General features: G+C 68.1%; 55 protein-coding genes and 1 tRNA gene (2 of these 56 running past the window's edge). 23 read left to right on the top strand and 33 right to left on the bottom strand.

All coding sequences use genetic code 11. The annotated features are described in order from the left end of the window. From KBY95_RS01450 to KBY95_RS01460, 3 genes are all read left to right on the top strand, one after another. Positions 1 to 1,497, top strand: partial view of a bifunctional orotidine-5'-phosphate decarboxylase/orotate phosphoribosyltransferase gene (locus KBY95_RS01450; RefSeq protein WP_254962893.1) — the 3' portion only. It extends 87 nt beyond the left edge of the window; the window shows 1,497 of its 1,584 coding nt (coding positions 88-1,584); the start codon falls outside the window, past its left edge; it ends in the stop codon at positions 1,495 to 1,497. A gap of 43 nt (positions 1,498 to 1,540) precedes the next feature. Next, entirely contained in the window at positions 1,541 to 1,762 is a 222-nt protein-coding gene (locus KBY95_RS01455; protein WP_254950241.1) for a DUF3136 domain-containing protein, read from the top strand. A gap of 69 nt (positions 1,763 to 1,831) precedes the next feature. Continuing rightward, positions 1,832 to 4,969, top strand: coding sequence for an efflux RND transporter permease subunit (locus tag KBY95_RS01460; RefSeq protein WP_254962894.1), 3,138 nt, complete (start codon positions 1,832 to 1,834; stop codon positions 4,967 to 4,969). Here KBY95_RS01460 and KBY95_RS01465 read toward each other — a convergent pair. The 16 genes from KBY95_RS01465 to KBY95_RS01540 all read right to left on the bottom strand — a co-directional run bounded on the left by KBY95_RS01465 (position 4,966) and on the right by KBY95_RS01540 (position 23,724). Further along, a complete protein-coding gene (locus tag KBY95_RS01465) occupies positions 4,966 to 5,871 on the bottom strand; it encodes a TraB/GumN family protein (protein WP_254962895.1) in 906 nt (301 codons plus the stop codon). The two genes, KBY95_RS01460 and KBY95_RS01465, sit on opposite strands and share 4 nt — an antisense overlap. A 63-nt stretch (positions 5,872 to 5,934) precedes the next feature. Next, positions 5,935 to 6,951: a hydrogenase expression/formation protein HypE gene (gene hypE / locus KBY95_RS01470; protein ID WP_396094856.1), complete on the bottom strand. Its 1,017-nt coding sequence runs from the start codon at positions 6,949 to 6,951 to the stop codon at positions 5,935 to 5,937. Then, positions 6,944 to 8,053, bottom strand: a complete 1,110-nt coding sequence (gene hypD / locus KBY95_RS01475; protein WP_254962897.1) for a hydrogenase formation protein HypD — start codon at positions 8,051 to 8,053, stop codon at positions 6,944 to 6,946. Before hypD ends, hypE begins: the two co-directional genes overlap by 8 nt. Further along, positions 8,032 to 9,084, bottom strand: a complete 1,053-nt coding sequence (locus KBY95_RS01480; protein WP_254962898.1) for a dihydroorotate dehydrogenase-like protein — start codon at positions 9,082 to 9,084, stop codon at positions 8,032 to 8,034. The genes hypD and KBY95_RS01480 overlap by 22 nt, the downstream gene beginning before the upstream one ends. Then, positions 9,081 to 12,716, bottom strand: a complete 3,636-nt coding sequence (gene nifJ, locus KBY95_RS01485) for a pyruvate:ferredoxin (flavodoxin) oxidoreductase (protein ID WP_254962899.1) — start codon at positions 12,714 to 12,716, stop codon at positions 9,081 to 9,083. The genes KBY95_RS01480 and nifJ overlap by 4 nt, the downstream gene beginning before the upstream one ends. Next, entirely contained in the window at positions 12,713 to 12,928 is a 216-nt protein-coding gene (locus KBY95_RS01490; RefSeq protein WP_254962900.1) for a HypC/HybG/HupF family hydrogenase formation chaperone, read from the bottom strand. Before KBY95_RS01490 ends, nifJ begins: the two co-directional genes overlap by 4 nt. Then, positions 12,876 to 15,452, bottom strand: coding sequence for a carbamoyltransferase HypF (hypF, locus tag KBY95_RS01495; protein WP_254962901.1), 2,577 nt, complete (start codon positions 15,450 to 15,452; stop codon positions 12,876 to 12,878). The genes KBY95_RS01490 and hypF overlap by 53 nt, the downstream gene beginning before the upstream one ends. Further along, positions 15,449 to 16,222 carry a hydrogenase nickel incorporation protein HypB gene (gene hypB, locus KBY95_RS01500; protein WP_396094857.1) on the bottom strand — a complete coding sequence of 258 codons (774 nt, stop codon included), beginning with the start codon at positions 16,220 to 16,222 and terminating at the stop codon, positions 15,449 to 15,451. Before hypB ends, hypF begins: the two co-directional genes overlap by 4 nt. Before the next feature lie 88 nt (positions 16,223 to 16,310). Next, the gene (locus KBY95_RS01505) at positions 16,311 to 17,108 is read right to left on the bottom strand and encodes an outer membrane protein (protein ID WP_254962902.1); all 798 of its coding nucleotides are present in this window, start codon (positions 17,106 to 17,108) and stop codon (positions 16,311 to 16,313) included. Positions 17,109 to 17,617: 509 nt separating this feature from the next. Continuing rightward, entirely contained in the window at positions 17,618 to 17,959 is a 342-nt protein-coding gene (hypA, locus tag KBY95_RS01510; RefSeq protein ID WP_254962903.1) for a hydrogenase maturation nickel metallochaperone HypA, read from the bottom strand. Continuing rightward, a complete protein-coding gene (locus KBY95_RS01515) occupies positions 17,952 to 18,371 on the bottom strand; it encodes a hydrogenase maturation protease (RefSeq protein WP_254962904.1) in 420 nt (139 codons plus the stop codon). Before KBY95_RS01515 ends, hypA begins: the two co-directional genes overlap by 8 nt. Then, positions 18,368 to 19,810, bottom strand: coding sequence for a Ni/Fe hydrogenase subunit alpha (locus KBY95_RS01520; RefSeq protein WP_254962905.1), 1,443 nt, complete (start codon positions 19,808 to 19,810; stop codon positions 18,368 to 18,370). Before KBY95_RS01520 ends, KBY95_RS01515 begins: the two co-directional genes overlap by 4 nt. Before the next feature lie 10 nt (positions 19,811 to 19,820). Beyond that, positions 19,821 to 20,399, bottom strand: a complete 579-nt coding sequence (locus tag KBY95_RS01525) for an oxidoreductase (protein WP_254962906.1) — start codon at positions 20,397 to 20,399, stop codon at positions 19,821 to 19,823. Positions 20,400 to 20,410: 11 nt separating this feature from the next. Next, positions 20,411 to 21,130 (bottom strand): bidirectional hydrogenase complex protein HoxU, encoded by a 720-nt coding sequence (gene hoxU, locus KBY95_RS01530; RefSeq protein ID WP_254962907.1) that lies wholly within the window; start codon positions 21,128 to 21,130, stop codon positions 20,411 to 20,413. Continuing rightward, complete coding sequence (locus KBY95_RS01535) at positions 21,127 to 22,740, bottom strand: NuoF family protein (protein ID WP_254962908.1); 1,614 nt, start codon at positions 22,738 to 22,740, stop codon at positions 21,127 to 21,129. Before KBY95_RS01535 ends, hoxU begins: the two co-directional genes overlap by 4 nt. A gap of 54 nt (positions 22,741 to 22,794) precedes the next feature. Continuing rightward, on the bottom strand, positions 22,795 to 23,724 hold the full coding sequence (locus KBY95_RS01540) for a hypothetical protein (protein ID WP_254962909.1): 930 nt from the start codon (positions 23,722 to 23,724) through the stop codon (positions 22,795 to 22,797). A gap of 262 nt (positions 23,725 to 23,986) precedes the next feature. Between KBY95_RS01540 and KBY95_RS01545 the strand changes: the two genes are divergently transcribed. Then, entirely contained in the window at positions 23,987 to 26,617 is a 2,631-nt protein-coding gene (locus KBY95_RS01545) for an EAL domain-containing protein (RefSeq protein ID WP_254962910.1), read from the top strand. Next, positions 26,614 to 28,407 (top strand): diguanylate cyclase domain-containing protein, encoded by a 1,794-nt coding sequence (locus KBY95_RS01550; RefSeq protein ID WP_254962911.1) that lies wholly within the window; start codon positions 26,614 to 26,616, stop codon positions 28,405 to 28,407. Before KBY95_RS01545 ends, KBY95_RS01550 begins: the two co-directional genes overlap by 4 nt. On the opposite strand, the gene KBY95_RS01555 is transcribed toward KBY95_RS01550, so the two are convergent. Next, positions 28,389 to 28,913, bottom strand: coding sequence for an NAD(P)H-dependent oxidoreductase subunit E (locus KBY95_RS01555; RefSeq protein ID WP_254962912.1), 525 nt, complete (start codon positions 28,911 to 28,913; stop codon positions 28,389 to 28,391). The genes KBY95_RS01550 and KBY95_RS01555 overlap by 19 nt on opposite strands. A gap of 78 nt (positions 28,914 to 28,991) precedes the next feature. On the opposite strand from KBY95_RS01555, the gene KBY95_RS01560 reads away from it, so the two are divergent. Then, complete coding sequence (locus tag KBY95_RS01560) at positions 28,992 to 29,195, top strand: hypothetical protein (protein WP_254962913.1); 204 nt, start codon at positions 28,992 to 28,994, stop codon at positions 29,193 to 29,195. Positions 29,196 to 29,400: 205 nt separating this feature from the next. Next, positions 29,401 to 31,296, top strand: coding sequence for a bifunctional diguanylate cyclase/phosphodiesterase (locus tag KBY95_RS01565; RefSeq protein WP_254962914.1), 1,896 nt, complete (start codon positions 29,401 to 29,403; stop codon positions 31,294 to 31,296). 5 nt (positions 31,297 to 31,301) lie between these two features. Here the strand turns inward: KBY95_RS01565 and KBY95_RS01570 are convergent, their stop codons facing one another. Continuing rightward, the gene (locus KBY95_RS01570) at positions 31,302 to 31,955 is read right to left on the bottom strand and encodes a DJ-1/PfpI family protein (RefSeq protein ID WP_254962915.1); all 654 of its coding nucleotides are present in this window, start codon (positions 31,953 to 31,955) and stop codon (positions 31,302 to 31,304) included. Between the two features lie 140 nt (positions 31,956 to 32,095). Between KBY95_RS01570 and KBY95_RS01575 the strand changes: the two genes are divergently transcribed. Next, positions 32,096 to 33,208, top strand: coding sequence for a glutaredoxin family protein (locus tag KBY95_RS01575; RefSeq protein ID WP_254962916.1), 1,113 nt, complete (start codon positions 32,096 to 32,098; stop codon positions 33,206 to 33,208). Between the two features lie 3 nt (positions 33,209 to 33,211). Here KBY95_RS01575 and KBY95_RS01580 read toward each other — a convergent pair whose 3' ends face one another. The 3 genes from KBY95_RS01580 to KBY95_RS01590 form a co-directional block, all read right to left on the bottom strand. Next, positions 33,212 to 33,511 (bottom strand): MTH1187 family thiamine-binding protein, encoded by a 300-nt coding sequence (locus tag KBY95_RS01580; RefSeq protein ID WP_254962917.1) that lies wholly within the window; start codon positions 33,509 to 33,511, stop codon positions 33,212 to 33,214. Between the two features lie 283 nt (positions 33,512 to 33,794). Continuing rightward, positions 33,795 to 34,457: a DUF2459 domain-containing protein gene (locus tag KBY95_RS01585; protein WP_254962918.1), complete on the bottom strand. Its 663-nt coding sequence runs from the start codon at positions 34,455 to 34,457 to the stop codon at positions 33,795 to 33,797. Positions 34,458 to 34,491: 34 nt separating this feature from the next. After that, positions 34,492 to 34,575, bottom strand: a tRNA-Leu gene (locus tag KBY95_RS01590). Between the two features lie 41 nt (positions 34,576 to 34,616). Here KBY95_RS01590 and KBY95_RS01595 point away from each other — a divergent pair. The 5 genes from KBY95_RS01595 to KBY95_RS01615 all read left to right on the top strand — a co-directional run bounded on the left by KBY95_RS01595 (position 34,617) and on the right by KBY95_RS01615 (position 37,181). Continuing rightward, a complete protein-coding gene (locus KBY95_RS01595) occupies positions 34,617 to 34,868 on the top strand; it encodes an NAD(P)H-quinone oxidoreductase subunit L (protein WP_254962919.1) in 252 nt (83 codons plus the stop codon). A gap of 3 nt (positions 34,869 to 34,871) precedes the next feature. Beyond that, positions 34,872 to 35,207 carry a DUF3007 family protein gene (locus KBY95_RS01600; protein ID WP_254962920.1) on the top strand — a complete coding sequence of 112 codons (336 nt, stop codon included), beginning with the start codon at positions 34,872 to 34,874 and terminating at the stop codon, positions 35,205 to 35,207. A gap of 44 nt (positions 35,208 to 35,251) precedes the next feature. Beyond that, positions 35,252 to 36,097: a tryptophan synthase subunit alpha gene (gene trpA, locus KBY95_RS01605; protein WP_254962921.1), complete on the top strand. Its 846-nt coding sequence runs from the start codon at positions 35,252 to 35,254 to the stop codon at positions 36,095 to 36,097. A 142-nt stretch (positions 36,098 to 36,239) separates the two neighbouring features. After that, the gene (locus KBY95_RS01610) at positions 36,240 to 36,878 is read left to right on the top strand and encodes a DUF938 domain-containing protein (RefSeq protein WP_254962922.1); all 639 of its coding nucleotides are present in this window, start codon (positions 36,240 to 36,242) and stop codon (positions 36,876 to 36,878) included. A gap of 36 nt (positions 36,879 to 36,914) precedes the next feature. Beyond that, positions 36,915 to 37,181: a YciI family protein gene (locus KBY95_RS01615; RefSeq protein WP_254962923.1), complete on the top strand. Its 267-nt coding sequence runs from the start codon at positions 36,915 to 36,917 to the stop codon at positions 37,179 to 37,181. Positions 37,182 to 37,202: 21 nt separating this feature from the next. Here the strand turns inward: KBY95_RS01615 and KBY95_RS01620 are convergent, their stop codons facing one another. Together KBY95_RS01620 and KBY95_RS01625 are read right to left on the bottom strand one after the other, a co-directional pair. After that, entirely contained in the window at positions 37,203 to 37,598 is a 396-nt protein-coding gene (locus KBY95_RS01620) for a c-type cytochrome (RefSeq protein ID WP_396094858.1), read from the bottom strand. Next, positions 37,595 to 37,957, bottom strand: coding sequence for an AbrB family transcriptional regulator (locus KBY95_RS01625; protein ID WP_216909975.1), 363 nt, complete (start codon positions 37,955 to 37,957; stop codon positions 37,595 to 37,597). The genes KBY95_RS01620 and KBY95_RS01625 overlap by 4 nt, the downstream gene beginning before the upstream one ends. A 103-nt stretch (positions 37,958 to 38,060) precedes the next feature. Here KBY95_RS01625 and KBY95_RS01630 point away from each other — a divergent pair, with 103 nt between their 5' ends. Both KBY95_RS01630 and KBY95_RS01635 read left to right on the top strand, forming a co-directional pair. Further along, the gene (locus tag KBY95_RS01630) at positions 38,061 to 38,537 is read left to right on the top strand and encodes a GNAT family N-acetyltransferase (RefSeq protein ID WP_254962924.1); all 477 of its coding nucleotides are present in this window, start codon (positions 38,061 to 38,063) and stop codon (positions 38,535 to 38,537) included. Between the two features lie 18 nt (positions 38,538 to 38,555). Then, positions 38,556 to 39,101 carry a Nif11 domain/cupin domain-containing protein gene (locus tag KBY95_RS01635; protein ID WP_254962925.1) on the top strand — a complete coding sequence of 182 codons (546 nt, stop codon included), beginning with the start codon at positions 38,556 to 38,558 and terminating at the stop codon, positions 39,099 to 39,101. Here the strand turns inward: KBY95_RS01635 and KBY95_RS01640 are convergent. The 5 genes from KBY95_RS01640 to KBY95_RS01660 form a co-directional block, all read right to left on the bottom strand. Further along, complete coding sequence (locus KBY95_RS01640; RefSeq protein ID WP_254962926.1) at positions 38,992 to 39,528, bottom strand: phosphate-starvation-inducible PsiE family protein; 537 nt, start codon at positions 39,526 to 39,528, stop codon at positions 38,992 to 38,994. The genes KBY95_RS01635 and KBY95_RS01640 overlap by 110 nt on opposite strands. Next, complete coding sequence (locus tag KBY95_RS01645; protein ID WP_254962927.1) at positions 39,528 to 39,779, bottom strand: hypothetical protein; 252 nt, start codon at positions 39,777 to 39,779, stop codon at positions 39,528 to 39,530. Before KBY95_RS01645 ends, KBY95_RS01640 begins: the two co-directional genes overlap by 1 nt. 92 nt (positions 39,780 to 39,871) lie before the next feature. After that, positions 39,872 to 40,213 (bottom strand): hypothetical protein, encoded by a 342-nt coding sequence (locus KBY95_RS01650; protein WP_254962928.1) that lies wholly within the window; start codon positions 40,211 to 40,213, stop codon positions 39,872 to 39,874. A 9-nt stretch (positions 40,214 to 40,222) separates the two neighbouring features. Then, the gene (locus tag KBY95_RS01655) at positions 40,223 to 40,600 is read right to left on the bottom strand and encodes a DUF1232 domain-containing protein (RefSeq protein WP_254962929.1); all 378 of its coding nucleotides are present in this window, start codon (positions 40,598 to 40,600) and stop codon (positions 40,223 to 40,225) included. A gap of 91 nt (positions 40,601 to 40,691) precedes the next feature. Beyond that, positions 40,692 to 41,618 (bottom strand): sigma-70 family RNA polymerase sigma factor, encoded by a 927-nt coding sequence (locus tag KBY95_RS01660; RefSeq protein ID WP_254962930.1) that lies wholly within the window; start codon positions 41,616 to 41,618, stop codon positions 40,692 to 40,694. 215 nt (positions 41,619 to 41,833) lie between these two features. On the opposite strand from KBY95_RS01660, the gene KBY95_RS01665 reads away from it, so the two are divergent. Together KBY95_RS01665 and KBY95_RS01670 are read left to right on the top strand one after the other, a co-directional pair. After that, complete coding sequence (locus KBY95_RS01665) at positions 41,834 to 42,322, top strand: DUF2214 family protein (protein ID WP_094584798.1); 489 nt, start codon at positions 41,834 to 41,836, stop codon at positions 42,320 to 42,322. After that, positions 42,322 to 43,044: a matrixin family metalloprotease gene (locus KBY95_RS01670; RefSeq protein WP_254962931.1), complete on the top strand. Its 723-nt coding sequence runs from the start codon at positions 42,322 to 42,324 to the stop codon at positions 43,042 to 43,044. Before KBY95_RS01665 ends, KBY95_RS01670 begins: the two co-directional genes overlap by 1 nt. Before the next feature lie 9 nt (positions 43,045 to 43,053). On the opposite strand, the gene KBY95_RS01675 is transcribed toward KBY95_RS01670, so the two are convergent. Beyond that, positions 43,054 to 43,860 (bottom strand): metal ABC transporter ATP-binding protein, encoded by an 807-nt coding sequence (locus KBY95_RS01675; protein ID WP_254962932.1) that lies wholly within the window; start codon positions 43,858 to 43,860, stop codon positions 43,054 to 43,056. A 95-nt stretch (positions 43,861 to 43,955) separates the two neighbouring features. On the opposite strand from KBY95_RS01675, the gene KBY95_RS01680 reads away from it, so the two are divergent. Next, positions 43,956 to 44,627, top strand: a complete 672-nt coding sequence (locus tag KBY95_RS01680; protein WP_254962933.1) for an SDR family oxidoreductase — start codon at positions 43,956 to 43,958, stop codon at positions 44,625 to 44,627. A gap of 42 nt (positions 44,628 to 44,669) precedes the next feature. Next, the gene (locus tag KBY95_RS01685) at positions 44,670 to 45,638 is read left to right on the top strand and encodes an N-acetylmuramoyl-L-alanine amidase-like domain-containing protein (RefSeq protein ID WP_254962934.1); all 969 of its coding nucleotides are present in this window, start codon (positions 44,670 to 44,672) and stop codon (positions 45,636 to 45,638) included. On the opposite strand, the gene KBY95_RS01690 is transcribed toward KBY95_RS01685, so the two are convergent. The 4 genes from KBY95_RS01690 to hisIE are packed head-to-tail and all read right to left on the bottom strand — an operon-like array spanning position 45,622 to position 51,803. Then, positions 45,622 to 50,130: a calcium-binding protein gene (locus KBY95_RS01690; RefSeq protein ID WP_254962935.1), complete on the bottom strand. Its 4,509-nt coding sequence runs from the start codon at positions 50,128 to 50,130 to the stop codon at positions 45,622 to 45,624. The two genes, KBY95_RS01685 and KBY95_RS01690, sit on opposite strands and share 17 nt — an antisense overlap. A 34-nt stretch (positions 50,131 to 50,164) precedes the next feature. After that, on the bottom strand, positions 50,165 to 50,722 hold the full coding sequence (locus KBY95_RS01695; RefSeq protein ID WP_254962936.1) for a hypothetical protein: 558 nt from the start codon (positions 50,720 to 50,722) through the stop codon (positions 50,165 to 50,167). Positions 50,723 to 50,778: 56 nt separating this feature from the next. After that, on the bottom strand, positions 50,779 to 51,144 hold the full coding sequence (locus KBY95_RS01700) for a hypothetical protein (RefSeq protein WP_254962937.1): 366 nt from the start codon (positions 51,142 to 51,144) through the stop codon (positions 50,779 to 50,781). Further along, entirely contained in the window at positions 51,141 to 51,803 is a 663-nt protein-coding gene (gene hisIE, locus KBY95_RS01705; RefSeq protein ID WP_254962971.1) for a bifunctional phosphoribosyl-AMP cyclohydrolase/phosphoribosyl-ATP diphosphatase HisIE, read from the bottom strand. Before hisIE ends, KBY95_RS01700 begins: the two co-directional genes overlap by 4 nt. Before the next feature lie 99 nt (positions 51,804 to 51,902). Between hisIE and KBY95_RS01710 the strand changes: the two genes are divergently transcribed. The 4 genes in view from KBY95_RS01710 to KBY95_RS01725 are tightly spaced (each overlapping or abutting the next) and all read left to right on the top strand, a layout consistent with a single transcriptional unit that may run on beyond the window. Further along, positions 51,903 to 52,412 (top strand): 6-carboxytetrahydropterin synthase, encoded by a 510-nt coding sequence (locus tag KBY95_RS01710; protein ID WP_254962938.1) that lies wholly within the window; start codon positions 51,903 to 51,905, stop codon positions 52,410 to 52,412. Next, positions 52,409 to 53,377, top strand: coding sequence for a permease (locus KBY95_RS01715; RefSeq protein ID WP_254962939.1), 969 nt, complete (start codon positions 52,409 to 52,411; stop codon positions 53,375 to 53,377). The genes KBY95_RS01710 and KBY95_RS01715 overlap by 4 nt, the downstream gene beginning before the upstream one ends. Further along, positions 53,374 to 54,081, top strand: coding sequence for a TIGR03943 family putative permease subunit (locus KBY95_RS01720; protein WP_254962940.1), 708 nt, complete (start codon positions 53,374 to 53,376; stop codon positions 54,079 to 54,081). The genes KBY95_RS01715 and KBY95_RS01720 overlap by 4 nt, the downstream gene beginning before the upstream one ends. Beyond that, positions 54,078 to 55,340, top strand: the 5' portion of a protein-coding gene (locus KBY95_RS01725) for a hypothetical protein (protein WP_254962941.1). The gene runs 105 nt beyond the window's last position; the window shows 1,263 of its 1,368 coding nt (coding positions 1-1,263); it begins with the start codon at positions 54,078 to 54,080; the stop codon falls past the right edge of the window. Before KBY95_RS01720 ends, KBY95_RS01725 begins: the two co-directional genes overlap by 4 nt.

Here is a 55,340-nt window from a genome sequence, read left to right on the forward strand (position 1 = left end):
CAGGCCTGGGCCCACCGCCGCGGCATGGGGGGCCGCTCGTTTCTTTCCCAGGCGCGCCACTGGATCAAGGCGGTGGTGGAGGCCACCGCTGATCACGTCTGCGCCTACAAGCCCAGCCTTGGTTTTTACCAGGCCCTCGGCCCCGTCGGCCTGGAGCTGCTGCGGGAGGTGCGGGAACTGGTCCCCCTCGACATCCCCCTGATCATCGATGCCAAGCATGGGGACCTGAACAGCTCCTCGGCCCTGGCCCATTACCTGTTCCGCGACCTCGGTGCCGACGGCGTCACCCTCTCCCCCCTGGCCGGCCAGGACATTGCCGCCCCGTTCCTGCTGTACCCGGAAAAGGCGGTGGTGATCACTTGCCACAGCTCCAACGCCGCCGCCAGGGTGCTGCAGCACCACCCCGACGAGGACGACCCCCTCTACCTGCGCATCGTGCGGGAAAGCCAGCTCTGGGCCACCCCCGACCAGCTGCTGCTGGAGGTGGGCACCAGTGACCCCGCCATCCTGGCCCGGGTGCGCCAGGAGGCGCCGGAGCGTTTCCTGATCCTGCGCAGCCTCTGGGGTGAGGAGGACCGGCTCGATGCCCTGCTGGAGGCCGGATTGAGCCCGTCCGCGGACGGCCTGCTGATGCCCCTGCCCCAGAACCTGCTGGTGGAGGACGACATCGCCGAGCGGTCGGCCGCCCTCAAACAGCGCATCAGCGAACGTCGGGACCGCTGGCTGGAGCGGCGGGCGCAGGACCAGAGCGATGTCTGCAGCCTGTGGCTGCCGGACCGCCTTCAGGACAGCGCCAGCCAGGCCGGCGCGGCCGCCAATGGCGCTGGCGTCGGCGGTGCCGTCGCCAATGGAGCCGGAGATCCCCTGGCCAGCCTGATCGTCGATCTGTTCGACATCGGCTGCCTGCTGTTCGGCGACTACGTGCAGGCCTCCGGGGCCGTCTTCAACTACTACGTGGACCTACGCCAGATCATCTCCGATCCCAACCTCTTCCACCGGGTGCTGCATGCCTACGCCGGCCAGCTCGGAGAGCTGGTCTTCGACCGCATTGCCGGCATTCCCTACGGCTCCCTGCCCACCGCCACCGGGCTGTCGCTGCAGCTGCACAAGCCCCTGCTCTACCCCCGCAAGGAGGTGAAGGCCCATGGGGCCCGCCGCCTGATCGAGGGGGACTTCGAGGAGGGTGATCGGGTGGTGGTGGTGGACGACATCCTGATCACCGGCACCAGCGTGCTCGAGGGCATCGCCAAGCTGGAAAGTTCCGGCCTGGAGGTGGAGGACGTGGTGGTGTTCATCGACCATGGCGGCCAGGCGGACACCAGCGCCCGCCAGCGGCTCGCCAAGCAGGGCTACCGCTGCCACGCCGTGCTCGACATTCCGCGTATCACAGGGGTGCTGCATGCGGCCGGGCGGCTCAGCGATGCGCAGGCCGCCACCCTCGGCCATGCCCCTGCGGCGAGGGCGTTGGGCGTCGAGGGGCTACTGGCCAGCTCGTAGAGTGGTACGGCGTCCCTGAAAAACCCGGGCGCCCCCTTCCGCCATGCCCCAGGTCCAGGGTCAGCCCCCCACGATCGGCGAGCTTGAGGCGAAATATTCCCTGTACTGCAAGGCGATGCGGCTGCTGCTCAAGCAGGGCAGCACCCTGGAGGCAATCCAGCGGACGGTGTGCTGGAGCCGGCTGGAACAGCTCCACATCTGCCTCCCGAGCCGCTACAAATCCCCCGACTATCTCTACGCCGTGCTGAAACGCGACCTGCGCTGATCGCAGGGCCGCTGATTCCCCTGCCAGGATCAACGGGCGCAAAGGGTCGGTGCCCGCTCAGGCGATTCCGTGAAGTCGATCTCCGATCCGTTCCTGCGTCGGCCCGTGCTGACGCTGGTGCTCAGTCTTCTGGTGCTCCTCGGGGGCCTGATCAGCTTGCCCGGGCTGAAGGTGGAAAACCTGCCTCCAATCGCCCCCGGCCGGGTGTCGGTGAGCGCCAGCTATCCGGGCGCCAGCCCCGAAGTGGTGGAGCAGGGGGTCACCAGCCTGCTGGAGAAGCAGTTCAACGGTCTGGAACGGCTGGATTCGATCCGCTCCACCAGTTCGAGCAACGGCAGCAGCATCTCCCTCGGCTTCGAGGGGGGGAATCCGGAGCTCAACCAGATCAACACCCAGAACGAGGCCGCGGTGGTGAGCCGCCAGCTGCCGGCCCAGGTGTCCCGCTTCGGCGTGCAGGTGCGGCGCACCTCCGACGACCTGCTGATGGTGCTCAGCTTCAGCGCCAGCCGCGACCTCTACGACGACGTCTTTCTGAGCGGCTGGGTGGATCAAGTGATCCGCGACAGGTTGCAACGGGTGCCCGGCGTGGGGGAGGTGCGGCTGTTCGGCGGTAGTTCGCTCGCCTTCCGGCTGTGGCTGGATCCGCTGCGGCTGGAACAACGCGATCTCACCATCGCTGAGGTGCGGGACGCCCTCGAGGAGCAGAACGTGCTGGCCGCCCTGGGCCAGGCCGGCGTCGCCCCCTCCCCCGACGACCAGCTGATCACCCTGCCCCTGCGGATGGAAGGGCGGCTGCGCAGCGCCCAGGAATTCGAGGGTCTGGTGATCGACCGCAGCGCCAACGGTGGCGTCACCCTGCTGAAGGATGTGGGCCGGGTGAGCCTGGGCAGCGAGAACTACGAATCGATCGCCACCGACCTCAAGGGCAAGACGGCGGTGGCTGTGGGGGTCTTCCAGCGGGACGGCAGCAACGCCCTGGAGGTGAGCCAGGGCATCAATCGGGCCCTCGAAGCTCTCGGATCCAGCTTTCCGCCGGGTGTGGATCTGCAGGTGATCGTTGATGAGGCGGCCTCGATCCGCACCAGCATCGACCGCACCACCGCGAGCCTGCGGGAGGCGGTGCTGCTGGTGTTTCTGGTGCTGCTGCTGGGGCTCGGCAACAGCCGACTCGCCCTGATCAGCGCCTCGGCGGTGCCGGTGGCCCTGATCGGATCCCTGGCCGTGCTGCGCCTCAGCGGCGATTCGATCAACACCCTCACCCTGTTCGGCATGGTGCTGGCCAGCGGCCTGGTGGTGGACGACGCCATCGTGGTCAGCGAGGACATTGGCCGCCGCCTGGAGAACGGCCGCACACCGCTTCAGGCCGCCCAGGAGGCCATGGCGGAACTGGGCGGCGCGGTGATCGCCACCTCCCTGGTGCTGATCGTGGTGTTCCTGCCGGTGCTCACCTTGCAGGGCACCCTGGGCCGCCTTTACGCCCCGATCGCCCTGACGATCGGCGCCACCATCGTCTTCTCCACCTTCAACGCCCTCACCTTCACCCCGGTGGCCGCCAGCCGGCTGCTGCACGCCGAGCGTCGCGAGCCGGGCTGGCTGCTGCGCTGGATCGATCCGCCCCGCCGGGCCCTGGAGCGGCTGGAAGGCCCCTACGACCGGCTGCTGACCCGGGTGTTGGGCTGGCGGCGGCGGGTGGTGGCCGGCCTGCTGCTCGGTCTGCTGCTCACCGGGCTGGCGCTGCAGCAACGGCCCACGGCCTTCATTCCCCAGGAGGACAGCGGCCAGCTGAGGGGTGTGGTGTTGCTCCAGGACGGCATCGCTTTGCCGCGCACCCAGAAGGTGATGGACCAGGTGCGGGCGGTGGTGGCCGAGGAACCGCTGATGCGGTTCGCCAACTTCTATGCCGGACGGTCCTTCGGGGACAGCTCCCCCAACAAGGGCATCTTCTTCCTGCGGTTGCGCCCGATCGAGGAACGCAGCGGCAGCGACCAGAGCGCGGCCGCCGTGGCCGAACGACTCAACAAGCGTCTGCGCCAGACAATCACCGACGCCACCGTGATCGTGAGCGAATCCCCCACCGTACGGGGCTTCAGCAGTGAGAGCGGCCTGGAGTTCGACCTGCTCGACACCAGCGGTGGCCGCCTCAGCCTGGGGGAATTCCAGCAGGAGGCCGAGGCCTTCATCGCAGCGGCCCGGGAGACCGGTGCCTTCGAGCAGGTGGGCACCCGCTTCAGCGCCGACGCCCCCCTGCTGCGCCTGATCCCCGACCGGCTGCGCATGGCCTCGCTCCAGGTGGACCTCGATGAAGTGGTGAGCGTGCTCGGGGCCAGCTTCGGCAGCGATTACGTCAACGACAGCTTTGAAGGCGACCAGGTGCGCAAGGTGATCATCCAGCTGGAAGGCGGCTCCCGACGAAACGCCGACGATGTGCTCGCTCTCCAGGTGCGCAACCGGGACGACCAGCTGATCCCCCTGGCCCAGATCGTGCGGGTGGAGGCGGGCACCGGCCCCACCACGATCAATCACACCCGTCTGGTGCGCTCGATTAGCATCCGGGCCCAGCCTGGCCCCGGGGTGAGCAGCGGCCAGGCCATCGCCCTGCTGGAGCAGCTGAAGCAGGACAGGGGCAGCACGGCCACCGATCTCGAGTGGGCTGGCCTGGCGCGGGAGGAGGCCAGGGCCGGGGGCGGCAATCTCCAGGTCTTCGCCCTGGCGGTGCTGGTGATGTTCCTGGTGCTGGCGGGTCTCTATGAGAACTTCGCCGATCCCTTCATCATCCTGGCGACGGTGCCGATGGGGGTGCTCGGAGGGGTGCTGGGTCTGGCGCTGCGGGGCCTGCCCCTCGACGTCTACGGCCAGATGGGCCTGCTGGTGCTGGTGAGCCTGGCGGCCAAGAACGCGATCCTGATCGTCGAATTCGCCAACCAGCGCCTGGCCGAGGGGATGCCCCTCGACCAGGCCGTCCACGGCGCCGCCGTCGCCCGTCTGCGGCCGATCCTGCTCACCGCCTTCTCGTCGCTGGCGGGCTTCCTGCCGCTGCTGTTCGCCACCGGCGCCGGCTCCGCCAGCCGCACCAGCATTGGCACAGTGGTGTTCTTCGGGCTCCTGCTGGCCACCACGCTCACCCTGTTCCTTGTGCCCACCCTTTACCGGATCATCAAGGGTTGGGAGCTCAGCCTGGGCGCCGGTCGCCCGGCGCCGCAGCCCTAGGGATCGGGTCGCCAGGCCCCAGCCACGAACCGCTCCGGCTTCAGCCCCTGGTTCCTGAGCAGGGCGATCAGCCCCTGGTCCCCCAGCAGGTGCATCAGACCCACCACCACCAGCGTGTCGTCGGGGCGCCGCAGCAACTGCTGCACCGGAGCCACCCAGGCAACGTTGCGCCGGACCACCAGCCGCTGGTGCAGGTCGGGGCGCTGAAGGTAGTCCCCGAGCAGGAGGGCCTCGAGCCCGGCCAGGTCGCCAGCCCGCCAGGCGCCTTCCAGGGCGTCAAGCCGGGGCCCGACACCGTCCAGTTCCTTGAGTGTGACCGCCAGCAGTTGCATCTGCTCCGCCCGGGGCAGGCCATCGAACAGCTCAAGCTGCTCGGCGGGTGTCTCCAGGCCATCGATCGGCTTGCGGTCAGCGGCGGCCCTGGCCTGGAGCTGGCCCTCCACGCCGCTGTCCGGGGAGTAGCCCCGCTGCAGGAATTCGGCGGAGGCCAGCAACAGGGCCACCGCCCAGGGCTCGAAGCGATCGATCGCCACCTCCGGCAGCCCCAGGCCCGCCAGCCTTGGCTGAAGGGCCCGCCAGGAGGCCGCCGGCAAGCTGTCGTGCAGCGATCGGCCCTGGGGATCGATGGCCCGCCCCAGCAGTTCGCCGGCCAGGTCCGCCGGACTGATGGCGTCCATGTCGAGCTCCATCACCAGCCGCTCCGCCTCGCCATAGGCCTGGCCGTAGGACGGGGGCAGGGCCGCCCGGTCGCGGCGCAGCTGGTGCAGGGAGCCGGCAATGAACACCGTGCCGGCGCCATCGCGCAGCCGCCAGAGCGTGCCCACCTCAGCGGCCGCCACTGGAACGGCGGCCAGCAGCAGGGCCAGCACAGCCAGGGAGCGGCCCAGCAGCGACGCGGGCATGGGCAGCAGCATCGACACCGTGCCCCGGACGCTAGCGACGCGGCTTGACGCACCCGTCACGCCTCAGCAGATCCGTGGCAGCAGCTCACCGCTGAGCGGAATCAGCACCCGCTCGCTGCCGAAGGGGGTGCGCAGCAGCACCCGGCCCCGGGGCGGGCCAGCCGCCACCCGGCCGATCCAGGCTCCCCCCGCCGGAGCCAGCAGCGCCAGGGCCCGCTCCCGATCCGCCTCGGGCACCACCGCCAGGAAGCGTCCTTCGTTGGCCAGATGCAGGGGATCGAAGCCCAGCAGCTCACAGGTGCGCCGCACGGTCTCCTCCACCGGCAGGCAGTCCTCTTCGATCTGCAGCTCCAGGGCGTTGGGGGCCGCCAGTTCCTGCAAGGCGCTGGCCAGGCCACCTCTTGTGAGATCCCGCAGGCAATGGAGCCGCACCCCCGCCACCAGCAGCGCCTCCACCGCGGGCCACAGGGGCATGCAGTCGCTGGCCAGGGGAGGCTGCAGATCCAAGCCATGGCGGGCGGCCAGGATCGCCACCCCGTGGCGGCCCAGATCGCCGCTCACCAGCAGCTGGTCGCCGGGGACGATCGCCAACGGATCAATCGGGTCGACCACCTGCAGCAGACCGATGCCACTGGTGTTGAGGAACGCCCCATCCCCCTTGCCCCGCTCCACCACCTTGGTGTCGCCGGTGACGATGCTCACCCCGCAGTCCCGGGCCGCCTCCACCAGCGACGACACGATCCGACGCAGCAGGGCGATCTCCAGCCCTTCCTCCAGGATCAGGCCCAGGCTCAGCACCAAAGGCCGGGCGCCGGCCATGGCCAGGTCGTTGGCGGTGCCCGTCACCGCCAGGCTGCCGATGTCGCCCCCTTCAAACTCCAGGGGGTGCACCACGTAGCTGTCGGTGGTGAAGGCCAGGCGCCCGTGGGGCAGGGACAGGCGGGCGGCATCGTGCAGCACCTGGTCGGGGTCGGCATAAAGGCGGCGCAGTTCGCCGTCGATCAGCTGCTGCATCAAGGTGCCGCCACCGCCGTGGGCCAGCTGGATCCGGGGCCTGGCAAGCGGGGCCGGCTCAGCCACGGCGGCCATAGCGGTGATAGGCCGCGCAGGCCCCCTCCGACGACACCATCGGCGCCCCCAGCGGATGCTCGGGGGTGCAGGTGGCACCGAAGGCCGGGCAGTCCATGGGCCGGGCCCGCCCCTGCAGGATGGCGCCACTGATGCAGACGCCCGCTGGCTCCGGAGCGCCCGCCGGCGCTTCTGGCAGATCGCTGAAGCGAGCTCCGGCCTCCAGGCCCCGAAAGGGCGCCCTCAGCCCCAGACCACCTCCCGGGATGGTGCCGAAGCCCCGCCAGGGCCGGTCCACCGGCTCGAACACGGACTCCAGCAGGCCCCGGGCGGCCGGATTGCCCGGCTGGCGCACCACCCGGCCGTAGGCATTCGCCACCCGGGCCTCCCCCCGCTCCAGCTGCCGCACGCAGGCCACCAGGCCCCGCATCAGATCCAGGGGCTCGAAGCCGCTCACCACCACGGGCACCCGGTGCCGATCCACCAGCTGCTCCAGCTCCGTGGTGCCCATCACGGCGCAGACGTGCCCCGCCGCCAGGAACCCCTGCACCTGGTTGCCCTCGGCCGTCAGGATCGCCGCCATGGCGGGGGGCACGCGCACATGGGCCGCCAGCAGGGAGAGGTTGGACACGCCTGAGGCCATCGCCTGCCGCACCAGCAGGGCCGTGGCCGGGGCCGTGGTCTCGAAGCCCACCGCCAGGAACACCACCTGGCGATCCGGATGGCGCCGGGCCAGGGCCAGGGCCTCCAACGGGGAGGTGAGCAGGCGCACGTCGCCCCCCTCGGCCCTCACCCCCAGCAGGTCGCCACCGGCCTCGCCGCCCGGCACCCGCAGCATGTCGCCGTAGGAGCAGAGGATCACCTCCGGCCGGCGGGCCAGGGCCCGGGCCGCATCGATCGTGGCGGCGGGGGTGACGCAGACCGGGCAGCCGGGGCCATGGATCAGCCGCAGCCCGGGGGGCAACAGCTGGTCGAGCCCCCAGCGGACGATGGCGTGGGTCTGGCCGCCGCACACCTCCATCAGGGTCCAGGGGCGGCGGCTGATCGCGGCCAGCTCATCCGCCAGCTCCCGCACGGCGGCCACCTCGGCCGTCAGCGCCACAGGACCGTCCACCAGGGGGTGGTTGCCCCGTCGGCATCGGTGGGAAGGAACGTCTGGACGGCGCGCATGTACTGGGAGCGCTCGTACTCGCTCGGATCGGGACAGCGCTGCTGACTCATGCAGCCGATCAGCTCCCGGGCGGTGGCGTGCTCGTGCTCCAGCAGCCACTGGCTCAGCTCCTCCTCCAGTCCGGTGAGCCGACTGGGACCATGGCGCAGCAGGGCGGCCACCACCTGGGTGATGGCGGCGCCGGCCATCAGCAGGCGCACCACGTCGGTGCCGCGATGCACACCGCCGGTGGCCGCCAGATCCAGCGGGTGGCGGCCGTGCAGCAGGGCGATCCAACGCAGGGGCAAGCGCAGGTCGTGGGGGGTGGACAGCAGCAGGTTGGGCCGCACCTCCAGTTCCTCGATGTCGATGTCGGGCTGATAGAAGCGGTTGAACAGCACCAGGCCATCGGCCCCGACGGCGGCCAGCCGTTTGGCCATGGAGCCGAAGTTGGTGAAGAAGGGGCTGAGCTTCACCGCCAGGGGCAGCGACACCTCGGCGCGCACCTCGGCGACGATCTCCAGCACCTGGTTCTCGATCGCCGCGCTGGAGAGGTCCGGATCGGTGGGAACGGAATAGATATTCAGCTCCAGGGCGCTGGCGCCGGCCGACTCCATGCGCCGCGCCACCTGCACCCACTGGCCGGGGTGGGCGCCATTGAGACTGGCGATCACCGGCACCGACAGGCGGGAGCGGGCCTGCTCAATGTGGCGCAGGTAGAGGTCGTGGCCGACGTGGAAGATCGAAGGCTCGGGGAAATAGCTGAGCGCCTCGCCGTAGCTGTCGGCCCCCTGGAGGCTCACCCGGTGCAGCTCCAGCTGATCACGCTCGATCTGCTCCTCGAACAACGAATGCAGCACCACGGCGGCGGCGCCGGCCTCCTCCAGGCGCAGCAGATGGTCGATGTCCTCACTCAGGGGGGCCGCGGCCCCCACCACCAGCGGGCTGCGCAGCTCCAGGCCCAGGTAGGTGACGGAAAGATCGGGACGGGTCATGCCGGTGCCTCCAGCGGGGACGTGGACTGGGGAGTTGGCTCGGGCTCCACCGGGGTTCCTGCAAGGGCCCGGTAGATGGCCCAGCGACGGGCCACCTCCAGCTCCGCCTGGCGGGCCAGGGCCCGGGCCCGCTCCGGTTGGCTGAAGGAGAGCATGCGGAAGCGGTTCTCCGTGGCCATCGCTTCCGCCAAGGGCCGCTTCTGGCCCCGGCTGTCGATCTGCAGCGGGTGCTCGCCCCGTTCGGTGCGGCGCGGGTCGTAGCGGTAAAGCAGCCAGCGGCCGGAGTCGACCGCCGCCTTCTGCTGCTCCATGCCCCTGGCCATGTCGATGCCGTGGGCGATGCAGTGGGAATAGGCCAGGATCAGCGACGGCCCCGGATAGCTTTCCGCCTCCAGGAACGCCCGCACGGTGTGTTCGTCGCGGGCCCCCATGGCCACGCTGGCCACATAGACGCTGCCGTAGCTCATCATCATCAGCCCGAGATCCTTCTTGGGAGCAGCCTTGCCGCCGGCGGCGTACTTGGCCACCGCCGCCCGGGGCGTGGCCTTCGACATCTGGCCGCCGGTGTTGGAGTACACCTCGGTGTCGAGCACCAGGGCATTGACATCCCGGCCGCTGGCCAGCACGTGGTCGAGGCCACCGAAGCCGATGTCGTAGGCCCAGCCGTCGCCCCCCACCAGCCAGACGCTCTTCTTGACCAGGGCATCGGCCAGATCCAGCAGGCGCTCCGCCTCGGCGGCCCGGGGGGCCTCCGCTGCGACGGCCTGCAGCCGCCGCTTGAGCTCCTCCACCCGCTGCCGCTGGGCCACGATGCCGGCCTCATCGTTCTGGTCGCCGTCGCGGATCGCCGCCACCAGGGCCCCGGGGAGCAGGGGGTCGGCCCGCTCCGGCGCCGGTCCGAGCCGCTCCAGCAACTCCAGGGCCATCTGGCGCTGCTGGTCGATGGCCACGCGCATGCCCAGGCCGAACTCGGCGTTGTCCTCGAACAGGGAGTTGCTCCAGGCCGGCCCGCGCCCCTCGGCGTTGGTGCTCCAGGGGGTGGTGGGCAGGTTGCCGCCGTAGATGGAGGAGCAACCCGTGGCGTTGGCCACCAGCATGCGGTCGCCGAACAGCTGGCTGGCCAGCTTGAGGTAGGGCGTTTCACCGCAGCCGCCGCAGGCGCCGGAGAACTCGAACAGGGGTTGCTGCAGCTGCTGCTGGCCGATCTTGTGCAGGTTGAGATCATCCCGGGCCATCTCGGGCAACGCCAGGAAGTAGTCCCAGTGACCCCGGGCCTGGTCCCGCAGGGGGCGCTGGGGCGCCATGTTGATCGCCTTGCGCTTCGGTTCGGTGCGGTCGCGGGCCGGGCAGACCTCCACGCACAGGGCGCAGCCGGTGCAGTCCTCGACGGCCACCTGGATCGTGAAGCTGCGGCCCTTGAAGTCGGGGTCACGGGCCGGGGCCTGGCGGAAGCCCTCGGGGGCTCCGTCCAGGGCCTCCGGCGCCACCGCCTTGGCCCGGATCACCGCATGGGGACAGACCATGACGCACTTGCCGCACTGCACGCAGAGGTCGCTCTCCCACACCGGCACCGACTCGGCGATGTTGCGCTTCTCCCATTGGGCCGTGCCGGTGGGCCAGGTGCCGTCGCAGGGCAGGGCACTGACGGGCAGGGCATCGCCGCGCCGCTCCAGCAGGGGGGCGATCACCTCGCGCACAAACAGGGGGGCGTCGGCGAGCCGGTCGACCTGCGGGGGCGCGGCCGGGAGGTCGTCTTCCGCCGGCAGCTGGCTCCAGTCAAGCGGCTGGAGGTTGTCGAGGCTGGCGTCGAGGGCGCGCAGGTTCATGGCCACCACCGCCTCCCCCTTGCGGCCGTAGGTCTTGCGAAGGGAGACGCGGATCTGCTCGATCGCCTCCTGCCGCGGCAGCACGCCGCTGACGGCGAAGAAACAGGCCTGCATCACCGTGTTGATGTGGTTCCCCATGCCGGCCTCCCGCGCCACCCGGTAGGCGTTGATCAGCCACACCGACAACCCCCGCTCACGGATGCCGCAGCGCAGCGCCGCCGGCATGCGCCGCCAGCTCTCCTCGATCGGGAAGGGGCTGTTGAGCAGCAGCACCCCACCGGCGTCCAGGCCGGCCAGCAGGTCGAAGCGATCGACGAAATCCCACTGGTGACAGGCCACCAGGGTGGGGCGCTCGATCAGATAGGGGGCGCGGATCGGCCGGGAGCCGAAGCGCAGGTGCGACACCGTGACCGAGCCGGATTTCTTGGAGTCGTAGACGAAGTAGGCCTGGGCAAACAGGTCGGTCTGCTCGCCGATGATCTTGATCGTGGCCTTGTTGCCCCCCACGGTGCCGTCCGAGCCAAGGCCGTAGAACACGGCACGCACCTCGTCGGCCCCGTCCACATGGAAATCCGCCGCGACGGGCAGGGAGCGGTGGGTGACGTCGTCGTCGATGCCGACGGTGAAGTGGTTGCGGGGCTGCGGCAGCAGGAGGTTGTCAAACACCGCCTTGACCATGGCCGGGGTGAACTCCTTGGAGGAGAGGCCGTAGCGGCCGCCCACCACCCGGGGCAGGGGGCGATCGCCGTGGCAGGCCTGCCACTCCTCACTGAGGGCCGCCACCGCATCGAGATAGAGGGGCTCGCCACCGGCCCCGGGCTCCTTGCAGCGGTCGAGCACCGCCAGTCCCCGCACCGTGGGCGGCAGGGCGGCGGCGAACAGGGCCGCCACAAACGGCCGGAACAGGCGCACCTTGAGCACTCCCACCCGTTCGCCTGTGGCGACCAGGGCCGCCGCCGTCTCCTCAGCGGTCTCGCAGCCCGAGCCCATCAGCACCACCACCCACTCGGCATCGGCGGCGCCCACGTACTCGTAGGGCCCGTAGCGGCGGCCGGTGAGGCCAGCGAACTGCTCCATCGCCTCCACCAGGTGCCCGGGGAGGGCGTCGTAGAAGCGGTTCACCGACTCCCGCGCCTGGAAGTACACATCCGGGTTCTGGGCCGTGCCCCGCAGCACCGGATGGTCGGGGGAGAGGGCCCGGTGGCGGTGATCCGCCACCGCCTGCATCGGCATCAGGGCGTGGAGCACCGCGTCGTCGATGGGCTCAATCTTCTGGATCTCGTGGGAGGTGCGGAAGCCGTCGAACATGTGCAGGACCGGCAGCCGCCCCAGCAGGCTGGCCCGGGTGGCGATGGCGGCGAAATCGCCCGCCTCCTGCACCGAGGCCGAGCAGAGGATCACGCAGCCCGTGCCGCGGCAGGCCATCACGTCGCTGTGGTCGCCGAAGATCGAGAGCCCCTGGGCCGCCAGGGAGCGGGCCGCCACATGCAGCACGGCGGGGGTGAGCTCTCCGGCCAGCTTGTAGAGGTTGGGGACCATCAGCAGCAGCCCCTGGGAGGCCGTGAAGGTGGTGGTCAGCACCCCCGCCTGCAGGGCGCCATGCACGGTGCCGGCGGCGCCGGCCTCGCTCTGCAACTCCACCACCGCCGGGACCGTGCCCCAGAGGTTGGGGCGGCCTTCGGTGCGCCAGGCATCGGCCCACTCCCCCATCGGCGAGGCGGGGGTGATCGGGTAAATGGCGATGGCCTCGTTGAGGCGATAGGCCACCAGGGCCACCGCCTCGTTGCCGTCAACGGTGATGGTCATGGGGGATCGTCGTCGACAAGGCTGAGGGCCAGGCCCACGTGCACCAGCACCCGATCGCCCACGGCCGCCTCGGGCAGGCAGGCCAGGCTCACCTGCTGACGCACCCCACCGAAATCCACCTCGGCCATGCGCCAGAGGCCGGCCTCGGCCCCGCTGGGCTCAAGCGCCCCCGGCGGCGGCTGGATCCGGATCGAGAGGATGCGAGCGGGCACGGCCAGGCACATGCGGAGGATTCGGCTCGTGGACACTCCACCCGGTTGTAGGCGCGCTGGCCGGATCTGCCCACGGACCGCCCACCGCCCAGATCTGTCCCAGGGCCAGCCCGCCGTCGTTGCAAGGCACCGCCTCCGGCCAGAACGGCTGCAACCCCCTGGCCCGCAGCGCCGCGATCGCGGCCTCCAGCAACAGCCGGTTCTGGAAGCAGCCCCCCGCCAGGGCCACCGGCACGCCGCCGCTGCTGGCCACGGGGGGGCCCCGCAAGGCAACGGCGAGGGCGGCCGTCTCAGCCAGGGCCGACGCCAGGGCGTGGTGGAAGCGGGCAGCACACAGCGCCGGCGGCTTGCCGGCGGCGATCGCCGCCAGCAGAGCCTCCAGCAACGGCTCCCAGTCGAGCCAGCCCAGGCTTGGTCCGCCGGCGACGGTGCCCCCCGCGACGGCCCCGGGCGGCACCAGGGGCAGGGGCCAGCGCGCCAGCTCAGCGGGGGCAGAGGCGGCGGCCCCCTGCAGCCGCAGCCCCCCCTCGCCCTCATAGCTCTGCACCTGCACCAGCCCCAGCAGGGAGGCGACCGCGTCGAACAGCCGGCCGACGCTGGTGCTCAGGGGGCTGTTGCAGCCGCTGGCGATGGCCTGCAGCAGCAGGGGGCGCTCGCCGGCCGAGAAGGCGGCCAGGGTGTGGCGAGCGCCGGGGTGAGCCAGGGCCCAGGAGCCGGCGGCGGCCAGGAGCCCCAGGGCCGCCCGGCGGGGTTCCGCCATGGCCCGCTCACCGCCCGGCAACGGGAAGGGCCTCAGGGCCACCAGTCGCTCGCAGGGGGAGACGCCGGCCCCATCCAGCAGCAGCAGCTCCCCACCCCACAGCTGGGGACCGCCATCGGCGGCAGGGGCTGGGGCGTAGCCGAGCCCATCCCAGGTGACGGCCAGCAGGGGCGACCGCAGCCCGTGCTCGGCCAGCACCGCCAGGCCATGGGCCCGGTGGTGCTGCACCGTCTGCCGCGGCCACCGCTGGTCGGCGGCGAGCTGGTGGCTGAGGTAGCCAGGGTGGGCATCGCAGGCGATGGCCGTCACCTGCTCCCCCCAACGCTGCTCGATCGCCGCCAGACCCTCGGCCAGACGGGAGAGCAGGCGCCCCTCGGCCAGGTCGCCCAGGTGGGGGGCCAGCCACAGCCGCCCGTTCAGCGCCAACGCCGGCGCACTCTTGAGATCCCCGCCAAGGGCCACCACCCCCTGCGGCATCCCCCCTGGAGACGCCACCAGGGGCAGGGGCTCGGGGGCATAGCCGCGGGCCCGGCGCAGCAGGGCTGGCCGGCCATCGATCAGCTGCAGCACCGAATCATCCAGGGGCCGGGCGATGGCGCGGTCGTGAACCAGAAAGACGTCGGCGATGGGGCTGCCACTCCCGTCCCCCAGCCGCTCCAGGGCCTCGGAGGGATCAGTGCAGAGCGGCTCGCCGCTGGGGTTGCCGCTGGTGGCCACCAGGGGCCGGCCGAAGGCGCGCGCCAGCAGGTGATGCAGCGGCGAGGCCGGCAGCATCGCCCCCAGGCACGGGCTGCCCGGGGCCACGCCCGGCAGGGCTTCCGGGGCCCCAAAAAGGCGACGCAGCAGCACGATCGGGGCGGCGGGATCGACCAGGGCCCGCCGCTCCTCGGCCTCGAGGCGGCCATAGGACGCCATGGCGTCGGCCTCGGCCACCAGCAGGGCGAAGGGCTTGGCGGGCCGGCGCTTGCGACGCCGCAGCCGCGCCACCGCCTCGGCGTTGGTGGCATCCACCAGCAGCTGGAAGCCGCCCACCCCCTGCAGGGCCAGGATCTCGCCGGCGGCGAGCCGCTCGCAGCAGGCCCCGATCAGACCGGCGCTGCTGCCATCACCGTCTGCAGCCGCCAGGGGCCTACCTGCCCCATCCCAGAGCGCCAGCCGCGGACCGCACACCGGGCAGGCGATCGTCTCGGCGTGGAAGCGGCGATCGGCCGGATCCAGGAATTCCCGGCGGCAGGCGGGGCAAAGCGGGAAGGGCGCCAGGGTCGTTTGGGCCCGGGCCCAGGGCTCGGCGGTGGCGAGGCTGAAGCGGGGGCCGCAGTCGCAGCAGCTGATGAAGGGGTAGCCGCAGCGGCGATCGGCCGGATCGGCCAGCTCGGCCAGGCAGGCGCTGCAGGGGGCCCGATCAGCCACCAGGGCCGCCGCCACCAGATCGATGCCGAGGGGCTGCGCCGCGCCGCCCAGAATCCGGACCCCCGGCGGGCGCGCGCCGCCTCTCCGCCCCGGCGCCGGCAGCCAGAGCGGATCCAGCCGCTCCAGCCGGGCCCCGGGGGGCAACTGCAGCGGCAGGCGCCGCAGGAACGTCTCCAGGGCGGCCCGTTCCCCCTCCAGCTGCAACCGCACCACGCCAGGGCCGTTCTCCACCTCCCCGCTGAGTTCCAGGTCGCAGGCCAGCCGGTGCACCAGGGGCCGGAAGCCCACCCCCTGGATCACCCCGCGGCACTCCAACTGCAGCCGTACCCGTCCGGCCCCAGGCGACCTGCTCACCCGGCGACGGGCACCCGCTCCAGGCCGAGGGCCGCCAGCAGCTCGGTGATGCCCTCTCCGCTGCGGGCGGAGACCTCCACGATCCGGGCCTGGGGGGCCACACGGGCCACATTGCGGCGGGCCTCGGGCGCATCAAAGCCGCAGGCGTCGGCCAGATCGCCCTTGCTGATCACCACCACATCGGCGGAGTGGAAGGTGGCCGGGTACTTCAGGGGTTTGTCCTCCCCCTCGGTGACCGACAGCAGCACCACCCGCTGGCTTTCCCCCAGATCGAAGGCGGCCGGGCAGACCAGGTTGCCGACGTTCTCGATCACCAGCAGCTCAAGGCCGGCCAGGGGATGGCCGAGGTGATCGAGCTCGTGCAGGGCCCGGTGCACCATGGCCGCCTCCAGGTGGCAGGCCTGGCCGGTGGTGATCTGCAGGGCCGGCACCCCGGCGGCCCGCAGGCGACGGGCGTCGTTGTCGGTGGCCAGATCCCCCACGATCACCGCCATGGGATGGCGAGCCTCCGGGGCGGAAGGGGCCAGCTCCAGGGCGAGCCGCTCCAGCAGGGCGGTCTTGCCGGAGCCGGGGGAAGACAGCAGATTGATCACCCGTACGCCCGCGGCGGCGAAGTGCTCGCGGTTGGCCGCCGCCTGGGCGTCGTTGTGCACCAGCAGGCGCTGGCCCAGTTCCAGGTGCCGGTGGGGCTCGATGGCGGCCGCCACCGGTTGGCCGCAATTGCAGTCGACACACATCGCAGGTTCGACCCCCAGACAGGAGAGCAGCACGGAAAAGCCCCGCCGGGGCCCGGCTTCACCCGAAGGTTAGGCACGGAGCTCAGGCGAGGCCCTGATGACCACCGGGGCCATCAGCTGATCACCAGAGGCCACGGATCGGCGCGGGGGCCGGCTCGGGCTGGAAGATCGGCATGGGAGCCGGTGCGGGCTGGAGGATGGGTTCCGGCGCAGGAGCGGGGACCACCGCCACCGGGCGGGCCCCGAAGCGATAACGGAAGCCGATCTTGCCGCCAAAGCTGTTGAAGGAGTCGAAGGTGAGGTTCTCGGTGGTGTACCCACCAGCGCCCTGATAGACGCCCTCCAGATAGACGTCGGAGTTGTAGCTCATGGCATAGCTGACGCCGACCTTGGCCTGCCAACCGAACAACCCCTTGTTGACACTGTTGGTGGGGAAACCGTTGAGGCTGAAGCTGGGGGTGCTCAGGTTGGTGTACCCGATACCACCGCCGACGTAGGGCGTCCAGCGGCTGTTGGTCTCGATGTCGTAGTAGAGGCTCGCCAGCACATCATTCTTGTTGATGGTGCCCGAGACGTTGTTGGAGAAGGGCAAAACGCTGAACGCCCCGAAGCCGATCGGATTGGCCGCACCGACGGAGTTGAGGCTGGCCCGGCTATAGCCATACGTGAGTTCGGCGCGCAGGGCACCGAAGTCGTAACCGACGCCGACATCACCGGAGAAACCACCGCCGAGGTGCAGCTTGGTGGAGTTGTTGTTGCCGAAGTTGAACAGCAGAGGAGAAAAGAAGGGTGAAACAAACCCGCCATCGCTCTTCACCGTCTGGTCACTCGGCTGTTGGTAACCGGCCCCGATGGTGAGGTACCACCCCTTGGCGGAATACACCTCCTTCACCTCTGGCTGGGGAAAGCTCTGGGCCACGAGGGTGGCGCCTTGAGCAGGGTCCTGGGGAGCAAGGCTTGTGGCCGGATCAACCGCAGCACCGCTGTCGCCAGCTTCAGCGAGACCTGAAAGATGGGCGGCCGATTCCGTTGAGAGCAGATCCGCCTCTGGCTCGGACCGTTCACCCAGCGTTCGGACATCCGCCATTGCGGGACCACCGAAAAGAAGGCCGCCGGTTGCGGCGAAGCCGACTCCACGGATCAACGTTCGCTTCAACGTGCCTGTGAAATAAGTCATGGGGGTGAATTCGTCTTACTCCCTTAATGAATAAACCCCGCCATGGGCGAATTGATACCCCGTAGACCAGCAAAAGGCCTGGCACAGAATGGTGCAAAAAATGAAAAGTTGCACGGAATTGCATTCCGCCCCAGGCATCAACGCCACTCTGCAAGTGAGCTTAGAATGATTTGATTATCTGCAGATCGTTAGCCAACGATCTGCAGCATGTCTGTAGGGCGCCTAATCCGCCGCGTTGCCTTGGCCCCCGCTCAGTCGAGCTCCAGGGAGGCCAGCTGCAGCTCCTTGCCCCGCAGCAGCTCCCGGCTGATGCGGCCGCAACGCGGGCAGTCGCAGCAGCCATCGTGCGCCGGGAACGGCTGGCTGCAGGCGGCGCAGAAACACGCGGCGGGCACCGCCTCGATCACCAGCCGGGAACCGGCGGCGATGGTGTCCGCCATCACCACCGTGTGGGCCAGGCGCAGGGCCTCGATCTCCACCCCCGCCAGGCTGCCCACCCGCAGGGTGATGGCCGCGATGCGGCGGGCCCCGTGCAGGGCAGCCTGTTCCAGAGCCTGCTCCCGCACCGCATCCATCAGGCTGAGTTCATGCAAGCAACCAGCCCTGCAGTAATTGGCGCGCCTGGGGCAGCTGGCGCCGCAGCTGCGGCGAGAAGCACTCTCCCCAGGAGAAGTCGAAGGCCGGCACCAGCAGCTCGTGGGCCGGCACGCAGCGGTTGAAGAGCTGCTCGGCCAGGGCCAGCAAGCGGGCGGGCGCCACCCGGTGCGTGTCCCGCTCCCAGCCGTCTGAGGCCACCACGGGCCGCAGCAGGCAGGAGCTGCGGGGCGGCGCCAGCCAGGCGTCAACGATCAGCAGCCGATCGGCCGCCGCCACCGCCTCGGCCAGCTCGGGGGTGAGCTGGTGGCGCTGCAGACCCAGACCCTCCACCAGGTGCCAGCCCACCCCGTCATCGCCCCGCAGGGGGTTGCCGATGCCGATCAGCAGCGCCCCCTCGCAGCACTTCATCCCCGCAGGCGTTCGGCCAGCACCGTGCCATCGGCGGCCAGCAATTGCAGCCGCAGCGGCATCTGGCCGGCGGCATGGGTGGAGCAGGAGAGGCAGGGGTCGAAGCAACGGATGCCCGCCTCCACCCGGTTGAGCATCGCCTCGGGGATCTCGGCGCCGGCGGGCACCGGATCGGGGATGTATTCCTGGGCGATCTGGTGCACGGTGCGGTTCATGGCCAGGTTGTTCTGGCCGGTGGCGATGATCAGGTTGACGCTGGTGAGCAGGCCGTCGTCATCCACCTTGTAGTGGTGGAAGAGGGTGCCCCGAGGCGCCTCACTCACCCCCACCGCCTCATTGCGGTTGAGGGAGGCGCGCAGGCGGATGCGGCCGTGCATCAGCTCGGGGTCTTGCACCAGGATCTCGATCGCCTCCAGGCAGGCCACGATCTCCACCAGCCGCGCGTGGTGGTAGGCGAAGCTTGACGTGGCGGTCTGGCCGCTGCGCTGGCGCAGCTCCGCCAGCTCCCGGTCGGCCCAGGGGGTGCCGACGCTGTCGCAGACGTTGAGCCGGGCCAGGGGGCCCACCCGGTAGATCCCGTCCGGATAGCCGAGGGGCTTGTAGTAGGGGAACTTGAGGTAGCTCCAGGGTTCCACCGCCTCGCCGAGGAACGCGGCATAGTCGTCCTCGCTGAGCTGGTCGGCCACGATCGCCCCGTTCGAATCACGGAAGCGAAGGCCGCCGTCGATGTGCTCCCAGAGCCCATGGGGGGTCACCAGGCCCATGAACAGGCTGGGGAAATCGCCGAAGACCCGCTGCTCCTTCTGCAGGGGGCCATCGAGCAGCTTTTTGTAGAGCTCCAGCGCCAGGGTCACGGTGGCGCGGGCCTCCGGCAGGCGCTCCAGGATCCAGTCCCTGGCCTCCTGGCTCAGGGGGGAGCGCACGCCCCCGGGCACCGCCCAGGCGGAGTGGATCTTGCGGCCGCCCAGCAGCTCCAGGATCTGCTGGCCGAACTGGCGCAGGCGGATGCCGGCCCGGGCCAGGTCCGGGTCGGCGGCCATCAGGCCGAAGACATTGCGTTTGGCCGGATCGCTCTCCCAGCCCAGCAGGAAATCGGGGCTGCTGAGGTGGAAGAAGGAGAGCGCGTGCGACTGGGTGAGCTGGGCCAGGTTGAGCAGCCGCCGCAGCTTGTCGGCCGCCGGGGGGATCGAAATCGCCAGCAGTTTGTCGCCGGTCTTGGCGGCCGCCAGCAGGTGACTCACCGGGCAGATGCCACAGATGCGGGCCGTGATGCCGGCCATCTCGGTGAAGGGGCGGCCCTCGCAGAACTTCTCGAAGCCCCGATACTCCACCACGTGGAAGCGGGTATCGGTGAGGTGGCCGGCGGCGTTGAGGTGGAGGGTGATCTTGGCGTGGCCCTCGATGCGGGTCACCGGGTCGATGATGACGGTGCGGGTCATGGCGGAGTCCTCATCCGAAGCGCAGCATGGCGGAGCCTTCCTGCGCAGGCCGCTCACCGGCCAGCAGAGGCGTGATCGCCTCGCGGATGCGCTCGGCGGAGGGGGGGCAGCCCGGCAGGTAGAGATCCACCGGGATCACCTCGTGCAGGGGCAGCACCCTGGGCAGGAGTTCGGGGACGATGCCGGGGGCGAAGGGCAGCTGGCCCGTGGCGTCGGCCAGCTCCAGGTAGCCGCGCTCCAGCACGGCCTTGGCGCTGTCGTGGCCGCCATCGAGCAGGTTGCGCAGGCCCGGCACGTTGGCCGTCACGGCGCAGTCGCCGAAGGAGATCACCAGGGCGGTGCGCTGGCGCAGCTGCAGGGCCAGCTCGAGGTTGTCGACGTTCGCCACCGCCCCCTCCACCAGGGCGATGTCGACGGCCTCGGGGTAGATCTTGACGTCAGTGCCGACCGGCGAAAAGACCACATCCACCTTCTCGGCCAGATCGAACAGGAACTCGTCGAGATCCAGGAACGACATGTGGCAGCCGGAGCAGCCCGCCAGCCAGACGGTGGCGAGGCGGAGCTTGGCGGCGGGTGGGGAGGGGGCCATGGGGTGGGGGGTCACTGGTTGTGCCAGCGGCGCTGTTCGCGGGCGGTGCGCAACAGGGCGGGCAGGGTGGTGTTGGGCTGCTTCTCAGCGGTGGTGTCGCTGTTGCGGAACAGGGCGCCGGTGGGGCACACATCCACGCACTTGCCGCAGGAGGTGCAGGCCTGCACCTGGCCCCAGGGCTCATCGAGGCCGGCGACGATGTGGCAATGGCCGCCGCGGCTGCCGATGTCCCACACATGGGCCCCCTCGATCTCGTCGCACACCCGCACGCAACGGGTGCAGAGGATGCAGCGGTTGTGGTCGAGGGTGAACTGGGGGTGGGTGGCGTCCACCGGCCGCTGGGGGTACTGGTAGGGGAAGCGGGAGTGGTCCATGCCCACGGTCACGGCCATGTCCTGCAGCTCGCAGTGGGTGTTGGCCACACACACGGCGCAGACGTGGTTGCCCTCGGCGAAGAACAGCTCCACCGTCATGCGCCGGTACTCCCTGAGCCGGGGGGTGTGGGTGTGCACCACCATGCCCTCGGCGGCGGCGGTGCTGCAGGCGGGCAGCAGCTTGGTCGAGCCCTCCACCTCCACCAGGCACAGCCGGCAGGAGGACACCGGGGTGAGGCCTTCGAGGTGGCAGAGGGTGGGAACGTTGGCTTCCGCCGCCCGGGTGGCCTCCAGCAGGCTGGCCCCCGCCGGCACTGCCACGTCCTGGCCATTGACGTTGAGAGTGATGACGCTCATCGCTCCACCCCCCCGGCGGCGACGCAGGCCGCAGGCTCGCGGCAGGCGGCTTCGTACTCGTGGCGGAACCAGCGCAGGGTGCTGAGCACGGGATTGGGGGCCGACTGGCCCAGGCCGCAGAGGCTGGTGACCTTGACCATCTGGCAAAGGGCATCGAGCCGCTCCATGTCGGCGGCGGTGGCCCGGCGCTCCACGAAACGATCGAGCAGCTGGGCCAGCTGCACGGTGCCGGCGCGGCAGGGCACGCACTTGCCGCAGCTCTCGTTGACGCTGAAGCCCATGAAGTGGCGCGCCACCTCCGGCATCGAGGTGCTCTCCCCCATCACCACCATGCCGCCGGAGCCCATCATCGAACCGAGCTCCAGCAGGCTTTCGTAGTCGACGGGGGTGTCGAGCCGTTCGGCCGGAATGCAGCCGCCTGAGGGGCCCCCCGTCTGCACCGCCTTGATCGGCGAGCCATCGGGCACGCCGCCGCCGATCACCTCCACCACCGTGCGCAGGGGGGTGCCCATCGGCACTTCCACCAGGCCGGTGTTGACCACCGCTCCGGACAGGGCGAACACCTTGGTGCCCTTGCTGTGCTCGGTACCGATGGCCCCGTACCAGTCGCCCCCCTGGCGCAGGATCGCCGGCACGGCGGTGAAGGTCTCGACGTTGTTGATCAGGGTGGGGGCGCCCCAGAGGCCCGACTGGGCCGGGAAGGGGGGCCGGGGCTGGGGCATGCCGCGCTGACCCTGAATCGAGAGCAGCAGGGCCGTCTCCTCACCACACACATAGGCGCCGGCGCCCACCCGCACCTCCAGCCGCAGGTTGAAGCTGGTGCCGTCGATGTGGTTGCCCAGCAGGTGCCGGCTGCGGGCCTGCTGCAGGGCCAGCCGCAGCCGTTCGATCGCCAGGGGGTATTCCGCCCGTACATAGACGAAACCCCGCTCGGCGCCGACGGCGTAGGCGGCGATCGCCATCCCCTCAATCAGCCGGTGCGGGTCGCTCTCCAGCACGCTGCGGTCCATGAAGGCGCCGGGGTCCCCCTCATCGGCGTTGCAGACCACGTAGCGGGGGCCAGGGGGCTGGAGGGCCACGGTGTCCCACTTCAGGCCTGTGGGGTAGCCGGCACCGCCCCGGCCGCGCAGGCCGCTGCGGCGCACCTCATCGCGCACCTGCTCGGGGGTGAGCTCCTGCAGAACGCGGTGCAGCTGGGCGTAGGTGCCGAAGGCAATGGCGTCGTCGATGGATTCGGGATTCACCTGGCCGCAGCCCTCGAGCACCACGGGCTGCTGCAGGGCGAAGAAGGGGTCTTCCAGATCAAGCCGATGGGCCGCCAGGGCGTCGCCGCTGCCGCAGGGGTGGCTGGTGGCAAGGCTGGCGGCGATCAACGCCCCGGCCTGCTCCGGCTCCACGCCACCGAAGAGCTGGCTGGGGCCGGGTCCATCACAGGCCACCAGGGGGCCGCTGCCGCAGAGGCGCAGGCAGCCCACTGGTTTGATCGTCAGCGCCTCAGCGTCGAGGCCGGCAGCGTCCCGGGCGCCCTCGAGGGCCGTGCGCAGGGCCTGACCACCGGCGGAACGGCAACCGCTGGCGTCGCAGCAGCGCAGCTGCGGGGGGACGGACATGGGGAACCGGGGGCGCCTATGGCCTTGCTAGCCACGAAATCGGCGCCGCGCTGTTCATTTCGTTTGGCCCAGCCGCTGGATGAGGCTGTCCGTCGTGGTCGGCAGGGGGGTGCTGGCCGGGATCACGCCACTGTCGTAGAGCACCTGACGGATTTTCTCCAGGAGCGGGGGCAGGTTGTTCTGACGCGGGTCCAGCAGCTCGTACTGCTCCTGGGGACCGGGGTAGCGGATGCCATCCCACAGGGCCGCGTTCGCTCCGGAATCAAGGCCGAGGTGCTGAGCGATCTCTCGGCGCACCGCCGCCGGGCGGTGGCTCTCCTCCGCCCGGACCGCCTGCCAGCCCTGAAGCAGGGCCAGGACCGCGTCGGGATGCAGGCGGAGCAGCTCGGGTTCGACGGCGAGCACATCCAGGATCTCGTAGGGGAGTTGCCGGCTGCTGAACAGGGTGGCCAGCGGCTGGGAGCGCAGCAGTTGCTCGCTCCTGGGGGGGTAGGCCACCACCGCCTGCACCTGCCCCTGCCGCAGGGCCGCCTCCCAAGCGGCAGCGGGCAGGAAACGCAGCTGGGACGCCTCGGGGGGGGGCAGAGCCTCGGACTCGAAGGCCCGGGCCAGAAAGTAGCGGGAGAGGCTGCTGCGGTCGAGGGCAATCGGCCGGCCCAGCAGGCCCTTCAGCTCCGTCACCCCCGGGCGGGCCAGCAGTTGATCACCACCGCGGGATTCATCGATGACGTACACAATCACCGGACACCGCTCCGGAGCCACCCCACAGATGTTGACGGCCTCGATCGAGGTGGTGGCAATCGCCTGGGCCCGCCCCGCGATGTAGGCCTCCATCGTGCCCGCCGAGTCGGCGAAATTGCGCAGATCGAGATTGAGCCGGCGGGGATCGTACTGATTGCTTTGCTTCGCCAGGGCGAAGTAGGCGTACCCCGGCCATGGGTTCATCGCCAGCACGATCCGGGGAGGCTGGGGCTGGCAGCCCATCGCCACAACCAGCAGCAGGGATCCCAGCGCGGCTAAGCAGCCGAGCCGGCGCCGCCAGGGCCGAAGGCGCCTCCCCAGCGGAAAGGCGATGGGGGCGTGAACACCGATGGGAGGTGGCCCTAGAAATATAGAGAAAGTATGATGGATTACCGACGCGAACGTTGCCGTTCCGCCGCAGTCCGCCGCCCGTCTCCCCCTGCCCTCACTGCCCCCTACCGACGAACGCAACGACCGGAAGGGGCGCTCTCTGGTCGTTGGCGTGGTGGCGATCGGACTCCTCGGCACCATCCTGCTGGCCTGGAACAGCTACACCCAGGCCAGCAAGGAGCACGACCTCCGGGAGGAACCCACAGCCGATCTGGTCCGCAACGCCCTGTTGCGAAAACTGGCCAGCACGGAATCGGTGCTGCGCAGCCTGGCTGGACTGGAGCTGGCCTCGGAAGCAGTCACCCTCTCCGAGCTGGAACGGTTCGTCGGGTCCGTGGCGAACGACGGCCGCAGCCTCGACGGCATCGGCACCATGGGCTATGCCACCGCCGAGTCCGGGAAGGCCCCGATCCGCCTGATCGCGCCGCTGGATGCCAGCAACCGCCGTCTGCTGGGAAGCGATCTCTGGTCGCAGGTCCTCGACCCCGGCCAGGGCCTGCGGCAAGACAGCGCACCCAGCCAAGGCTGGCTCCTGCCTGGCCGGTCCGGGCCGGGACAGCCAACGTTCTTGGTGCAGATCCTTGCCTTTGGCGGCAGCCCCACCGCCGCCGGTCCTGGGCCCACACCCCCCACCCGCTGGGCCTTCGCCACCCTGCCGCTGCGGGACCTCCTGCGGGCGGCCCTGCACCACCCGTTGATCCAGCTGAAGGAGCCTGTCATCCTGCAACTCTACAGCGGCGAGCGGGCCAACCCCAACCAGCTTCTTTACGACTCCCGCAACCTCCCCCGGGCCGGCGTGCTGCCCCATGCGAAGTCACGGCTGCTCGAGACCGGAGGCCAGCGCTGGCTGTTGCTGGTTCAGACACCCCTGCAAGTCTCCGGCCCTTGGCTGCCCACCTGGGGGGCCGTGCTGCTGCTGGGACTGGCGACCAGCGTCCTGGCGGGCCTGCTGAGCCAACAAGTCCTGAAAGGGAGCCAGGCGATCGAACGGGAGGAGCGGAACCTGGGCGCCATGCGGCGCAACTGGGAAGCCAGTCTGGAATGGTTCCACCTGTTTCGCCAGGCCTTTTCCCTGATCCAGGAAGGCGTTGTGATCACCGACAGCACGGGGTCGATCCTGACCTGCAACGAGGCCTACTCCGCCATCACCGGCTACGCGCTGGAGGCGCTGGTGGGCCGCAACCCCCGCATGATGAAATCCGGCTACCAGGGCACGGCGTTCTATGCGGCGCTGTGGGAGCAGCTGCGCGCCAGCGACCGTTGGCAGGGGGAGATCTGGAACCGGCGTTCCAGCGGGGAGATCTACCCCGCCTGGATGCAGATGGGGGTGGTGCGCGATGCGTCCGGCGCCCCCAGCCATTTCGTGGCAGCTCTGGCCGATCTGACAAGCCTGCAGGAGAAGGACCGCCAGCTGGAATACCTGGGCTATCACGACCCCCTCACCAGGCTGCCCAATCTGCAGATGGCCGAGCTGCGGCTGGGTCAGTTGTGCCAGCAGACGCAACCGCTGGCGCTGATCTGGATCGAGCTGGATGGTCTCAAGCGCATCGAGGAAAGCTTTGGCCAGGCCAAGGGGGATCAGCTGCTGCAGGTCATCGTCGAGCGGCTGGGCCGTTTCGTGGGCCCCACGGACGTCTTGGCCCAGGTCGGCAGGAGTGAATTCCTGATCGTGCATTCGCTGGATCCGGCCGATCCCACGGGCCTGCAGTTGGCCCATCACATTGTTGGCGGCTTGAGCGATCCGATGGCACCAGTGGAAACACTGGAACAGGCCCTTTCGGCCTGGGCCGGAGTGAGTTGCTTCCCCAAGGACTCCAGGGAGCCGGAAACCCTGCTCCTGTTCGCAGCCACGGCCCTCGGGCAGGCCCGACGCCTGGGGCCCCAGGCGATCCTGCCCTACACGGCCGAGATGACGATCCGCAGCCGCCACCGCCTGGCCATCGAAGCCCACCTGAAACGGGCGGTGGAAGCCGACCAGCTGGAACTTTTTTACCAGCCCCAGGTGGATGGCCAGGGGACGCTGCTGGGGGCCGAGGCCCTGCTGCGTTGGCGCAGTCCGAAGTTCGGTCTCGTTTCACCGCTGGAGTTCCTCCCCATCGCCGAGGCCAGCGACCTGATCCACCGCATCGGCGCATGGGTGCTCGAAGACGCCTGCCGCCAGTGGCAGGCGTGGGTGCAGGCCGGCCTGACCCCGGGCCGGCTGGCGGTGAACCTCTCCAACCGCCAGTTTCAGGATCCAAAGCAGAGCGTGCCCCAGCTGGTGGCGGCGTGCCTGGCCCGCACCTGCCTTGAGGCCCACTGGCTGGAGCTGGAGATCACCGAGAGTTGCCTGATGCCGGCTCTGGGCACGCGCGAGCAGCTCCTGGAACTGGAGGCCATGGGAGTAGAACTGGCGATCGACGACTTCGGCACCGGCTTTTCGTCCCTGAGCACCATCCATAGGTATCCGATCAGCAAGCTGAAGATCGATCGCTCCTTCGTGGATGGCGTTGACACCAACCCCACCTCCCAGTCGATCGTGCGCGCCACCCTGGCCATGGCCCGAGGGCTGGGGGTGAACACCCTGGCCGAGGGGGTGGAGCGCCCCGAGGAGCTGGACTTCCTGCTGCGCTGTGGCTGCCCCGCCTTCCAGGGCTATCTGTTCAACCGTCCCCTGGCCGCCGCCCAGTTTGAAGCCCTGCTCCAGAAGGGCGCGGCCGCCGGCCCGGCGCCCGGCGGCGAGCCGGCCAGGGTGCACCACTCATGAGGCTCCCCCACGGCAGCCTGACTCCGCGCCAGGGGCTGCTTCTGGCGCTGTTGGCCGGGCTGACCGTGCTGGGCAACGTGAGCGTGGTGCCCCTGTTCTTCAGCATCCAGTTCCTGCTCGGATCGATCGCCGCCACCTTCACCCTGCTCTGGCGACGGGGCTGGTGGAACGTGGCCTTCACCATCGTGGCAAGCCTCTACACCTGGAAGATCTGGGGGCACCCCTGGGCGATCGTGATCTTCGGCGCCGAGGCCCTCTGGCTGGCGGTGTTCGTGAATCGCTTCAGCGGCCCGCCTCAGAACGATCTCAAGGGCCGCCTCATCCTGGCCGACATCGCCTTCTGGCTCCTGGTGGGGACACCGCTGGTGTTCTTCCTCTACGGCCACGTGCTGCACATCGATCCGGCGAATGTGGCCGTGGTGGCCGCCAAGCAGGTGGTCAACGGCATCGCCAACACCGTGGTGGCCTTCCTGCTGTTCGTGCTGCTGCAGGTGCGGCGCAACTGGCAGGGCCAGGGGCTGCTGCCCCTGCGGGGCCTTGTGTTCTCCTTGGTGCTGGCCGCCATCACCCTGCCTTCACTTGGCGTCACCCTTCGCTCGGGCAACCTGCTGCAGAGCGCCACCCAGCAGGGGGTTCTGGAAAATCTGCGCAGCGTCGGCGAAGCCGCCGCCCGCATCGATCCCCTCCAACTCGGCGAACCCTCCCGGGGACTTCCCGCCAGCAGCGGCGCGACAGCGTTCCTGCTCATCGACAACGAGGGTACCCGGATCAGTTCCAACCCCGGGCTCTTCCTGCGCCTGGAGGACAATTTTTCCCCCGCCTCGCCTGAGCACATCCTGGTGAGTGGGCTGCAGATCCTCGTTCCAAGAGGAAACAGTCCTGCCCTGAAGGTGTGGGTCAACGGCTACTGGAGCACCACGTTGACTTCGGCCCGTTATCTGGTCCAGGTCGTGCAACCCGCCGCGCCGATGGTGCTGAGCCTCCAGGAGCAAAGCACCAGCCTGCTCCTGACCGTCATGTGGATGATGTTGGTGGGGGTCCTGCTCAGCGAGGTGGTGGCCACGGTGGTGGAGGGCCAGATGCAAACCCTCCGCCTCTCCTTGTTGGAAACGCCCAGATCGCCAGCCCTCAACGGCAGCCTGGCCAGTGAGGCCCCGGCCGCCAGCAGCCGCATCGTCGAGGTCCAGGACCTGGCCAGCCGCCTCCAGGAACAACACAGAAAAGTGGCGCAAATGAGTCAGGACTTCACTGACGTGAGCGCCAGATTGAAGCAATGCTCCGAGCGACAACGCCTCCTCAGCAGCACCGATCCCCTGACGGGAATCAACACCCGCTCGAACTTGGAGCACGTCCTGAAACGCGTCGCGCAACGGTCCCGTTCCTGTTCTGTTCCCCTGTCCTGCCTGGCCTTTTCCGTGCATGGTCTGCGGCCGATCAATACCCTCCACGGGATGCAGAAAGGCGACGAAATCCTGCGGCACTTGATCGCCAGCGTGCAGCAGTTTCTGCACGCCAACGACGAACTGTTTCGTCTTGGAGGCAGTGCATTTCTGGTGCTGCTCTGGGACCAGCGCCTCGAATCGGCCCGCACCACGGCGGAGCAGATCCGCAAGGTCGTCAGCGAGACCGACCTACCCCCGTGCGACGGATCGTTGCCGCAGCTGACGATGAACGCCGGGATGAGCCTGCTGGCCGCCTCGGATACCACTGGGCAGGAGATGTTCTCCAGGGTGGAGCTGGCCCTGAACCAGTCCCGCGACCTGGGGACGAATCAAGTGGTGGTGCGCTGAGGCAGGCCAGCGGCCTCCAGCCGGGCGTCGAGCGCCTCGCTCTGGTCGACGGGCAGCCGCGTGATCAGTTCCCCATCCACCACCAGCACCGGCGCCTGCCCGCAGGCCCCCAGGCAGCTGACGTGCTGCAGGGCCCAGACGCCATCCCCCGACGGATCGTCGAGACGCACCCCCAACCGCTGCTCGATGCGGGCCGCCACCTGCCCACCTCCCTTCACATAGCAGGCGGTGCCGAGGCAGACGGCACAGCGGTGGGCGGTGGGGGGCTTGAGCCGGAAGAGGTGGTAAAAGCTGGCCACGCCGTGGACGCGGCTCAACGGCAGCCGCATCCCGGTGGCCACGTCCCGCAGGGCCTGCGGTGCCAGGTAGCCGTGGAGCTCCTGCACCTGGTGCAGCACCTCAATGAGCGCGTCGGCGCGGGCGCCATGGCGACGGATCACCTGGGCAATGCGCGGATCTGGGCCGGCGGCGACCTGATCGGTGCTGGCTGCGGTTGAAGCGGTCATGCCGTCGTTGTCCCACCTCCCCTTGCTAGCCACACCTGGGGCCATGGTCAGCAAGACCGCAGCAGGACTGCAGCGGCCATGACGACGGACGAGAAGCAGGCCGCTACCTATAGTCGAAGATTTGTAGGTAATCACGCGATGAACCCTTGCATTCAGGCTCAGATCCCGACCACAGTGTTGCGTTTTATTTTGCCTTTCCGTGCGTCTGCCCTGGCGTGCGAAAAGGACATCAACGGCCTGCAGAGCAGCTCCGACAGCCACGCAGAAAGCCTCAGCCAATAAAGGCCTTCACCTCTGGCACGGTGAAATGCATAGCAAATGATTAGCCGTCTCATTTGTTAGTCCGAATCATTTGAATTCTTCCCAACCTCGATACCATCCAAGATTCGTCGTCTCGGCCGTTGCCCTGATCGGCCTTTTTCTGCTGGATCTGGCCCTGACAAGAATCCTGGGCACTACCCTGTTCCAATACTACTGGATTCCCGTGGTGCTGGCAGCTTCCTTCTCCACGCCGCGCCAGGTGGGTTGGATCACGAGTCTGGCGATCGCCCTCACCGTCGCCTGGTCACTTCAGGCTCCCCAGGCCTCAACACTGGAACTGATGCTGCGGCTGGCCGGCCTGATCGGGCTGGCCTGGGTGTCGATGCATCTGGCTCGCGAACTGCAGGCGAAGGAACGCAGCAACCGGCAACTCAAGGAGCATTACCAGTTGCTGGCCGAGAACGCCCCGGATGTGGTCCTCAGCAGCGACAGGGACGGGCGGATCGCCTGGGTCTCCCCGTCGGTGCGGCAGCTGCTGGGCCATGACGCCTGCCAGTTGCAGGGTCGGACCATCGACGAGCTGCTGCTGGAGGCGGACCGCGGGCAGCTGGATCAAGCCATCGGTCGGGTCCTGCAGGGGAACAGCAGCCTCTGCGAGCTGCGCTTCCGGGCCGCTGATGGGGGCAGCCGCTGGGTCTCCATGGCGCTGCGTCCGGTGCTCGCACCCGATGGGGAGGTGATGGGCATCGTCGGCAGCTGGCGCGACATCCAGGGGGAGGTGGAGGCCCGTCAGGCGGAGGAGCGCACCAAGGCGGCCCTGGCGGCTTCGGAGGAACGGCTGCGCCTCACGATGGAGAACGCTTCAACCGGCATCGCCCTGCTCGATGCCTCAGGCCATTTCCTGTCCATCAACCCCACCGGCTGCGGGCTGCTCGACCGCGACCTGGCTGGGCTGGAGGGCCACACCTGGCAGGCCTTCTCGCCGGCCGCCGACCAGGCCAGCGAAGCCCCGCTGATGGAAGCTCTGCTCAGCGGCCAGCACCCCTGTTATCGCCTGCGCAAGCGCATCCTCCAGAGGGCCGGCAGCTCCATCTGGGTGGACTGCAGTGTCTCCTGCTCACGCCGTCCCGACGGCAGCCTGGCCTTCGTGATCGCCCAGTTCAATGACGTGACCGAGATGGTTCAGGCGGAAGCCGCCCTGGCCACCTCGGAGGAGCGCTACCGGCTGCTGGCGGAAAACTCCAGCGATGTGGTGCTCCTGATCAAGGACGGGGTGATCAGCTGGATTTCCCCCTCGCTCACCTGCATGCTGGGCTGGCAGCCGGAGGACTGGATCGGCCATCCCCTCAGCCGCTTCATCCCCGCCGATGAGCAACCGGTCCTGGAACGCCACCTCCGTACCCTGGCCAGCGGTCAGACGGTGGTCAGCCGGCTGCAGGCCCTGGCCCACGACCACAGCCAGCGCTGGGTGGAACTGCATGCCAGCTCCCACCGGGATCCGCTGGGCCGTCTCGACGGCATCGTCGGGTCGTTCCGAACGGTGGATCAGGAGGTGGCCGCCGAAAGGGAACTGGCCCGCCGCGCCTGCACCGACGAACTGACCGGCCTGGTGAACCGCCATGAGGCGCTGGAGCAGATCACCGCCATCGCCGTCCGCGTGCTGCGCCATGGCGATGCCACCGCCGTGCTGTTCTGTGATCTCGACAACTTCAAGGAGATCAACGACACCTTCGGCCACATCCCGGGCGACGAACTGCTCCGGACCGTGGCCACCAGAATCCGCATCGGCCTGCGCAGCGGCGACATGGCCGCCCGCATCGGTGGCGACGAGCTGATGGTGGTGCTGCAGGGGGTGCGGAGCCTGAACGATGCGATGGCGATCGCTGAAAAGCTGCGTCGGGCCGTGGCCGAACCGATCCCCACCAGTGCCGGCTACCTGTCAATCACCCTGAGCATCGGCGTGACCATGGTCCAACCCGGCGAAAACCCCGACGAAATCATCTCCAGGGCCGACCGCGCCATGTACCGGGCCAAGCAGACCGGGCGCAACCAGGTGCTGCCTTTCACCGAACAGAGCGGTGCCGCTGAAAACCGGAGCGCCGCCTGGCAGCCGGTGCTCTGAATGGCTCAGGAGCGGCGGAAATAGGCCGCCCCCTTGCCTCGGCTGGCGGCCGTTCCATAGATCTTCGAAGCTGGGAAATACTCGGCCTCCAGCTGCACCGTGGCGGCCGCCTCTTCTCCGGCCGTTTCAGCAATGAACTGCAGGGTGAGATCCATACCCGAGGAGATGCCGGCCGCCGTCCAGATCGCCCCATCGCGGGTGAAGCGCTCCTCCACCACTTCCACATCGCCGAAGGCGCGCAGGCGCTCCAGGGAGGCCCAGTGGGTGGTGGCCCGCTTGCCCATGAGCAGGCCGGCCGCCTGCAGCAGGAAGGCCCCGGTGCAGACCGAGAGCACCGCCCGGCAGCGGGCCGCCTGTTCGCGGATGAAGCCGATCAGCTCGGCATTGTTCACCTCCGTGCGGGTGCCAAGGCCGCCCGGCACCAGCAGCACATCCAGGGGCGGAGCCGTGGCGAAGCTGGCCTGGGGCAGCAGCACCAGCCCCTTGGCGCAGGTGATCGGGGCCTCGCTCTGGCCAATCAGCAGACACTGTTCGGGTCCGCCGCTCTGGCGCGCCCACAGGGTGGCCATCTCCCAGGGCCCGATGGCGTCGAGTTCCTCCACCCCCGGGAACAGCAGGAGGCCGAAGATTCCGACGCCAGTGGACGCGGCTGGATCCATCGTTGGCCCCGCCCGCAAGCGTATGAAACGGTTCAAGTTTCCCATCAGCCGCCAAACCGCAGCGAAGATCAAGACCAGGCCCGGGAGCGATGGCGATGGGGACAGCCACGACAACGACCAGACGTTGGCGGCAAGGGCTGTTGGCCCTGGCCCTGGCCGCCCTGCTGAGCCTGGTACCGCCCGCCGCCGCCGCTGCCGCCGCGGAACTGCAGGTGTTCGTGCGCGAGGGCTGTCCCCACTGTGCCGCCGCCAAGGCCTTCCTGCCCGAGCTGCAGCGGCAGCGGCCGGCCGTGCAGGTGCGGCTGCGTGACGTGGGGATCGATCCGCAGGCCCGCGACGACCTGCTGCGCCTTTCAAAGCAGGCGGGTATCCAGGCCCCCGGCGTGCCCGCGTTCGCGTATGCGGGCCGGCTGCTGGTGGGCTTCGATGACGCCGGGGGCCGCGGGCAGGACCTGCTGGCCCTGGTGGAGGCGCCCAGCACGGACAACCCAGGCGAAGACGCGGCCGGTGCCACAGAGCTCAGCCTCGGCCCCCTGGGCCGCCTCAGCGTCGACGGGCAGGGCCTGCCGTTGTTCACCCTGGCGATGGGGCTGCTGGACGGCTTCAATCCCTGCGCGATGTGGGTGCTGCTGTTCCTGCTGTCACTGCTGGTGCATTGGCAGAACCGTCGCCGCATGGCCCTGGTGGCGGGCACGTTCGTGCTGGTCAGCGGTGCGGTCTATTACGCCTTCATGGCCGCCTGGCTGAACGTGTTTCTGCTGCTGGGCTGGTCTACCGGGCTGCGGCTGGTGCTGGCCGGCCTGGCAATCACGGTGGGGGTGGTCAACGTGCTGGACAGTCGGCGCCAGGGCAGCGGCTTCAGCCTCTCGATCCCGGCGGCGGCCAAGCCAGGCCTCTACGCCCGCCTGCGCAACGTCGTCCAGTCACGCTCCCTGCTGCCGGCCCTGGCCGCGGTGGCGGTTCTGGCGGTGGTGGTGAATGCCGTGGAGTTGCTCTGCACCGCCGGTCTGCCGGCGATCTACACGGCGGTGCTCAGCCAGCAGAACCTGCCGGCCAGCGCCCACTACGCCTACCTGGGCCTCTACATCCTCGGTTACATCGCCGACGACAGCCTGATGGTGGCCGCCGCCGTGCTGGCCCTGAGCAGCAATAAGCTCACGGAAGCCGGTGGCCGCTGGCTGAAGCTGATCAGTGGCGGGGTGATGCTGGCGCTGGGGCTGGCGTTGCTGCTGCGGCCCGGATGGCTGCTGTGAGGCTCACCCCAGCAGCGCCTGCACGCTGGCCAGCTTGTCGTCGAGGCTCTGGTCGCGGTCGGTGCGGGTGTTGATCGTCACGGTGGTGAAGATCCGCGGGCAGCCCATGGCGTGCACGGCGGCATGGCAGGCCTCGATCGCCGCCATCACCGGCGCCCACTCGCCCTCGATGGCGGTGCCGTTGGGGTGCAGCCGGATCGTCAGCCCGGCCTGCTGCAGCACCCGCTCGCAGGTGGCCACGTAGGACGCCAGGCTCACCCCCACACCAATCGGCACCACACAAAGATCAACGATCACCTTCATGCTGGAAGCTGGCAGGGGCCATGCCGATCATCACCAGGTGCCGATGCTGAACAGCAACTGCAACAGGGCAAAACCCGCCAGACAGGTGGCGGCTAGGAGCGGAGCGACATGAACCAATTTTCCAATCCCTCGTTGGTGCTGGTCTAGGCCGGGCGCAGCCCCTGAGAAAGGCCAAAGAGAGACTGCGTGTGGAGAGCCACAGACACAGTTAGTGATGAACTTTTGTCCTGCGTGCCCTGCATCGAAGCCCGACTTTCAGCCTCAGGGATGGGGGACGATCAGTTCAAGACCCTGCCCTGTGGGCCTGGCCACGGGCCGGAAGCCCCGTAAACGCCCAGGCACCTGGGCAGCGAGCACCACCCCTGTCGGGTCGGTGGCGAGTCCGGCCTCCCGCAGCCGCTGCACGGTCCACCAGTTGCAGTTGCGGGTCCACAGATAGGTGCCATGGGCCAGGACAAAACGACCCCCATGGCCGGGCCGCCATGGCAGGGGGGGCGCGTCGCCCGCCTGCGGGTGTGCGCTGGGCCGAGCGCTCCAGGGCGGTGAGCAGGGCCTGCAGGGTGGGGGCCCCCACCCGACGCTGCCGCACGGCGACCGTTCCCTCCAGCCGCGGGGGATCGGGGTGGGCGGCGAGGAACAGCACCGAGTCCGTGGGCAGAACCAGGGCGGAGAAGACGCTCTGGGGGCTGCGGTCGGCGCCATGGAAGTAACGCCGGTCGCCCCAGGCGACTTCCACGAACGGGGCCGCCTCCGCCCCCGGGGGGCCGAGGCGCCAACCTGGCGGCTGCTGCACCACGATCGAGGTGTGGTGACCCCAATCCGCCACCAGCACGGTGTAGGGCCCCGGAGGGGGCAACGGCAGCGGCGCCAGCTGGGCGCGGGGCTCGGGTCGCGCGATGGCCTGCAGCAGCGGCCGGCCCACCAGCTCCAGCAGGAGCGCCAGCATCAGGAGCGCACTCCCATCCCAGAAGCACCAACGATGGGGGCAGGGGGACTTGAACCCCCACAGCCTTGCAGCCTGCGGATTTTAAGTCCGCTGCGTCTACCAATTTCGCCATGCCCCCGCGCCTGGATCCTAGATTCACTCCACTTCGCGACACCCCTGGTGGCCCTGAGCGGACCTCTGAGCGGCCTTTCGCTCGACACCCTGCTTGTGATCGGTGCCTACCTGGCTCTGGCCGGGGCTTACCTGGTGGTGGTGCCCCTGGCCCTCTACTGGTGGATGCACAGGCGCTGGACCGTGATGGGCAAGATCGAGCGCACCGCCATTTATGGGCTGGTGTTCCTGTTCTTCCCTGGGTTGATCCTGTTCTCCCCCTTCCTCAACCTGCGCATGGCCGGCCAGGGCGAGGCCTGATCCTTGACTCGCGCACAGGCGATCCTGCTGGGATTGGTGGTTTTCGGCATCGGCGGGGGGGGCTACTGGGTGTTCCGCTCCAGCGGCCTGGAGGGCTTCTCCCCCGGCATCGCGGCTTCGGCCGTGCTGATGCTCGTGGTGCTGGGCTGGACGGCCAGCTACCTGCTGCGGGTGCTGGGCGGCAAGATGACGTACATGGAGCAGCGGCGCCGTTACCGAGCCGCCTACGACGCCGTCACCGACGAGGAGCTGCAGCGCAAGTTCGACGCCATGAGCCCCGAGGAGCAGGCCAAGCTGCTGGCCGAGGTGGGGCAGCTGCAGGCCGATGCGGAGATGTGAAGACGACCCCATAGGCTCAGGGGCCCGTCCTGCCCTCCGGCCCGATGAGCGTCGCTGCCACCGCCGGCCCTGCCACCGCCCCCACGCCGATCCAGCAGCGCTTCGCTGCCCTGCGGGCCGAGGGGCGCTGTGCCCTGATGCCCTTTCTGATGGCGGGGGATCCCGATCTGACGGTCACCACCGCCAGCCTGCTGGCCCTGCAGGCCGCCGGCGCCGACCTGATCGAACTGGGCATCCCCTACAGCGATCCGCTGGCGGATGGCCCGGTGATCCAGGCCGCCGCCAGCCGCGCCCTGGCCTCCGGCACCACCCCGGGGCGGGTGCTGGACATGCTGGGCTCCCTGCGGGGCCAGCTCACCCTGCCGGTGGTGCTGTTCACCTACAGCAACCCCCTGCTCAACCGGGGTATGGAGAGCTTCTGCCGCGAGGCCGCCGCCGCCGGTGCCGCCGGCCTGGTGGTGCCCGATCTCCCCTTGGAGGAGGCTCAGAAACTCTCCGGCATCGCGGCCGGCCATGGGCTGGATCTGGTGCTGCTCGTGGCCCCGAACACCCCGGCCGAGCGCATGGCCCGCATCCACACCGCCAGCCGCGGCTTCACCTATCTGGTGAGCGTCACCGGGGTGACGGGGGTGCGCACCAGTCTGGAAACGCGGGTGGGTCCGCTGGTGCAGCAGCTGCGGGAGCTGGGACCCACGCCGGTGGCCGTGGGCTTCGGCATCGCCACCGGCGAACAGGCCCTGCAGGTGCGCCGCTGGGGCGGCGACGGCGCCATCGTGGGCAGCGCCCTGGTGCGGCGCATGGCCCAGGCCCACCAGAGCGGGGCCGATGTGGCCGACGCTGCCGGTGTCTTTGCCGCCGAGCTGCGCGCCGCCCTCGATCAGCCGCTTTAGCCGGGCTACAGCACAGGAGCGCAGGCGCTCAACGACAGCAGCAGCACCAGGGCGGCGAGCAACGACGCTGGGGCAAGCCAGGCCATGGGACGCGGGGCAGGGGTTCGCATGGCCGGAGAACAACTGATCCCATGATGGGCCGATGGACCCCGATTCCCTGCCGTTTTCTCCCGCCTGCCTGCGTAACCAGGAGCCGATCCTGACGCAGCTGCGCCGGTGGATGCCCCCGGAGGCCAGGGTGCTGGAGGTGGGCTCGGGCAGCGGCCAACACGCCATCCACATGGCCCGCCATCTGCCGGGGGTGTGCTGGCAGCCCAGTGAGCGCTCCGAATCCCTGACCGGACTGGCCGGACGCATCGCCCTGGAGGGCCAGGCGGGCCTGGCCCCCGGGGCCCGGGTGGCACCGCCGCTGGCGCTGGATGTGACCGAGGCCCACTGGCCGGCCGGGCCCTTCGAGGTGGTTTTCACGGCCAACACGCTGCACATCATGCCGGCGGCCGCTGTGCCCTACCTGCTGGCCGGCAGTGCCCGGGTACTGACCGTCGATGGCCTGCTGCTGATCTACGGCCCGTTTCGCTACGGCGATAGCCATACCGCCGCCAGCAATGGGGCCTTCGATGCCCATCTGCAACAGCTGGATCCGGCCATGGGGGTTCGCGACGCCGAGGAGCTCCAGGCCATGGCCTCCCGCCTGGGGCTGCACCTGCAGGCCGATGGGGCGATGCCGGCCAACAACCGCCTGCTGGTGTTTCAAAAGAGCCAAGAAGGGCGCGGAGAATGAAAGGCTGAGGGACGTTCCTCTCCCACCCCGCGGCCCATGAAATTCGTCCTCTGGGGCACCTACGTCGCCGACGCCCTTGAGCGCCGCACCCCCTACCGCGACGAGCATCTGGCCGGACTGAAACGCCAGAAAGAGGAGGGTGTGCTGCTCACCCTGGGGCCCACCGCCGACACCAGCCACGTCTTCGGCCTCTACGAAGCCGACGAGCAGGCGACGGTGGAGAGCCTCGTCAAAGGTGACATCTACTGGCGCCAGGGCATCTGGACGGCCGTGGAGATCTATCCCTGGATCCAGGCCTTCTAAGCCACGCGGAAGCGAGGGGCTTCAGCTGCGGGGCCAGCCGGCCTGGGCCTGCTGCCACACCCAGGCGGCCACCGCGTCGGCCCCGCCGTCACCGAGGGCCTCGCCGTAGCCGCCCATCTGGCCGATTCCTGCGGCGGCGATCGTGGCGATCACCGCTGGATTGGCGGCGCCATTGCGCTCCAACGCTGCCAGCTTCAATGTCTTGCCGCGGCGGATGATGTTGCCCCCCTGGGCATGGCAGCCGATGCAGTGGGCCTCAAACAAGCGGCCGCCCGTATCTCGACGGGCGACCTCAGAATCGAGGGCCTCCAACGCGAAGGCTGGCCCTGGGAAGCCAAGGGCCGCTGGCGGCAGGATCAGGGCCAGCAGCAGAAGCAGGCCCACCAACAGCGACAGCAGCGGACGCCAGCGGATCAATCCTCTTCGTCGGCGCTGCCGGCGGGGATCAGGCGAATCTGTTTGCGGCCGAGCTTGATCTCGAACTCATCGCCGGGCTTGAGATCAAGCATGGCGGTGTAGGCCTTGCCGATGAGCAGATTGCCGTTGCCCTGCACCGTGGCCACATAGCTGAGTTTGCGGCCGCCTTTGCCGACCTTGCCGGCCGCACCGAATTCGACCCCTTTGGCCTCCAACAGGGCCTCGTAGAAGGCGGTGAAGTTCAGGCGCTCGGCGCCATCCTTCTTGGTGGAAACATAGCCACAGGCCCGTACGATCTCCGACTTGCCGACATCGCCGAGTTCCTTGACCTTGGCCAGCAATTCCGATCCAGTCAGCATGGTATGTACGCGGTGTCGTGAGTGAGGTTAGAACTAAAACATACACCAGCGTGATCAGCCTTGTGCCGAAAGCGGCGACAATCCATGCACATTCACCGCCGCGATGCTGCCGATCCGTCCACTGCGCCCCGATGATTGCCTGCAACTGATCGCCGTGTATCACGAATCGGTCATCAGCCAGGCCGGGAACCTCTACAGCCCGTTACAGATCGAGGCCTGGTCACAACAGGCGAGTCGCAATGATGACTTCCGGTCGTCATTGCTACGCGGCCATGGGTTGGTGAGCTGTGCCAACGACGACGACACGATCATCGAAGCGTTTGCCCTTCTTGATCCCAGCGACCGGCTCGCCCTGCTGTACTGCCGTGGCCGCTCCAGCCGCCAGGGACGCTCTGGTGCCCTGCTGGAGGCCCTGGAGCAGCACGCCCGCAACCGGGGGGTGAGGCGCCTGCGCACCGAGGCCAGCCAGCTGTCACGGCCGCTGCTGGAGCGGCGGGGCTGGGTGGTGGACGGGGAAGAAACGGTGCTCCTGGGCGGCGTCTCCTTTCTGCGCTGGCGGATGGGCAAGGATCTGCTCTGACGCCAGAGCACCTCCCCCATGGCCGAAGCCCAGCTGCAGCAGTTCCTGGAGAAGGTGCGCCAGCTCAACGCCTTCGTGGCCCGCAGCGAGGCCGATCCCGCCCTGAGAGCGGCCCTGCGCGACTGTGGTGATCACCATCAGGTGGTGGCCCTGGCCCGCTCCTGCGGCTTCGAGATCGGCCGCCGCTGGGGCGAGGCACCATCGGGCGACCGGGCCGGTGCCTCCCTGGTGCAGAGCCCCTGCCCTGCCGCAGGGGAGGAAGTGACAACGGTGCTGCTGCAGACCCCGCAGCTGCGGCTGGAGCGGATCCACTCCTGCAGCGCCTCCAGCCCGGAGGGTTTCTGGTACGACCAGACGGAGCACGAGTGGGTGCTGCTGCTGCAGGGCAGTGCCCAGTTGCAGTTCGCCGATGAGCCCGAAGCCCGCTCCCTGGCCTGCGGCGAGGCCCTGCTGATCAGTGCGGGCCGGCGGCACCGGCTGCTGGCGAGTGACCCGGCTCCTGGAACGATCTGGCTGGCCCTGTTCTGGACGCCCCATCCCGCTGACTCACTTCCGACTCATTGACGCGGCGCACCATCCAGAAGGCCGCCGCCAGGCACACCACGGCCACCCCAAGACCCACCACCAGCATCGGTTTGTTCTCGGCGTTCGGGGGCAGCACGATCACCTTCCGGGCCACGGCGGTGATGGCGGTGAGCAGCACCAGTTCGATCTGCACCACGTGGCGGCGCAGGTAGGAGGTGATGTTCTGCAGCACCTCGATGGCGATCAGCAGGTTGAGCAGATCGCCGAGCACGGCGATGAGGCCCTCCCCCACCCAGCGCCGGGCCGGGTCGAACAGCTGAACGACGACCTCGACGGTGAACTTGAGGGCCGCCACCGCCAGCACCAGAAACAGCACGGCGGCCAGCAACTTGGCCACCAGGCGCTCGCCCCGGTCGATCAGGCGCAGAAAGATCGTGTCCTGGAAGATCCGCTGCAGACGTGGCATCAGTTCTTGAACGGCTGGTAGTTGGGTTGGGCCGGTGTGTCACTGGGGGGATTCTCGATCACCGTGTCGCAGGTGACGGAGCCATCGGCGCCGGTGACGCAGTTGGTGGGCTTGATCTTGGTTTCCGGCCCCACATTGCCACCACGCTTGAGCATGAAGGACTCCACCTGGGCCTGGGCCGCGCCGGAGACGCACAGGCCGGCAACCAGGGCAGCGGCGGCCCGCAGGGACCAGGGGAAGGTGACGTTCATGGCGGTGGTCGTCGGCGCAGGGCCGCAGAAGCGTTCAACCCCCACTCTGGAGGCTGGTCGCCTGGCCCGCCAGCACCGCGGCCCGCTGGCCTTCAGGCCCCGCCGTCGGCGCGGATTTCCTGCAACAGCAGGTCGAGCTGCCCCATCGAATTCGCCAACGGATCGTTGGCAGCATCGACGTCGGGGTCCTCGCCGGGCTCCTCGGCCAGCCACTGGGCCTCGATGGCACAGAGGCGCTCGGCCAGCCCCGCCGCGCCCTGGCGGCTCCAGGTGCGCTGCAGCTCCTCGAGCAGCACGGGCATGCGGATCGAACCGGCCCTCAGGGCCCGACGCAGATCCGACTGGGTGCGGCCGGTGAGCCGCAACCAGTCCTTGAGAAGGCTCTGGAGCTCGTCGAGCTGCTCCGGGCTGAGGGAGGGGGCGGACGCCTGCATCGCCGGACCTTACCCCTGCTGGCGGAAGAGGGGGAACCAGCGATCCAGCCGGCTCTGGGCCCGGGCGCGGATCGCCGGGGTGCGGTGGGTGCCGCAGAGCCCCAGCAGGGCCGTGAGGGCCACCATGTCGTCACTGAAGCCGGCCGCCGGGATGAAGTCGGGGATCAGGTCGAGGGGCAGCAGCAGGTAGGTGAGGGCCGCCAGCACGGTGAGCCGCACCTGGGGAGGGGTGCTGCCATCCATCAGCAGCTCCACGCACTCGAAGGCGGGGCGGGCGATGGTGCGGCCGGCCCGGCGCAGCAGCCTCACCAGCAGCGCTTCATCGAGAACGGCGCTCTCCAGCACCTCGGTATCGACGGGCGCCTGATCAGCGGGAGCAACAGCCATGGCGATCTGCTCAAAAAATGGGACGCGCCATCGGGTCGGCGTCCGTTCATTCTGTGGGCCCCACAGGCCGATTCACGAGGGGCGGATGTCCCTACGTGCAGTCGTCGACCAGGCCGCTCTCGATGCCGGTCTTGCGCAGCTTGCGCAGGGCCCGCTGCACCACCTGGCGGCAGTACTCGCGGCTGCACTCCAGCTGGCGGGCCACCTCGGCCAGGGTGCGCCACTCGTGGCTGCCGTCGAGCCCGAAACGCAGCATCACCACCGTGCGCTCCTTGGGGGTGAGGTTGGACTTCTCCAACAGCGTCCACACTGATTCGGTGCGCTCGGCCTGCTCGGCCCGCTCCATCGGCGCCGGCTCATTGCTGGGCAGCACATCGACGAGCTCGGAGGGATCGGCCTTGGAGCGCACGGCCCCCTGCAGGCTGACGGTGACGCTGCGCAGCTCGCAGCCCAGCAGGTCTTCCACCTCGGCCACGGGCAGCCCCATGGCGGTGGCCAGCTCACCGGCGTTGGGGGAATGGCCGTGGGACTGGAGATGGCGCGCCTTGGCGGCCCGCAACCGGGTGAGCTTCTCGTTGACGTTGACGGGAATGCGGATTGTGCGGCTCTGGGTGGAGAGGGCCCGGTTCAGCCCCTGACGAATCCACCAGTAGGCATAGGTGCTGAAACGGTGACCACGGGTGGGATCAAACTTTTCGACGGCGCGGGTCAGACCGATGGTGCCTTCCTGGATCAGATCAAGTAAATCGAGGCCCTTGCCCTGATAGCGCTTGGCGAGATTGACGACCAGCCGCAGGTTGGCTGTCACCATTTGCTGTTTGGCCCGCTCGCCGTTGCGCATGGTGCGCTTTTCGAGATCGTCGTAGTCGCAGGCCGGGCCGCTGCCGCCCGCCTCGGAACAGCGTTCCTGCAGGCTCACCATGGCCTGCACTTTTCGCCCAAGGGTGAGCTCCTGCTCAGGGGTGAGCAGCTGATGGCGGCCAATCTCGCCGAGAAAGGCACTGAGGGAACTCGCCATGGAGCCTCTGAATCGATACGTTGAACCTACGGTTGTTTCTGGATGTTCCTGAAACAAACAGAAAGCCTTCAGTGTTCCGTTGCGGCTTCCACATATCGCCAACTCTTTCCCTATTTCCTACTGATTTCAATCTGAGCTCCAGGCCGTGATCGCCTAGGGGCCCGGTGGCCCGGAGCCAGCCGCTACCGTCCGGGGCGATCCCCTGACACCAGCCGATGGCCGGGCTTCTCTCGATCCCCTCCGAGGTGCTCTCCAGCGCCGGGGTGGCCTATGTGCACTACCTGAGCTTCATGGTCTGCTTCGGCGCCCTGGTGCTGGAGCGGCGCCTGATCCGGCCCGACCCGGACCGCAAGGACGCGATCCTGATGGTGATCACGGACGTGACCTACGGCCTGGCCGCCCTGGGGGTGCTGCTGAGCGGCATCCTGCGGGTGCTGTATTTCGGCCAGGGCTCCAGCTTCTACACCGAGAACCCCCTGTTCTGGTGGAAGGTGGGCACCTACCTGGCGGTGGGCGCCCTGTCGCTGTACCCCACCATCACCTACATCCTCTGGGCCATCCCCCTGCGCAAGGGGGAGCTCCCGAAGGTGAGTGAGGCCCTGGCCAACCGCCTGCGCTGGGTGCTCAACATCGAGCTGGCGGGCTTCGCCGCCATCCCTCTGATGGCCGCCCTGATGGCCCGCGGAGTGGGACTGGCGGGCTGATGGGCCGGCCCCACCGCCTGCTCGCCGCCGGGCTGGTGCCGGCGTTGCTGCTGCTGGCGGCGCCGCTCCAGGCCGCCCCAGCCCCTTGCCCCGTGGCTGTGGCCACGCGCGCCGTCGGGGCAACGCCGGGCACGGCCGCCGCTGTTCCGCCGGGGGAGCCAGGCGCGGACTACCGCCAGTTGCTGCGGCCCACGGGCCTGGGCTGGCCCCGGCTGGATCACTGGTGCGTGTGGGTGGAGCCGGCGGCGACGGGCGGCGCCGGCCAACGCTGGGATGCGCTCTGGCTCGGCGCGGTGGAGCGGGCCCTGGGCCAGTGGAAGAGAGAACTGACGATCACCCGGGTGGACGATCCGGCGGCGGCCCAGGTGCGGATCCTGCGGCGGCGGCCGCCCCTGCAGCGGCAGGCCACCGGCCGCACCCGGGCCAGCCATGGCCGGGCCGAGCTGGCGCTGGTGGCGGTGGATCGGGGCGCCGGCTGGATTCTGGAGCCCCGGGTGCAGGTGCTGATCAGCCCGGGCCAGCGGCCGCAGGCCACCGAGGCCACCGCTTTGCATGAACTGGGCCACGCCTTCGGGCTTTGGGGCCACAGCGACGATCCCGCCGACGCCATGGCGGCCGTTCCCGGGGCCGAGCCGGTGCTGGAGCTCAGCCGGCGCGATCGGGCCACGCTGCGCTGGCTGTACGGGCAACCCACGGGCTTCGGCCAACCCCTGCCGCCCTGAGCGGGCCGTTCAGGCCGGCGGGGTTTCCTCGGCGTGGGGAGGGCGGTGGGGCGGGTGACGGTGGTGGTAGGGAACGAAGCCGGGGCCGTAGATCTGGGCCAGCCGGGTGGGGCTGAGGGCGTGGTCGGGGGTGCCGAAACACCGCAGGCTGCGGTTGAGGCAGAGCACGCCATCGCAGGTGCGGCGCACCATCTCCAGATCGTGCGACACCTGCAGGATTGTCCAACCTTCGCTGCGGCGCAGCTGGTAGAGGAGGGTGTGGAACTGCTCGGCCGCCCGGGCATCGAGGCCGGCCTGGGCCTCATCGAGCACCAGCAGGCGGCGGGGGCGCACCACGCAGAAGGCCAGCAGCACCCGCTTCAGCTGGCCGCCGGAGAGTTCCGACAGCAGCCGGTCGGCCAGGTCGGCGCAGAGGGTTTTGCGCAGGGCGGCGCGGATGGCGCTGCGGCGCTCCTCGCGGCCCAGCCAGGGCAGGGACAGGCCGGGCGAATCCCAGCCCAGGCCCACGAATTCGGCCACCGTGAGCGGGAAGCGGCCCCGGGGCACCAGGGTCTGGGGCAGGTAGGCGAGCTTGGCGCGCAGCTCCCGCGGCAACTGGCCGCGGCTGCCGAGGCTGCAGCCCAGGAAGCGCACCTCACCGGCCTGGCGGGGCAGGATGCCGAGAATCGCTTGCACCAGGGTGCTCTTGCCGGCGCCGTTCGGGCCCACCAGGGCGGTGTCGGATTCGGCCACCAGCTGGAAGCTGACGTCATCCACCGCCGTGACGGCCTCACGCCGCACGCTCAGGTGGCTGACTTCGAGAACCATTTCGGCCATGGGGGCAGCCTACCCAGCAGACCTCTGGCTGGCTGTCGCCATCCCAACGTGTCGGCCACGAGAATGGATCTCAACGCAATCGAGCAAGACACCCCATGACCTGCATCGCCGTGAGTGGAGCTTCAGGCAAGACGGGCTGGCGGGTGGTGCAAGAAGCCCTGGGCCGGGGCTGGGGTGTGAAGGCGATCCTGCGGCCGGGCTCTGAGGTGCCGCCGGGGCTGGAGGGGGCGGAGCTGGTGCGGCTGGATCTGGGGGATACGGAGGCGCTGAAGGGGGCCCTTGAGGGTTGCGACGCCCTGGTGATCGCCACCGGGGCACGGCCGTCGGTTGATCTGGCCGGGCCGCTGAAGGTGGATGCCCTGGCGATCCGCTCCCAGATCGCCGCCTGCCGTGAGGCCGGCATCAAGAGGGTGGTGCTGGTGAGCTCCCTGTGCAGCGGCCGCTGGTTCCACCCGCTCAATTTGTTCGGGCTGATCCTGGTGTGGAAGGGGGTGGGCGAGCGCTGGCTGGCTGCCAGTGGCCTCGATTGGACGGTGGTGCGCCCGGGCGGGCTGAAGGAAACCGAGGAGGGACTCGAGGCCGAAGGCATCCGCTTCAGCGGGCCCGACCAGCAGGAGAGCGACAGCATCCCGCGGCGGCTGGTGGCGCGGGTGTGCCTCGATGCGGTGGAGAGCCCGGCCGCGATCGGCCGCATCATCGAGATCACCAGCAGCCCCGAGCTGCCGGCGGTGGAGCTCCAGGAGTGGCTGGCGAGCAGCGCCGCCTGACGGCGGCTGTAGGGTCGCCGCGGCGGCGGCAGCAGCGGCTGGATGCGCAAACCCATTCTCCTGGTTGGCCTCACGGTGCTGATCGCCGCCGGAGCCAGCTTCGCGGCGGCCAACCTGCTGCTGCGCAACGCCACTCCGGCGAGCCGCAGCGTGGCGGCGGCGCCGCCGCCCCTACCGGGGGGGGTGGCCCTGGGGGATCCCACGCCCAAGTTTGTGGGCGATACAAAAGAGGAGGCTGCCGAGGCGATCGACGCCACAGCCTGGGCGCCGATGAACCAGGCGCTGGTGCAACTGGCGCGCCGCTATCTGGGCTTGCCGTTCAAGGAGTTCTCCCTCGATGGCGGCCCGAAGGAACAGCTGCTGCTGGATCTGAGCCAGTTTGATTGCTTCCTGTTTGTGGAGCAGCTGCTGGCGCTGAGCAACAGCCGCAAGGTGGACACCCAGGACGAAGGGGTGGAGCGCTTCACGCAGCACGTGCGGCGGCTGCGCTATGTGGATGGCGAGGTGGACTACTGCCGGCGGCAGCACTACTTCAGCCGCTGGGCCGAAGCGGCCGAGCGCAACGGCTACGTGGTGAACCTCACCCCGTTCCTGCCCGGTGCCAGCAGCCGCACGGTGGCGCTCAACTTCATGAGCAACCACATCAAGAGCTACAAGCCGATGCAGCTGGCCCGCAACAAGGAGTGCATCACGGAGCTGGAGAAGGATCTGGTGGTCAACCAGCCCTACATCCCACTGGCGGCCCTGCCGGGGGTGCTGCCGTCGCTGCGCAGTGGCGACATCTTTGCCCTGGTGACCAAGGTGCCAGGGCTGGACGTGACCCACGTGGGCTTCCTGGAGAAGCGCGACGGGGTGATTGATGCGATCCACGCGGCGGAGGGAGCGGGGGTAATCCGCAGTGAGAACTTCGAGAAATACGCCAGCAAGGTGCAGGACGTGATCGGGGTGGCGATTTATCGGCCGAGGCCGAATGATGGGGGGAAGGCAAGAAGTGCTAAGCCGGGGGGATGAGGGCGAACACGTCGGCCTCACCAAGGGTGAGGCCATTGGAAAACTGAAAAGACTCAATCCTGAACTCCTTCGCAAGGAAGTAATTCGTAACCAGCAGCTGGTCCTTGGTCACGAAGTTCATTTCAAGGTTAAAGTTCTGTCGCTGAATAGAGATGAGATCAGTGGATTTCAGATTTGAGAATCTGACCGTGTCATGGTTCGCAGGATTTAGATCGTAGTCGCTGATCTGCTTCAGGGAACCACTCCTGGCGATCACATAGGTGTCGTCACCTTCTCCACCATTCAGATAATCACTGCCAGTACCAGAGAGGAGACGATCCCTCCCTCGCCCACCATAAATGACATCATCGCCAGAACCTCCATCGAGGATGTCATCACCGTCACCACCATGGAGCGTGTCATTTCCATTTCCACCTGTCAGCACGTCATTGAGAAGGCCACCATAAAGAAGATCGTTTCCGTCCAGCCCCCTGATGCGGTTGGCCATGTCATTAAAGCCACCAAGGGAGTCATTACCTGCTGTTGCTCCACCCACGACAACCCGATCTCTGAGTTGTCTGTCACCCCAAACGACACCGTTTGAGTACTGAAAAGCTTCAATACGAAAGGCCTCTGAAACAAAATAGTTTTCAACTGAAAGCTGACCTCCTCCTGCAAGACGCAACAGCAGCTGATTACCGTGACGTTCTACTGCGGTGACATCCTGGGGTCGAAGATTCTGAAACATCACCACATCACGATTGCCAACCGTATAATCCAGATCGCTGATTTGCTTTTGATCTCCTCCCTGAGCAATCACATACACGTCATCTCCGATCCCGCCATTCAGGCTGTCATTGCCACTACCGGCCACCAACCAGTCACGGCCGGAGCCGCCACTCAACACATCATTCCCTGCTCCTCCATCAAGCCAATCATCGCCGTCGTTGCCATTCAGCCAATCATTTCCGTTCCCTCCCTTCAACACATCATCAAACCCACCACCGTGCAACTGGTCATCGCCATCCAACCCATCAATCCGGTTCACCATATCTGTGAATCCACCCAGCCAGTCATTGCCTGACGTTGCACCTCCCACCACCGCACGGTCCCGCAGATCCACATCCCCCCACAGCTCTCCATCCGCAAACTGGAAGGCTTCAACCCGGAAAGCCTCGGATACAAAATAGTTATTCACCCACAGCTGGTCGCCATTCCCATAATGCAGATACAGCTGTGAACCATGCCGCTCCACCTGCGTCACATCGGTTCCCAGTACATTCGTGAACATCACCACATCACGATTACCCACCGTGTAATCCAGATCGCTGATTTGCTTTTGATCTCCTCCCTGAGCAATCACATACACGTCATCTCCGATCCCGCCATTCAGGCTGTCATTGCCACTATCGGCCACCAACCAGTCACGGCCGGAGCCGCCACTCAATACATCGTTTCCGGCTCCACCATCAAGCCAATCATCGCCGTCGTTGCCATTCAGCCAGTCGTTGCCATTCCCACCCTTCAACACATCATCAAACCCACCACCGTGCAACTGGTCATCGCCATCCAACCCATCAATCCGGTTCACCATATCTGTGAATCCACCCAGCCAGTCATTGCCTGACGTTGCACCTCCCACCACCGCACGGTCCCGCAGATCCACATCCCCCCACAGCTCTCCATCCGCAAACTGGAAGGCTTCAACCCGGAAAGCCTCGGATACAAAATAGTTATTCACCCACAGCTGGTCGCCATTCCCATAATGCAGATACAGCTGTGAACCATGCCGTTCCACCTGCGTCACATCGGTTCCCAGTACATTCGTGAACATCACCACATCACGATTACCCACCGTGTAATCCAGATCGCCGATTTGCTTTTGATCTCCTCCCTGAGCAATCACATACACGTCATCTCCGATCCCGCCATTCAGGCTGTCATTGCCACTACCGGCCACCAACCAGTCACGGCCTGAGCCGCCACTCAATACATCGTTTCCGGCTCCTCCAATGATCAGATCTTGCCCATCTGAGCCTTGAAGATGGTTGGATGGTGCAAACCCTTGGAACAGTTGATGCTCCGACAGAAGCTGGTAGAAGATGCTGCTTGGAAGATTCTGAGCCGAGGCATACTCTTGAATCCTACCCAGAAGCAACTCGCCTTGATCCCCTAGCGACCTCAAGGCTCGACTCAGACGGAACAGCTTGAGAAAGTCTGAGGATTGGAGGACGTGAGCATCAAGATAATTGGCTACTTGTTCAAGATTAGTGCTTGAAGACTCTGGATGAATGGCTCCGTCAGGCCCCACGAGGTGTTGCAGGATGGGCCAACCATCTGTCTGAAGGATCAACTGATCTTCCAACTGGAGACGAAAATCCTCGTAGGCCTTATGCAACATCGTCACTGATGCCCCAACGGGGCGGGGATCAACCCAACCTTCGCGATAAGTCTGACCGAGCAGACGTTCCATAACAGCCAGGCGTCCGTCAATAGAACTCCAGCCTGATGTGCCTTGCTCCGAAGATATTCCGACCCAGTAGAAGATCAAGGGATCAATCAATGCCTCCCGCTGCACGGTGCTGCCTTGGATCCATCGTTCCAAGATCAATCGCAAATCACCGGATAGATCCGAGGCCATGGCCTGATGTAAGTCCGGAACACTACCCATCCCCTTCAAATCAGGAAGGCTTGCCAGTCCTTCGTCTAGCAAAACAGGCCGAAGCCATTTCGTCCGTGCCTGATCCACTCGAAACCAAACATCGTTCATGGATTGCATCGTTCCATCAGAGGCCTGGAACGCACCGATCTGAAGATGACGATTACCCTGAGGATCGGTCAAGCTTGACGGTACATAGCCAACCCCAAGCCGAAGGACATCAGCCTCATTCAAGGTTTGAAGCTCGCCTTGATCGACAACGCCATTGCTATTTCCGTCCAACCAGACCTTCAGAGTGTTCCACGCTGAATCGAGATGATCAATGAACTGATCTCCATTGTCGTCAAGCACTCTGAGGGCCTCAAAGCCGTTTTCTGCCTTACTCCCATTCGGTAGCAGCGTGTGATTCCCGAACAGTTCAGCACCACTATCGATCGTGCCATTCCCATCAAGATCGCGAACCAGTAGCCCATCCGTCGGACTGAACCAACCAGTCCTTTCAGCAAAGCCATTACCATCATGGTCGAAAAAGATATCAGAGGTTCTCTCCGCCAATGTGATGACACCATTTCGGTCAAGATCCAGAACAAGTGGGCATGAATAGGGCCTTTCTGCTGTCTGGAACTGATCCCTCATGGCCTCCATGCCTTTGTCCCAGAGATCAGCAAGGTGGCCAGCCAAAAACTCAGCTGTCTCGTCTGCGTAAGCACTACCAAGCATGGAAGCGGACAAGATCAGTCCGCCAGCGGCCAACCAACCCAGAGGACCGGCGGCAAGAAGGGGGGCTACCGCAAGTGAGGCCAATCGGCCAGCCAGGATTGCGCCTGCATTCTCCAAAGCCCATTGGGTCAGAATCCGCTCAGCAGATTCTTGATCTCCTGCATCCATGGCCGCCTTGGCGTCATAGGCCACGGCAGCGATGCTGACGACATCCGCAATATGACCCAGCTGGTCCAGGGCCTTGAGCCATCTGGATGTGCCGAGCACGTTCTGAGACTGAATATCCTGCCTATAGTGAACAGCCAGATTGTCCTGAGCTTTCCGGATATCCTGAAGCGCCTCTCGATGGGCAGCAACCCTCTCTGGTGGAATGAAGTCCGCCATGTACCGCATCGGAGTATCGGGGGGAGGAGCTGTCCCATTGATGACATTGGAATCTTCGAAGAAGCCTCGGGCATCGACTAAATAATGTTGATCTACTTGCAAAGGCATTCCATACTCATCAACCGATATCATGAGCCTAGAAGTTCTAACCTCAGATGTAGCAATAATAATCTGAAATGCTTCTTCCACTGACATCCCATGAAAAACCTCAATTGGTATTCCATCAATGCTTGTTACCCTTGGATTGCTTAGGATCAAAGGGAGTTCTGTTTGAAAGAACACTCGTTCCGTCGAAGCCCCTCCTGTGAACGTAACCACTTCACCAACAGCATCCGCAACAAACCGAGCGGAGACCTTATCCCAAACGCCATTGTTTACCCTCATCTCATCAATAACATCACCATCCATGAAGGCCTTTAGAGCATTATCGTTATTGCCAAAGATTTGCTTAAGCTTAGCGGCAAACTTTTGATTATAGTTGCTCGTGTTTTTCGTCAAATTTAAAAACTTGCCTACCTCTGACTGATCGATGGTACGGACATCGTTTCCAGACTCATGAAGTGCCTCAGCCACGGCACCAGAGTGCACGATCTTTTGACCGAAGGAAGTGAATCGGCCGGTAACCCCGCTATACAATATTGTTATGCCTCCCGTCACCCTATGATCAACTCGCTCAATCAAATCAAGAAGCTGTTCCTTTGTTTCAACTGAATCCAGCAAGAGATTGGCCTGCTCTGCAGTAAGCATCATGATGATTCAAAGCGAACTATGTGATAAGTGGATGTTAAAAATGAAATTTCACAATTGATCCATGGATTAATGTATCTCCCTCGCCATCAAGCCCAAACGCCAGCAAGGCCTCCTTCAGCACAGACTGACATTCATTGAGATCCAACCCACCCAGATTCAATGGCTGGATATGCGAAACTTCCATCCAGATAACTTGGGGTAGTATCTCTGGAGGCCTTCCCCTAACGAGGCTGGCTACGTTTAGAGATACATCCAAACAAGTCCCATGAAGGTAGAGCCAAAATCTCCCTTCAGGAACATATTCCCTGGCAAAGCTCTCAACGATTCCACCCCATAAATAGCAATCCCGCTCCTTATCCCTCGTCCAGTACCGCCCCGCACCTAGCTTGAACGGCAGGTTGTACTTAACGATGTCTTCGTCCGAGACCACTTCATTCACGAAGGCCATCTGGATCTCTTCAAAGGCGATGGAGCAGAGCGGGGGGAAGCCTCGATCCGCGATGGCGCTGTTGCCATCGCGCGGCTTCCTGGGAATCAGGAGCTGCACGTTGAGAACGTAACGATGGGGAAAGGGATCGGCCAGCTGTGGCAAAAAGCCGAAGGCCTACATGTCCTGTTCCAGGCTTCCCGGGAGCGGTCAGCCCCCCCTCACCGATCCAACTCCAACCACTTCCGCGCCTCCACCGCCGCCTTCTCCTGCCCCTGCCGGTGCCCGAAGGCAAACGCCGCCACGCAGATCAGTGTGATCGCCGCCGGCACTGTTCCCGATGGCAGCCGGTTGCGGTTGGCCAGGTCGTCCGGCAGGCCCCCCAGCGTCAGCACCAGGAAGCCCACCGCCCCCAGCGCCGTCAGGCCATAGAGAAACGGCGTGATCGTGCGGCGCGTCAGCCCGTGCAGCAGCAGCACCGCCAGCCCCACCCAGGGCAGGCTCGAGCCCAGGGCCCACAGCCAGCGTTCGCCCGATCCATCGCTCAGCCTCCGGCGGCAGGCCAGTTCACGCTTGAGCCGGCTCATTCGCGCCGTGGCGCCCCGCGCCGCTCGGCCAGCACCTCCTGCACCCGGCGCCAGTCGACGCCGTGGTGGGCCAGGGCCACCTGCACATGAAAGATCAGATCGGCCGCCTCGCCGGCGATCGCGTCCGGGTCGTCGTCTTTGCAGGCCATCACGAATTCGGCGCTCTCCTCGCCGATCTTCTTGAGGATGCGGTTGTCGCCCCCCTCCAGCAACTTGTTCGTGTAGCTGCCCGGCTCCGGGTGCTCGCGGCGCCCGTTGATCACCCGCGCCAGCTCCGTGCACACATCCGCCGGCGGTGGCAGGGCGTCCGGGCCACCGGGCGTGGCCGTTTCGCCTTCCTCGTAGAAGCAGCTGCGGGCGCCGGTGTGGCAGGCCACCTGCCCGGTCTGCTCGATCGTCAGCAGCAGCACATCGGCATCGCAGTCGTAGCGGATCCCCCTCACGTGTTGGAAATGGCCGCTGCTGGCCCCCTTGTGCCACAGCTCCTGCCGCGAGCGGCTCCAGTAGTGCACCTCCCCACTCGCCAGCGTCCGCTCGATCGCCTCCCGGTTCATCCAGGCCACCATCAGCACCGCCCCATCCAGCCAGTCCTGGGCGATGGCTGGGATCAGCCCGGCCCCGTCGAAGCGCAGCGTCCCGATCAGCTCCGGGCCGGGCAGCGCCGCCCCCCCACCGGGTGACGGCGGATGACAGGATCCAGGGGAAGCGGCGGAGGGAGCCCCCACGGGACGCGACGTCAGCTGAAGTGATCCTCCCCCATGCCCATCCCCGCCGCCCACACCTGCAGCAAGAGCTACGGCGGCTTCCCCTGCTGCCACCGCCAGTGGCGCCACCCGGGCCACTGCCGTTTCGTGCACGGCTACAGCCGCAGCTTCACCTTCTGGTTCGCCGCCCACCACCTCGATGTCCACGGCTTCGTGGTCGATTTCTCCAGCCTCCAGCCCCTGCGCGAGCGGCTGGAGCAGCAGTTCGACCACACCTTCCTGGTCAACCACGACGACCCCCTGCTGGCCCAGTGGCAGACCCTGCATGAGCAGGGCGCCCTCGACCTGCGCGTGATGGCCAACGTGGGCATGGAGGCCAGCGCCGAACTGGCCTGGGGCTGGGCCAACGAGATGCTGCACCAGCGGGATGGGGGCCGCAGCTGCTGCTGGCGCGTGGAAGCCCGCGAGAACGAGGCCAACGCCGCCTGTTTCCGCGCCCTCCCCGCCTGGTTTGAGGCCGGCGCCGCCACCGCCGCCGCCCCGGAACCCTGGCCGGCGCCGTGATCCTCACGCGACTGGCCACCGCCTGGGCCCTGTTCCAGGGGCTGCTGATCGAGGCGCTGCCCTTCCTGCTGATCGGCGTGCTGATCTCCGCCGGCGCCCGCTGGTTCGCCCCCGGCGGCCGCTGGCTGCGGCGGCTGCCGACCCACCCCCTGCTGGGGCCCCTCACCGGAGCCGCCCTCGGTTTCGCCCTGCCGGCCTGCGAATGCGGCAACGTGCCGGTGGCCCGCCGCATGCTCAGCGGTGGTGCGCCCCTCGGCGCCGGCCTCGGCTTCCTGTTCGCCGCCCCCGTGCTCAACCCGATCGTGATCGCCAGCACCTGGGCCGCTTTCCCCGACCAGCCCTGGCTGCTGCTGGCCCGGCCCATCGGCGCCGTGGTGGTGGCCGTGGGCCTGTCCCTGCTGCTGGGCCTGGTGAGCGAACCGCTGCTGCTGCAGCCCGACCTGCTGGCCGAACGGCGCCTGCACCAGCCCCTGGCGGCAGTGGGGCTGCTGGAGCGCTCCAGCGGCCTGGTGGGGTCCCCAGCGCCGTCGGCCCTCAGCGCTGAGGCCGCCCCGGTCCGGCCGCCCCTGGCCGAACTCATGAAGCACGCCAGCCAGGAGTTCCTGTATCTGGCCCTGCTGCTGGTGATGGGCAGCGTCATCGCCGCCCTGGTGCAGTCGTTCGTGCCCCGCAGCTGGCTGCTGGCGGTGGGCGGCGCCCCCACCCTCTCGATCCTGGCCCTGATGTTGCTGGCCCTGGTGGTGTCAGTGTGCTCGAGCGTGGATGCGTTCCTGGCCCTCAGCTTCGCCGCCCAGGTCACCCCCGGGGCCCTGCTCGCCTTCCTGCTCCTGGGCCCGGTGATCGACCTCAAACTCGTCAGCCTGCTCGGGCTGCTGTTCCGCCCCCGCGGCCTGGTGCTCACCACCGCCGGGGCCGCCCTGATGGTGCTGCTGATCGGCCAGTGGGTGAACCTGTGGCGCCTGTGACTCCCCCACCGCTGCAGCGGGCCCCCCTCTGGCGCGCCGCCAGCCTCGGCCTCTGGGCCCTGGTGCTGCTGGTCAGCGGCGTCGACGGCCGCCTCGACCTCCTCCTGCGGGCCGTGTTCCACCCCCTGGTGACCCTGGCCGGCCTGCTGCTGCTGCTCGTCGCCCTGCTGCAGCTTCGCCTCGCCTTCGGGCCCGGCCGGCAGGAGCGGGGCGACCGGCGCCAGGCCCGCACCCTGCTGCTCACCGCCGCCATCGCCCTGCTGGTGCTGCTGCTGCCGCCGGCTCCCTCCTTCGCCGACCTGGCCGGCCAGCGCCCCCGCGACGAGACCGCCGAAAGCGAGCTCAGCTTCGTGCTGCCCCCCGCCCAGCGCAGCCTCACCGACTGGGTGCGGCTGCTGCGCAGCCAGCCCGATCCCAAGCTGTTCGCCGGCGATCCGGTGCGCATCAGCGGTTTCGTGCTGCCCAAGGAGGGTGAACCGCCCCAGCTGGCCCGCCTGCTGGTGCGCTGCTGCCTGGCCGATGCCTCCCCGGTGGGGCTTCCCGTCCACTGGCCCGCCGGCCAGGCCCCCTTCCCCGCCGACCAGTGGCTGGCCATCGACGGCGTGATGGGCCTGGGGCCCGCCCCCGGCGGTGGCGAGCGGCTGGAGGTGGTCCCCAGCCGCATCCGGCCGATCCCCCGGCCCGCCCGGCCCCTGGAACCATGAGCCTGCGCTCCCGCTTCCCCTGGGCCCGGCCCCTGCCCCTCTCCTTGAGCCTGGCGGCCCTGCTGGCCCTGGTTCAGCAGCAGCTGCTGCTGCGCCAGCCGCCCCGGCTCGAGCGGCTCACCCCGGTGGCGGCCAGTTCCGGGCCCGCCGCCCTGCAGGCCCGCTTCAGCCGGCCGATGGATCCCGCCAGCCTGGCCGCCGAAAGCAGCCTCTCGCCCGCCCTGGCCCACCGCTGGCTCGGGGATGGCGACACCCTGTTGCTCAACCTGGCCCCCGACCAGCGCGTCAGCTCCCCGTTGATCCTGCAGCTGGCCGGCCGCGATCGCCGCGGCCTGGCCCTGCCCCCCCAGCGCTGGCAGTGGGATCCGCGGCCCCGGCTGCTGGCGGTGGTGCCGGTGGGCGCCGGCGAGCAGGTGCAGCTGCGCGACCACGACGGCCGCTGGCGGCCGATCACACCGGTCTGGCCGCGGATCACCATGCTCGAGCCGCTCGGCAACGGCGAGGCCGTGGCGGTGGTGGCCCGCTCCGAAGCCGGCCGCTTCCGGGTCTGGCGGGTGCCCCTGCGCCAGCAGCCCCTGCGCCCCCTCGGCCGCCAGGGCAGCGCCGCCCCTGCCCCCGTGCAGGCCGGCGCGCCCGAGCCCCTCGGCGCCACTGACATGGTGTTTGCCCACATCAGCGGCAACCGCCGCGGCGATCTGCTGGTGCAGGCGGGCGGGGAGCAGCCCGACCAGGTGAGCCTCCAGCTCTGGCCCGTCAGCGGCGGCCCGCAAAACCTGCCGCTCGAGGCCAGCGGTGCGGTGCGGCTGCTGCCGGAGGGCGGCTCGGCGGTGGTGCCGGAGATCGATGGCCTCAGCCTCCAGGACCTGCCGCCCCGGCCGCCCCGCCGCCAGACCCTGCCCGGCAGCCGCGACCTGAGCAGCTTCTGTCCCCGGGCCGGGCGGGCGCTGCTGGTGCGCCACTGGCCCGATTTCCGCCGCTCCCTGGAGCTGGTGGAGCCGGGCCTGGCCCCACGCCAGCTCTGGATCGGCCCCCAGGCCCTGGTGGCGACGGCCTGCAGCCGCGGCGGTGAACGCATCTGGGCCATGCTCGTCGAAGGGGCAGGCCGCCCGGCCCTCACCCTGGTCAGCCTCGACCGCCGCGGCGCCGTGCTGGCCACCAAGCGCCTCAGCCGCTGGGAGCTGGAACCCGGCACCGGCCTCAGCTACGACCCCACCAGCGACCGGCTGGCCGTGGTGCTGCGCCCGCTGGAGCAGACCCAG

Origin of the sequence: Cyanobium sp. Aljojuca 7A6 (assembly GCF_024346455.1) — a bacterium.
Lineage (GTDB): Bacteria > Cyanobacteriota > Cyanobacteriia > PCC-6307 > Cyanobiaceae > Cyanobium.

Bases quoted from the DNA above. Each gene is read 5' to 3' on its own strand.
- KBY95_RS01455 (WP_254950241.1), top strand. From the start codon at position 1,541: ATGCCCCAGGTCCAGGGTCAGCCCCCCACGATCGGCGAGCTTGAGGCG.
- KBY95_RS01465 (WP_254962895.1), bottom strand. From the start codon at position 5,871: ATGCCCGCGTCGCTGCTGGGCCGCTCCCTGGCTGTGCTGGCCCTGCTG.
- KBY95_RS01480 (WP_254962898.1), bottom strand. From the start codon at position 9,084: ATGACCCGTCCCGATCTTTCCGTCACCTACCTGGGCCTGGAGCTGCGC.
- nifJ (WP_254962899.1), bottom strand. From the start codon at position 12,716: ATGACCATCACCGTTGACGGCAACGAGGCGGTGGCCCTGGTGGCCTAT.
- KBY95_RS01515 (WP_254962904.1), bottom strand. From the start codon at position 18,371: ATGAAGTGCTGCGAGGGGGCGCTGCTGATCGGCATCGGCAACCCCCTG.
- KBY95_RS01520 (WP_254962905.1), bottom strand. From the start codon at position 19,810: ATGACCCGCACCGTCATCATCGACCCGGTGACCCGCATCGAGGGCCAC.
- KBY95_RS01525 (WP_254962906.1), bottom strand. From the start codon at position 20,399: ATGGCCCCCTCCCCACCCGCCGCCAAGCTCCGCCTCGCCACCGTCTGG.
- hoxU (WP_254962907.1), bottom strand. From the start codon at position 21,130: ATGAGCGTCATCACTCTCAACGTCAATGGCCAGGACGTGGCAGTGCCG.
- KBY95_RS01535 (WP_254962908.1), bottom strand. From the start codon at position 22,740: ATGTCCGTCCCCCCGCAGCTGCGCTGCTGCGACGCCAGCGGTTGCCGT.
- KBY95_RS01540 (WP_254962909.1), bottom strand. From the start codon at position 23,724: ATGGGCTGCCAGCCCCAGCCTCCCCGGATCGTGCTGGCGATGAACCCA.
- KBY95_RS01550 (WP_254962911.1), top strand. From the start codon at position 26,614: ATGAGGCTCCCCCACGGCAGCCTGACTCCGCGCCAGGGGCTGCTTCTG.
- KBY95_RS01555 (WP_254962912.1), bottom strand. From the start codon at position 28,913: ATGACCGCTTCAACCGCAGCCAGCACCGATCAGGTCGCCGCCGGCCCA.
- KBY95_RS01560 (WP_254962913.1), top strand. From the start codon at position 28,992: ATGACGACGGACGAGAAGCAGGCCGCTACCTATAGTCGAAGATTTGTA.
- KBY95_RS01570 (WP_254962915.1), bottom strand. From the start codon at position 31,955: ATGGATCCAGCCGCGTCCACTGGCGTCGGAATCTTCGGCCTCCTGCTG.
- KBY95_RS01580 (WP_254962917.1), bottom strand. From the start codon at position 33,511: ATGAAGGTGATCGTTGATCTTTGTGTGGTGCCGATTGGTGTGGGGGTG.
- KBY95_RS01585 (WP_254962918.1), bottom strand. From the start codon at position 34,457: ATGCTGGCGCTCCTGCTGGAGCTGGTGGGCCGGCCGCTGCTGCAGGCC.
- trpA (WP_254962921.1), top strand. From the start codon at position 35,252: ATGAGCGTCGCTGCCACCGCCGGCCCTGCCACCGCCCCCACGCCGATC.
- KBY95_RS01610 (WP_254962922.1), top strand. From the start codon at position 36,240: ATGGACCCCGATTCCCTGCCGTTTTCTCCCGCCTGCCTGCGTAACCAG.
- KBY95_RS01615 (WP_254962923.1), top strand. From the start codon at position 36,915: ATGAAATTCGTCCTCTGGGGCACCTACGTCGCCGACGCCCTTGAGCGC.
- KBY95_RS01625 (WP_216909975.1), bottom strand. From the start codon at position 37,957: ATGCTGACTGGATCGGAATTGCTGGCCAAGGTCAAGGAACTCGGCGAT.
- KBY95_RS01630 (WP_254962924.1), top strand. From the start codon at position 38,061: ATGCTGCCGATCCGTCCACTGCGCCCCGATGATTGCCTGCAACTGATC.
- KBY95_RS01635 (WP_254962925.1), top strand. From the start codon at position 38,556: ATGGCCGAAGCCCAGCTGCAGCAGTTCCTGGAGAAGGTGCGCCAGCTC.
- KBY95_RS01640 (WP_254962926.1), bottom strand. From the start codon at position 39,528: ATGCCACGTCTGCAGCGGATCTTCCAGGACACGATCTTTCTGCGCCTG.
- KBY95_RS01645 (WP_254962927.1), bottom strand. From the start codon at position 39,779: ATGAACGTCACCTTCCCCTGGTCCCTGCGGGCCGCCGCTGCCCTGGTT.
- KBY95_RS01650 (WP_254962928.1), bottom strand. From the start codon at position 40,213: ATGCAGGCGTCCGCCCCCTCCCTCAGCCCGGAGCAGCTCGACGAGCTC.
- KBY95_RS01655 (WP_254962929.1), bottom strand. From the start codon at position 40,600: ATGGCTGTTGCTCCCGCTGATCAGGCGCCCGTCGATACCGAGGTGCTG.
- KBY95_RS01660 (WP_254962930.1), bottom strand. From the start codon at position 41,618: ATGGCGAGTTCCCTCAGTGCCTTTCTCGGCGAGATTGGCCGCCATCAG.
- KBY95_RS01665 (WP_094584798.1), top strand. From the start codon at position 41,834: ATGGCCGGGCTTCTCTCGATCCCCTCCGAGGTGCTCTCCAGCGCCGGG.
- KBY95_RS01670 (WP_254962931.1), top strand. From the start codon at position 42,322: ATGGGCCGGCCCCACCGCCTGCTCGCCGCCGGGCTGGTGCCGGCGTTG.
- KBY95_RS01675 (WP_254962932.1), bottom strand. From the start codon at position 43,860: ATGGCCGAAATGGTTCTCGAAGTCAGCCACCTGAGCGTGCGGCGTGAG.
- KBY95_RS01680 (WP_254962933.1), top strand. From the start codon at position 43,956: ATGACCTGCATCGCCGTGAGTGGAGCTTCAGGCAAGACGGGCTGGCGG.
- KBY95_RS01685 (WP_254962934.1), top strand. From the start codon at position 44,670: ATGCGCAAACCCATTCTCCTGGTTGGCCTCACGGTGCTGATCGCCGCC.
- KBY95_RS01690 (WP_254962935.1), bottom strand. From the start codon at position 50,130: ATGATGCTTACTGCAGAGCAGGCCAATCTCTTGCTGGATTCAGTTGAA.
- KBY95_RS01700 (WP_254962937.1), bottom strand. From the start codon at position 51,144: ATGAGCCGGCTCAAGCGTGAACTGGCCTGCCGCCGGAGGCTGAGCGAT.
- KBY95_RS01710 (WP_254962938.1), top strand. From the start codon at position 51,903: ATGCCCATCCCCGCCGCCCACACCTGCAGCAAGAGCTACGGCGGCTTC.